The 57671-nt window shown below is 59.3% G+C and carries 41 protein-coding genes (2 of these 41 only partly in view); 16 read left to right on the top strand and 25 right to left on the bottom strand.

The genetic code is table 11. The features are described 5' to 3' along the window. The 11 genes from U5782_RS03170 to U5782_RS03120 all read right to left on the bottom strand — a co-directional run. Positions 1 to 15 carry the 5' portion of a porin gene (locus U5782_RS03170; protein ID WP_321887237.1) on the bottom strand. It extends 1206 nt beyond the left edge of the window, so only the first 15 of its 1221 coding nucleotides appear in the window; its start codon is at positions 13 to 15; its stop codon lies off the left edge, out of view. Between the two features lie 134 nt (positions 16 to 149). Next, positions 150 to 1496 (bottom strand): 2-hydroxycarboxylate transporter family protein, encoded by a 1347-nt coding sequence (locus U5782_RS03165; protein ID WP_321887238.1) that lies wholly within the window; start codon positions 1494 to 1496, stop codon positions 150 to 152. 1094 nt (positions 1497 to 2590) lie between these two features. Continuing rightward, entirely contained in the window at positions 2591 to 2878 is a 288-nt protein-coding gene (locus U5782_RS03160) for a DUF4148 domain-containing protein (protein ID WP_408585705.1), read from the bottom strand. 183 nt (positions 2879 to 3061) lie between these two features. Next, the gene (locus tag U5782_RS03155) at positions 3062 to 3343 is read right to left on the bottom strand and encodes a DUF4148 domain-containing protein (protein ID WP_321817095.1); all 282 of its coding nucleotides are present in this window, start codon (positions 3341 to 3343) and stop codon (positions 3062 to 3064) included. Between the two features lie 214 nt (positions 3344 to 3557). Beyond that, positions 3558 to 4334, bottom strand: coding sequence for a transporter substrate-binding domain-containing protein (locus U5782_RS03150; RefSeq protein WP_321887239.1), 777 nt, complete (start codon positions 4332 to 4334; stop codon positions 3558 to 3560). Between the two features lie 718 nt (positions 4335 to 5052). Beyond that, positions 5053 to 6561: an efflux transporter outer membrane subunit gene (locus U5782_RS03145; protein ID WP_321887240.1), complete on the bottom strand. Its 1509-nt coding sequence runs from the start codon at positions 6559 to 6561 to the stop codon at positions 5053 to 5055. After that, positions 6558 to 7826: an efflux RND transporter periplasmic adaptor subunit gene (locus U5782_RS03140; RefSeq protein ID WP_321887241.1), complete on the bottom strand. Its 1269-nt coding sequence runs from the start codon at positions 7824 to 7826 to the stop codon at positions 6558 to 6560. The genes U5782_RS03145 and U5782_RS03140 overlap by 4 nt, the downstream gene beginning before the upstream one ends. Beyond that, positions 7826 to 10984, bottom strand: a complete 3159-nt coding sequence (locus U5782_RS03135) for an efflux RND transporter permease subunit (RefSeq protein WP_321887242.1) — start codon at positions 10982 to 10984, stop codon at positions 7826 to 7828. Before U5782_RS03135 ends, U5782_RS03140 begins: the two co-directional genes overlap by 1 nt. A gap of 213 nt (positions 10985 to 11197) precedes the next feature. Beyond that, positions 11198 to 11875, bottom strand: coding sequence for a response regulator transcription factor (locus U5782_RS03130; RefSeq protein ID WP_321887243.1), 678 nt, complete (start codon positions 11873 to 11875; stop codon positions 11198 to 11200). Between the two features lie 38 nt (positions 11876 to 11913). After that, positions 11914 to 12843 carry a LysR family transcriptional regulator gene (locus U5782_RS03125; protein ID WP_321887244.1) on the bottom strand — a complete coding sequence of 310 codons (930 nt, stop codon included), beginning with the start codon at positions 12841 to 12843 and terminating at the stop codon, positions 11914 to 11916. Between the two features lie 27 nt (positions 12844 to 12870). Then, positions 12871 to 13251, bottom strand: coding sequence for a hypothetical protein (locus U5782_RS03120; protein ID WP_321887245.1), 381 nt, complete (start codon positions 13249 to 13251; stop codon positions 12871 to 12873). A gap of 559 nt (positions 13252 to 13810) precedes the next feature. Between U5782_RS03120 and U5782_RS03115 the strand changes: the two genes are divergently transcribed. Next, on the top strand, positions 13811 to 15244 hold the full coding sequence (locus U5782_RS03115) for a HAMP domain-containing sensor histidine kinase (protein ID WP_321887246.1): 1434 nt from the start codon (positions 13811 to 13813) through the stop codon (positions 15242 to 15244). Positions 15245 to 15288: 44 nt separating this feature from the next. Here U5782_RS03115 and U5782_RS03110 read toward each other — a convergent pair whose 3' ends face one another. Both U5782_RS03110 and U5782_RS03105 read right to left on the bottom strand, forming a co-directional pair. Beyond that, positions 15289 to 16632: a 2-hydroxycarboxylate transporter family protein gene (locus U5782_RS03110; RefSeq protein WP_321887340.1), complete on the bottom strand. Its 1344-nt coding sequence runs from the start codon at positions 16630 to 16632 to the stop codon at positions 15289 to 15291. Between the two features lie 187 nt (positions 16633 to 16819). Continuing rightward, complete coding sequence (locus U5782_RS03105) at positions 16820 to 17893, bottom strand: lactonase family protein (protein ID WP_321887247.1); 1074 nt, start codon at positions 17891 to 17893, stop codon at positions 16820 to 16822. 151 nt (positions 17894 to 18044) lie between these two features. On the opposite strand from U5782_RS03105, the gene U5782_RS03100 reads away from it, so the two are divergent. The 6 genes from U5782_RS03100 (at position 18045) to U5782_RS03075 (ending at position 28178) form a co-directional block, all read left to right on the top strand. Next, positions 18045 to 19124 carry a GntR family transcriptional regulator gene (locus tag U5782_RS03100; protein ID WP_321887248.1) on the top strand — a complete coding sequence of 360 codons (1080 nt, stop codon included), beginning with the start codon at positions 18045 to 18047 and terminating at the stop codon, positions 19122 to 19124. A gap of 128 nt (positions 19125 to 19252) precedes the next feature. Beyond that, positions 19253 to 20551, top strand: a complete 1299-nt coding sequence (locus U5782_RS03095) for an MFS transporter (RefSeq protein ID WP_321887249.1) — start codon at positions 19253 to 19255, stop codon at positions 20549 to 20551. A gap of 398 nt (positions 20552 to 20949) precedes the next feature. Continuing rightward, positions 20950 to 21474: a hypothetical protein gene (locus tag U5782_RS03090; RefSeq protein WP_321887250.1), complete on the top strand. Its 525-nt coding sequence runs from the start codon at positions 20950 to 20952 to the stop codon at positions 21472 to 21474. A 503-nt stretch (positions 21475 to 21977) separates the two neighbouring features. Beyond that, positions 21978 to 24242, top strand: a complete 2265-nt coding sequence (locus tag U5782_RS03085) for a hypothetical protein (protein ID WP_321887251.1) — start codon at positions 21978 to 21980, stop codon at positions 24240 to 24242. Beyond that, positions 24239 to 24460, top strand: a complete 222-nt coding sequence (locus tag U5782_RS03080) for a caspase family protein (protein WP_321887252.1) — start codon at positions 24239 to 24241, stop codon at positions 24458 to 24460. Before U5782_RS03085 ends, U5782_RS03080 begins: the two co-directional genes overlap by 4 nt. 70 nt (positions 24461 to 24530) lie before the next feature. Further along, positions 24531 to 28178, top strand: coding sequence for a hypothetical protein (locus U5782_RS03075; RefSeq protein ID WP_321887253.1), 3648 nt, complete (start codon positions 24531 to 24533; stop codon positions 28176 to 28178). 825 nt (positions 28179 to 29003) lie between these two features. On the opposite strand, the gene U5782_RS03070 is transcribed toward U5782_RS03075, so the two are convergent. The 4 genes from U5782_RS03070 to U5782_RS03055 form a co-directional block, all read right to left on the bottom strand. Next, positions 29004 to 30395 (bottom strand): NAD-dependent succinate-semialdehyde dehydrogenase, encoded by a 1392-nt coding sequence (locus U5782_RS03070; RefSeq protein ID WP_321887254.1) that lies wholly within the window; start codon positions 30393 to 30395, stop codon positions 29004 to 29006. A 59-nt stretch (positions 30396 to 30454) separates the two neighbouring features. Next, complete coding sequence (locus U5782_RS03065) at positions 30455 to 30757, bottom strand: putative quinol monooxygenase (RefSeq protein WP_321854157.1); 303 nt, start codon at positions 30755 to 30757, stop codon at positions 30455 to 30457. 17 nt (positions 30758 to 30774) lie between these two features. Beyond that, entirely contained in the window at positions 30775 to 31830 is a 1056-nt protein-coding gene (locus tag U5782_RS03060) for an Ldh family oxidoreductase (protein ID WP_321887255.1), read from the bottom strand. 134 nt (positions 31831 to 31964) lie between these two features. Further along, entirely contained in the window at positions 31965 to 32384 is a 420-nt protein-coding gene (locus tag U5782_RS03055; RefSeq protein WP_321887256.1) for a cupin domain-containing protein, read from the bottom strand. Positions 32385 to 32978: 594 nt separating this feature from the next. Between U5782_RS03055 and U5782_RS03050 the strand changes: the two genes are divergently transcribed. Next, positions 32979 to 34526, top strand: a complete 1548-nt coding sequence (locus U5782_RS03050; RefSeq protein ID WP_321887258.1) for a methyl-accepting chemotaxis protein — start codon at positions 32979 to 32981, stop codon at positions 34524 to 34526. A 508-nt stretch (positions 34527 to 35034) separates the two neighbouring features. Continuing rightward, positions 35035 to 35985 carry a LysR family transcriptional regulator gene (locus U5782_RS03045; protein WP_321887259.1) on the top strand — a complete coding sequence of 317 codons (951 nt, stop codon included), beginning with the start codon at positions 35035 to 35037 and terminating at the stop codon, positions 35983 to 35985. A gap of 8 nt (positions 35986 to 35993) precedes the next feature. Here the strand turns inward: U5782_RS03045 and U5782_RS03040 are convergent, their stop codons facing one another. Then, positions 35994 to 36938 carry a cupin domain-containing protein gene (locus tag U5782_RS03040; protein WP_321887341.1) on the bottom strand — a complete coding sequence of 315 codons (945 nt, stop codon included), beginning with the start codon at positions 36936 to 36938 and terminating at the stop codon, positions 35994 to 35996. 260 nt (positions 36939 to 37198) lie between these two features. Continuing rightward, positions 37199 to 38374, bottom strand: coding sequence for a porin (locus U5782_RS03035; RefSeq protein ID WP_322019391.1), 1176 nt, complete (start codon positions 38372 to 38374; stop codon positions 37199 to 37201). A 980-nt stretch (positions 38375 to 39354) separates the two neighbouring features. Between U5782_RS03035 and dapA the strand changes: the two genes are divergently transcribed. Then, the gene (gene dapA / locus U5782_RS03030) at positions 39355 to 40242 is read left to right on the top strand and encodes a 4-hydroxy-tetrahydrodipicolinate synthase (RefSeq protein ID WP_321887261.1); all 888 of its coding nucleotides are present in this window, start codon (positions 39355 to 39357) and stop codon (positions 40240 to 40242) included. A gap of 256 nt (positions 40243 to 40498) precedes the next feature. Here dapA and gabT read toward each other — a convergent pair whose 3' ends face one another. From gabT to U5782_RS03000, 6 genes are all read right to left on the bottom strand, one after another. Further along, entirely contained in the window at positions 40499 to 41788 is a 1290-nt protein-coding gene (gene gabT / locus U5782_RS03025) for a 4-aminobutyrate--2-oxoglutarate transaminase (RefSeq protein ID WP_321887262.1), read from the bottom strand. Between the two features lie 89 nt (positions 41789 to 41877). Next, a complete protein-coding gene (locus tag U5782_RS03020) occupies positions 41878 to 44871 on the bottom strand; it encodes an FAD-binding and (Fe-S)-binding domain-containing protein (protein ID WP_321887263.1) in 2994 nt (997 codons plus the stop codon). Positions 44872 to 45071: 200 nt separating this feature from the next. After that, positions 45072 to 46553 carry an NAD-dependent succinate-semialdehyde dehydrogenase gene (locus U5782_RS03015; protein ID WP_321887264.1) on the bottom strand — a complete coding sequence of 494 codons (1482 nt, stop codon included), beginning with the start codon at positions 46551 to 46553 and terminating at the stop codon, positions 45072 to 45074. Between the two features lie 175 nt (positions 46554 to 46728). Continuing rightward, on the bottom strand, positions 46729 to 47700 hold the full coding sequence (locus U5782_RS03010; protein ID WP_321887265.1) for an ornithine cyclodeaminase family protein: 972 nt from the start codon (positions 47698 to 47700) through the stop codon (positions 46729 to 46731). Positions 47701 to 47777: 77 nt separating this feature from the next. Further along, positions 47778 to 48908: a DSD1 family PLP-dependent enzyme gene (locus tag U5782_RS03005; RefSeq protein WP_321887343.1), complete on the bottom strand. Its 1131-nt coding sequence runs from the start codon at positions 48906 to 48908 to the stop codon at positions 47778 to 47780. A 121-nt stretch (positions 48909 to 49029) separates the two neighbouring features. Further along, positions 49030 to 49971, bottom strand: a complete 942-nt coding sequence (locus U5782_RS03000; protein WP_321887266.1) for a LysR family transcriptional regulator — start codon at positions 49969 to 49971, stop codon at positions 49030 to 49032. A gap of 397 nt (positions 49972 to 50368) precedes the next feature. On the opposite strand from U5782_RS03000, the gene U5782_RS02995 reads away from it, so the two are divergent. From U5782_RS02995 to U5782_RS02970, 6 genes are all read left to right on the top strand, one after another. Next, positions 50369 to 51271: a GNAT family N-acetyltransferase gene (locus U5782_RS02995; protein ID WP_321887267.1), complete on the top strand. Its 903-nt coding sequence runs from the start codon at positions 50369 to 50371 to the stop codon at positions 51269 to 51271. Between the two features lie 109 nt (positions 51272 to 51380). Then, entirely contained in the window at positions 51381 to 52970 is a 1590-nt protein-coding gene (locus tag U5782_RS02990; RefSeq protein ID WP_321887268.1) for an ABC transporter substrate-binding protein, read from the top strand. A gap of 63 nt (positions 52971 to 53033) precedes the next feature. After that, entirely contained in the window at positions 53034 to 53987 is a 954-nt protein-coding gene (locus tag U5782_RS02985) for an ABC transporter permease (RefSeq protein WP_321853928.1), read from the top strand. After that, entirely contained in the window at positions 53984 to 54892 is a 909-nt protein-coding gene (locus tag U5782_RS02980) for an ABC transporter permease (RefSeq protein WP_321887270.1), read from the top strand. Before U5782_RS02985 ends, U5782_RS02980 begins: the two co-directional genes overlap by 4 nt. Next, positions 54889 to 56769 (top strand): ABC transporter ATP-binding protein, encoded by a 1881-nt coding sequence (locus tag U5782_RS02975; protein ID WP_321887271.1) that lies wholly within the window; start codon positions 54889 to 54891, stop codon positions 56767 to 56769. The genes U5782_RS02980 and U5782_RS02975 overlap by 4 nt, the downstream gene beginning before the upstream one ends. 255 nt (positions 56770 to 57024) lie before the next feature. After that, a protein-coding gene (locus U5782_RS02970; protein WP_321887272.1) for an FAD-binding oxidoreductase crosses the window boundary here: on the top strand, positions 57025 to 57671 show its 5' end (the start). It continues 679 nt past the right edge of the window; the window shows 647 of its 1326 coding nt (coding positions 1–647); the start codon lies at positions 57025 to 57027; its stop codon lies beyond the right edge, outside the window.

The following is a 57671-nucleotide window of genomic DNA, read 5'->3' as shown; positions in this document are numbered from 1 at the left end:
TGCAAACCACTTCAAAAGAGTGACTCCAGGTCAAAGCGAGATCTGGATGCGCACAGTGGCGCATCCTGTGTTCGTATGCAACATCCGGGGATGGCGGGCTGATCGGACTGACGCGGTAACGGCTAACTGATCGCTGGCCTTTACGATATTTACGAGATTCGCGAGAGGATCAGCAACGTGACCGTTACCGTGATTGCTCCTCCTATGCGCGTTGCTATTTGCGCGAAGGGCATCAGGCTCATTCGATTGCAGGCGGTAAGGATCGCAACGTCGCCGGTTCCTCCTTGACCACTGTGACACGCGTTGACGATGGCTGTGTCAATGGGGTACATCTTCAGCCATCTGCCGACCACATATCCGGTGCTCATCAGTGCCGCGACGGTGCACGCAATCGTGATCACGTTGGCGACGTTGATTGCCGCCATCAGCTTGTCCCACGGAGTCATGGCGGTGCCGATCGCGAACAGCAGTGGATATGTCACTGCTGTTGAAAAGAACTGATAGACAATCTTCGCCCCGCCTTCGAGGTTTGGTGAGACCAGTCGCGTAATCTTGATGAACACGGCAACGAAGAGCATTGCGACAGGTGCGGGCAGGCCGAGCAATCGGTGACCAAGCAAACCTACGAGGTACAGGCTGATCGCTGTGATTGCGGCTGCAGCTACTGTGCTGACATCTGGTGTCGTCGGCGCGGATTCAAACAGCGGCGATTTGGAAATCTCCAGTGCCGGTTGGAGCGTGCCGCGGCCCGTCAGGTGCGGCCTTTTTTCCCCGATCCAACTGAGCAGCCCCGAGAAGAGAATTGCGCAAAGGCTGCCAATCATGACCGCAGGCAGAACTTCAGCAAAGATCGGCCCCTGGGGAAGCTTCATAATTTCGGAGTAGCCAACCGATAAAGGAATTGCGCCTTCGCCGACACCGCCCGCCATAATCGGGATGACGATATATAGCAAAGTGTGCTTTGTACCCAACCCCAGCAACGTGCCCACAGTCGTCCCGACGATGCCAGCCACGATGGACCCAGCGGCGAGCGGGAAGAAGATCTTGGCGAAGCCACGGATCAAGACCTGTCGATCCATACTAAAAATGCTCCCGACGATGATCGAGGCAATGAACAGGTACATGAAATTGCTGACATTGGTGAAATTGGTCACCATGCCTAGAAGTTTCGCTGGGAGCAATTGATGGAATGCGAGGAATGACGGAAGGAACGTTGCGACGATTGCAGCAGATCCGATCTTGTTAAATATCGGAAGTCGTTTCCCGATCTCAGCGCATGTGAATCCGCAGAGCACCAGCACGGCGATGGCCATGGATATTTCACCCGGCACCTTGCCCGTGGCAACGAAGCCTGCGACTAACGCGAGCAGCAGCAGATAGATTGGGAGGGGGATGATTCCAACCCTGATCTCGACGATCGCCCACCATCCGAATGGCCAGAATGGCGTGCGTTCCGTTTCAGCCTGGTTCGATGCCAGGTCTCGCGTTTGTTGCATTCGTCGTCTCCTTGACTCACTTGATCGCGAACAACAGGTCGCCACGTGGCTGATCTTTCTGAATCACACGCGGCAGGCGAGGGCGCGGTGACGTCATCTGATTGTCCCATTTGGCGTTTTATGATCATAAAACGCAACGCATGAAGTGGCGGATCGGTGTTTACGCCTATATTTATGTGAATTAGACCATTCGAGACCTATTTTCGAACACAAACAATGTGCATTAAGTAATAAATAAAAGCACTTTGATGTGGTGTGTATGTTAATTGTAATTTTGTGCGATTGTTGGTGCGGATCACTGGACTTCCGACCGGAGGTCTGGGAATTTTGAGGCCTGCATGGCCTTGGTCGTCTGACCCGGTTGGGGGCGTCCGTTCGCACTGCGCACGCGACGGCGTTTGCGATGGAAATCTGTTGGAGCGGACTGGGAGCCCGACAGGGTGGAGGAACAACTGGGCGCGATGCGGGAAATAGTGCACAACCGGGACGTCGCGCTGAGGGTAATTCAATCTCTGACAGCGCAGAGAACGGGGGGCGGTGCAATGGACTCGTGGATACAAAGGAAGGAGGCGCGAGTCCTTGCCGTTCCTCTCCGAATGCGCGTCTCTCTTTGGGGCGGGGCTGCAGCGATCGTGCAGTGTGCTGGGAGTGTGATTCGATTTTGGTTAATAGCGTTATGCCTTGCGCAGCCAGGATCGGTCGTCTCCTCATCACTGTGCCAGAGCACGACGCGTCCTTTTTGCTCATCTCCGGGCCGGACTTTACGACGAAGCGCAGGATCCGCAGTGATGTGCGCCTCCTCGACGAGGGGCAGTCGAAATAGTCGAGATCGCCGCCACGCTGGCTGCCAGTTGCGCCCCGGGTTGGATCGCCGAAAAAATATCTTCGTGCAGAATTCTACCGGGCGTTGGGGAGAAAAATCTGTTCAAGCTTGCTGGAGACCCTGCCACGCTTGTTTTAACGCAGCTTTCAGATTAAAAATTCGAGGGGCAAGGAAAGAGAGTGGCCTCTCGAGCAGGGCAGGAGCGTACCGCGCGATCAGGCATATGCGCGCTGATACTCCCGCCCTGTCGTCGAAGCTTCTCGTTCCCGCATCACGTAGAGGAAGCGCCGTGCATGCAGTCTTTGTTGTACGCGGCCTGAAGTTTTGCTTCAGCCTTGTTAAGCAGATGCGGGTAGTTGTTGTCGGACAGACCGGGCTGGTAGCCAACCGATTCGAGTTCCTTAAGTTCGGTATTCAGCTGGCTGTGTGTCACGTTATGTGTGGTCTTGACGAAGGGGTAGGAAGTGCATTCCTGAGGGGATAGCGTTGTGCCCGCGAACGCTGGGGCAGTGACTGCCGCACCGCATAGAAGGATTGCAAATTTCGCGATCTTGTTCATGTTCGTACTCCAAAATAGTTTGCGTGGCTCGAAATTCAATTTCGATATGAAACACCTGTCGCCGTTGATGCGACGTGTGTAGGGTCTTATGAAACCGAGAGTGCTTCCGCTACGCAAGGTTCCGTCGCCTACCGCTGAGGGTAAAAGGGCGGCGATAGAACGCTTGCAAGCTCGTGCGTGCCATTACGAATGGGCGTATACGGTCGAGTTCAGGTAGGCGAGTTGTCCGTCCTGCTCGGCGTGCACGAGGTCGTGATACACCTGAGCACGGGTAGCTTGCGGCACCGCGGTACCGTAAGGGGGGATCCAGTGGCCGGCCTGAGCAGCATTTCCAACGAGCTTGACCTGCGTGATAACAGGGGGATGTGCAGCATAGTTCGGGGACGAAGCAGGAGTCTGCGCAAAGGCGGAGGTGGCGGTTGCGAGGCCAGCAAGAGCGGCAGCTGCGATCATCATTGCTTTCATGATTTGTGTCCTTGGGAGTCAGGTTTCTAACAAGCGGTTCGTCATGTATTGGCTAACCGTTGTGAACAGGATATTCCAGGTGCACTATCAGAAAAGAAGCAGCACTATGAAGAAAATTTAACTTCGTTTAGAGCGAATGCTCAGAAGGCAGACTGTTGCTAGCAGAACTCATTGCCAGCGTTGTGGATAGCTTAGTTGGGGCTGTTATGGTGCGTTATGCGTCAGCAGGCTGCTGGGCTTTGGATTGAATCAAGGCATGGCTGTCGAAATGTGTGTCTGGGACGGTCAACTCACATCCGATGCCATGTAGATCAAGCAGGAATTCGACAAATTTCGTGCTTAAAAGATTGTGCACGAACGCATCGAGGAGAGCAGCGGCGGCGTGCCGGCCGCGAGGCGTTCCGATCGCATGTTCAACGAACATGGTGCGTTCCTTGAGCAGGCGCAAATGCATTGCAGGTGCAATTGCACGCTCGAGCCGGTGTCGGTCCGCCGCAATAACATACGCTGATGATCTTGCCATGTCTAACAGATCAGCAAACGTAGGAACGCGTCGGATCGTTGCAAACTCCAGCGAATGGCTGAGATAGAGGTCATGTACGCTGTTTCGTTCGACGACAATGCGAGTCGATTGTTGATCGACCTGATCATTGCGGTAGATCCCAGAACAGGCTGGTACTGCGTAGGCAGCCGGGAGCAGAAGATACGGGCGGGTCAAGGTCACGCGCTGAGCCCGCGCGTGGTCTCTCGCGATCAGCGCAATGTCCCATTCGTCACGCTCAGCGGCCGCGTAGGCAGCACCTGCTGATTCATACACGACAAACTCTGGCGGCGTGTGCAGCAGCGTGGCGAGATGTCGAGCGATTTCAACACCTAGTCCCGCAAACGAGCCGGGTAGATCTGCTTTCCGAACGAGCAGATCGTTGCTCAGGTTCAGCGCAACCCGCAATGCACCCGCTCCTGTGAGCTCAGTGATCGCCGTGCGTGTCATTGCGGAATTCAACGCGGTGGTGCTGTTGTGTCTCATCAAGGCAATGAAGTCTGGCGGCGGGGGGCAGACTCAGGAGAGTTATTGATGGGGCGCAGTCAGTAACATCCCCAATGAGCGCTACCCAGCGGCTTGTGCTGGTCGTCTCACAGTAGTTTTGCCGTGTGGATATGTCGGTCAGCCGAATGTAGATTCAGGCGATGAGTTCCCGAAAACAATAACCTCCTCGGCCATCATGCGTTCTTTAACTGTAGTCCTATGTAAATCTATGGGAGCTGGGAACGCTGAAAGCTTCAAAGATGCATAGACATGACACTGCAAGAGCAGACGAATCGCTGGAGGAGGAGTCCAGTAAGCACCAGCCAGTGCCCGATCCGTCTGGGAGGATAATGCACTATGTGATCATAAAACGCAATTAATTTCAATCGGTGCGGCCCTCTTTTAATTGTGGCAGCCTGTCGGAGGAGAAAAAATGCGGCTCTGGCCGGGTTCCAGCCGCCAGAGCCGCGAACGAGGCAGTGAGCCTCGGGGGAACAGCAACGTGTTCGCATCAGGAAGACGAAGCCGCCTGACACGATCTACTCATGATGTCGGGGCTGAGAGAAATCACGGTGCCACGACCGTTGCAACAATTTTTGTGTACCGTGCCATGCAGACATCAACCAGCGCGCAATTGACAGGGTGCTTTACCTTCAAACCCGGCGATAGTGTCCCATCGGGGCTATTGTTGCTTCGCTTTTCCGGCGGAGTTGCCAATGCCAAAAGGTGAAAATGGAACGGTTTGGTCAGGGGTAGGCATGTTTGCGACTGTCCAGCCTCCGCCTAATGCACCGACAAGCTTCACTGCTGTCTGCAATCGGCGTGTCTGCAGCTCCACCGCAGACAGTTCCGCGCTCAGCGCACTTTTCTGTGCAACAGCGACATTCAGGTAATTATCGAGCCCACTCGTATACAGCTGCATCGCGGTCGTCTGCACTTTCAAGGCCGCAGTGACGGCATCCTTGCGCTGCGTTGATTCTGTATCGAGCTTATTTGTCGACGATAGCTGGTCTTCGACTTCTTGAAACGCCTGCAATACCGTTGCACGATAACTGTCAGTTGCTTGTCGAAGAGCTGACCAGCTCTGTTGCTCCTCGGCTCGCCGGAGCCCCCCTTCGAACAGAGGCATTACTGCAGAGGATCCGATGGACCATACACTTTCAGGCAGGGCGGCAAGTGCGAGGCCATCATCGACAAACCCGAAATCAGCACCAAGTTTGATATTTGGATAGAAAGCTGCGCGAGCTACGCCGACAGCGGCATTAGCCGCTGCGACCTGACGCTCCGCCGCAGCGATATCGGGACGCCGTTGAAGCAACGTTGACGGCACACCTGCAGGAACTGCTGGTACCGACAGATTTGACAGTGCGTCAACAGGGATCTCAAAGGAGGACGGATTGTTCCCCGTCAGTACGGCGATCGCATTCGAGAGCACCTCGCGCTTTGCCTGAACGTCGGTATCGGCCGCCTGTGCGCTTGCGAGTTGATCCTTCGCCCTTTCCAGGTCGAGGCCTGCCGCAATCTTGCTGTCGTAGCGCAGCTGCGTGATCTTGACTGCCTCGCCGTAATAGTCGAGCGTACCTTTGTAGAGCGCGTGCTCGGTGTCCAGGCCACGCAGCTCGATGTAGTCCTCTGCGAGTTCAAGTTCAAGCCCCAGTTTGGCCGATGCTACCAGGGCTGCGGTTGCCTGCGCATTGGCCTTTGCATATTGCGTCCTGTTCCGTATTTCTCCCCATAGGTCGGGCTCCCAGGACGCGGCTGCGCCGTAGCCTAGCGAGGACTCTTCGACTGGCGACGATGACGGATTATGGAAAAGTGCATGCTTCGACTGCCCGTTCAACGAGCCAAACGCCTGTGCGCTCAGTTGAGGGAACAGTTGTGATCGTGCTTCTGCCACGACGGATCGAGCCTGCGTGTAGGTTTCCTGCGCGGCCAAAAGACTTGGATTTGCGGCATCCAGCTGCTTTTCGAGACCGCTTAGCTCAGCGTCGTTGAAAATAGTCCACCACGGCCCTTGTGAAAGCTGGGCGCTCGGGTTCGCCGGCTCAAATGGTGCCTGCACGGTTTTGTAGGCAGCCGGAATGGCGACATGCGGCGGCTTGTAGGTCGGCGCAAGGCTACACGCTGCGAGCGGTACGACCGCTCCAATGAGCAGCCCCGCGCGGAGAAAAAGTGACTTGAGGAGACTCATGATTTCTGGTCGCTTTGGGGATTCTCGACATTTCCAGATTCAGGGTTGGCTGTGCGCGTTAGAGCAGCCTCACTCGATTTCGGAGCAGTTCCTGGAGCACCAGTGACCACATCGACCTTCTGGCCTTCCAGGATGCCGGCCGACGGGCTGATGATCACGCGGTCGGTTGTGTTAAGCCCGGATGTGACTTGAACCGTCTGCCCAAGATTCAGCCCCAGCTTGACGTTCTGAAGATGTACCCGACCGTCGTCGCGAACGACGGCCACCTGCATGCCTTCTTCGCGGAACAGCAGCGCCTGCTCGGGGATGACGACCACGTTCTTGTCAGTAGGAACATTGAAGTGAACAGTAGCGTACGTACCTGGCCATAGCTGATGGTCTGCGTTATCGGCGACGAGCTCCGTCACGACTGTGCGCGTGCGAGGATCGAAGGCATTGGCTGACGTCAGCAACTTTGCGGAGAACTCCCGGCCTGGGTACTGGGGAACCGTGAAAGTTGCGGTCAGGCCAGGTTTGAGCATGTCCGAGTAGTCCTGCGGTACCGAGACGAAGATGCGCATGGCGTGCACGTCTGCGACGGAAAACAGTTCGTCCGCGGAGCCGTGCGAGCTCACATCGCCACCAGTTGCGTTGACGTAATTGCCAACGTCGGTGTCACGGGCGGTGACGATGCCATCAAACGGAGCGACGATGCTCTTGAACTGTTCAAACGCCTTGTATCGGGCGACTTCGTCCTTGGCCGCTTCGACGCGCGCTTTCTTTTCCTCGGCGCTGGCAACCTTGATGTCGACATCCTCCTGGGCAACTGCTTCTGTACCCTCAAGCGACTTCCATCGCTTGGCCGTAACCTCGGCCAGCTTGCTGCTGGTTTCAGCAACCGCGAGGTTTGCGGTTGCTGCCTGATATTGCTGATCCACTGCCGGGGCGTCGATCGTCGCCAGAAGCGTTCCTGCTTTGACGAAAGTTCCGTAGTCGACGTACCACTTCTTCACATAGCCGGAGACCTGCGCGTAAATTGGCGCGGTGTACCACGCCTTGATGTCTCCAGGTAGCGACACGGCGTGCGTCGCGGGCCCCTGCGAAGGCGTGACAATCTGCACCTTCGGCACTGCCTCATCATCCGCGACAGTCTGAAGGCTGGACACATTTTCATGGCGCTCGACTACGCCATATACAACAAGGCCTGCAAGCACGATGGCGGCAACGAGTGCAAGCAACTTCGGTCGCGAACTCGTCTGCGTATTAATTTCTTCACGAACGTTCATCAGATGGACTCCAGAGTATCTTCTTTCTTGCGATGCATGATCGCGAAAACGCAGGGGACAAACAGCAGCGTGGCGAACGTCGCCACAAGGAGGCCGCCAATCACGGCGCGGCCAAGCGGTGCGTTTTGCGAGTTACTGAGGGACATCGGCAGCATGCCGATAATCATCGCGAGTGCCGTCATCAGCACCGGGCGGATACGGGCGTAACCGGCCTCAATTGCCGCGCGCACCGCATCGCCGTGTTCCGCGAGCCTTTCACGTGCAAACGAGACAACGAGAATCGAGTTCGCGGTCGCCGTCCCCATACACATGATCGCGCCAGTGAGCGCCGGGACGGATAGGGTCGTATGTGTGAGGAACAGGCTCCAGACGATACCGGCCAACGCTCCGGGAAGCGCTGTAATGATGATGAACGGGTCGAGCCACGACTGGAAGTTCACAACGATCACGAGGTATACGAGCGCAACCGACACCACCAGTCCGCCGAGCAATTGCGCATAGGCGGAGTGCATCGTCGTTGCCTGCCCACGAATATGGATACTTGCTCCGTGAGGCACCTGGCTCTGCATTTCATCTACAACTTTGGCGACTGCGTTCGAGACGGCACCAAGATCTCGACGCTGATTCGTTACGTAGATATCGACGACAGGAAGGATGTTGTAGTGCGACACCAGCAGCGGCGAGCCAGTCTGAGAAATCGTGCCAAGGGCACCTAGAATCTGCGTTTTCTGACCGTCAAGAGCACCGCCACCAGAATCAATTGGAACAGTCTCAAGGTCATTCAGCGAGCTGAGCTGGTTTTGGGGCGTTTGCATGTTGACGATGTGCGAGACGCCGTTCGCCGTATCTAGCCAATAGGTCGGCGCAGTTTGTCCGCTACCCGAAAGTGTCGTGAGTGCATTGTTCGCAATGTTTTCTTCGGTCAGATTCATGCCGGACGCAAACGAACGGTCTGCCTTGAACTCGAGAGTGGGCTCGTTGAATGCCTGCTGGATGTGCACATCCGCGGCACCGGGGATCTTTCTGATACGCGCCGCGACCTGTTGTGCGAAGGCGAGATTCGCAGCCTGACCGCGCCCGGAGATCTGGATGTCGATTGGAGCAGGCAAGCCGAAGTTAAGTACCTTCGACGTAATGTCGCCCGGGAGGAAAGAGAACTCCGTGCCGGGGAACAGTTTCGGCAACTCCTGACGCAGTTTGAACCGGTAGTCATCCACCGGCGAGGCATCGTTCTTCAGGCCGATCGTGATGTCGCAGTCCTGAGGTCCGATCGTGCCATCTGCGTTGTATGCCTGATTGATGCCACTCACCGGCAGGCCGCAGTTGTCGACCAGGTTAGTCACCTGCCCCGGAAGGAGCTTGCGGATCTGCTGGTTCACGAGTACAGAAATCTTGCTTGCTTCCTCCAGCCGCGTGCCGATCGGCGCGCGCATGTGCATGTCAATCTCGCCCGATTTGATGCTGGGGAAGAAGTCTTGTCCCAGAAACGCCACGAGACCCATGGATGCGACGGTGCACACCATGAAAACCGTAACGAATCTCTTCCGGTTTTCGACGGCGCGAGAGAGAACATCGTTATAGCTCTCGCGAAACGCTGTAAAGCGCTGTTCGAATCCGCGCTGGAAGCGTTTGAAAAATCCCGGATTTTCTTCAGATGCGCCATGATGACTGTGAACATGGCCACGCAGGAGCCACGCAGCCATCGTCGGCACGAGGGTCCGGGAAAGAATGAACGACGCGATCATCGCGTACACAATAGCTTCTGCAAGCGGCCTGAACAGATAGCCCGAAATTCCGTCAAGCTGGAAGAGCGGAAGCCAGACGATACAGATACAGAGCGTTGCCACAAAAGTCGGAATGACGATCTGGTTCGCTGCCGCGATGATGCCTGGCTCCAACTCGGCGCCGGATTCAAGGTGAGCGTCGATGTTCTCGATCATCACTGTGGCATCGTCCACCAGGATCCCGACAGCCAATGCAAGTCCGCCTAACGTCATCACGTTGATAGACTGACCCGTAAGGTGCAGCATGATGATCGAGCAAAGAATGGCCAGGGGGATACTCGTCGCGACAATGATGGTCGAGCGCCAGTTCCCCAGGAACAGAAGGACGGTCAGACCCGTGAGGATGGCTGCCGTTGCCATTTCCTGGATCACTTCTCGAACCGAGTCCTTAACGAAGCCGGATGCGTCGTTCAGCGGTGTAATCGAGACACCCGCAGGCAGCGTCCGGATGATGCCCGGCAGCGCCTTCTTGATGCCCGCGACGACGCTCAGCGTCGAAGCATCGCCACTCTTGAGCACTTCGATGAGCACTGACTGCTTGCCTTTCACGAGCACCGCATTGATTTGCGGTTGAGGTCCGCGATAGACGTGCGCGACGTCGCGAAGGTACACAGTGGCACCATTCACGGTCTTGATCGGCATGTTGTTAAACGTCGATATTTCCGCGGGCGTCGAATTTGTCTGCACCATGAAATCCAGCGCACCAATTTTCTGGTCGCCGGCGGGCAAAACGACGTTCTGGCGTTTTAGCGCTGCTGCTACGTCGACCGCGGAAATTCCATGGGATAGCAGCTTGGTCTGATCCAGATCGATTTCGACATTGAGTGTCGTGCCACCGAAAGGCGTGGGAATAGCAGCGCCTGGGATGGAAACGAGCGCCGGCCGGATCAGGTTCGACGCCATGTCGTAGACCTGGGCCGACGTCATATTCTTCGCCGCGACCTGAAGCATCAGAACAGGAACTGACGAGGCGTTATACGAGATGATCAGTGGCGGAGTGATGCCCGCGGGCATCTGCTTCAGGACGGTCTGGGAAACAGACGCGACCTGCGCCTGAGCAGCGGCAATGTTGGTGCCCGGCTGGAAGAAGATCTTGACGACGCCACGACCGTATTCCGACTGGCTCTCGATATGCTCGATGTTCGAAACAGTAGTGGTGAGCGTGCGCTCGTAGTAGTAAACGACACGACCGGACATATCCTGCGGGGAAAGACCGGTGTATGTCCAGACGACAGCAACAACGGGGATCTTGATTGACGGGAAGATGTCCGTTGGCGTCTTCACGATCGAAACCACACCTGTCAGCACGATGAGAATGCTCATCACGACGAAGGTTAGTGGCCGACGAAGGGCAACCTCAACTATGGCGTTCATTTGACTGTTCTGGAGATACGAGTTCGCATGTCGGTAAAAGGCGAAGCATTTCGGTGAAGGTTCACGTTGAAATACCTCTCGGTTCAGGCGGACCGCCTTCTATTAGGCGGCGAAGCTGCAAGTTCACGTCTCGCTTTGCAGCAGGTTCTTGCGACGACGCGGATGGCTGCGGCATCACTGGGGTAATCTGGAGGCGATGCGACTGAAGAGCGGTTACTCCTGAAGGATGTAACCAACACCTCGCACGGTCCGGATCTGCGGTTGCTCACCCGGAATCTCGATGGCGTTTCTCAAGCGTCCAATGTGCACGTCCACGAGGTTTGTTCCGGGGTCAAAAGAGCTGCCCCAGACGCCTTCCAGTATTGCTGTGCGGGTCAGCACTCGGCCGGCGTTACGCATCATGAATTCCAGCAGTCGCCTTTCGGTCGGTCGCAGACGCACAGCGTTCTTTCCGCAGGAAAGTCTCTGCTTGAGAAGATCAAGCGAAAGGTGGCCTACTTTGAGAACGTGAGGTTCCTGAGCCGGTCCGTTCCTGCGCCGCATAACGACCTCGATCCGCGCAATCATTTCGTCATTCGAAAATGGGCGTGCCAGATAGTCATCGCAACCGGAGCGCAGGCCTTCGATTCTTTCTTCGACCGCGGTGGTCGCACTGATGATCACGACGGGTGTTTCGATGCCAATGCCGCGCAGGGTTGTAAGAACCTTCACACCATCAAGGTCAGGGAGCCAGCGATCGAGCGCAATAGCGTCGTATTCACCCGCCATGACCTTCGCAATGCCTTCGCGCCCGGAGGTTGCAACGTCAACGCTAAGGCCTGTTGAAGTGAGGGCAGCAGTGAAGCTTCGGTCCTCAGGCGTCTCCGCTTCGATGGCAAGAATTTTCGGCATGGGTCGTTGGGAACTGGGTTGGAGCATACTGACTTCCTTCAAGCCGCCGCAGCGATCAATTGGCCGGATTGCGCGTCGCAGTTCGTCCTGTAGCGCTCGACTACAAAGTCGATGAAATTCCTGACCTTTACTGACAGATACTTGCGACCGGAATAGACAAGGCGAAGCTCGGCGCCAGGACAATTGAACGAGCAGTTTTCCAAAATACGGACCAGCCTTCCGTTCGCTATGTCCGGTGCAATGGACAGCTCGGGCAGTAGCGCGATTCCCATACCGTCGATCGCAGCGGATCGCACGACGGAATAGTGGGAGGCAGACAGCGGACCGCGGAAGTGGATGCGATACGAAGCGCCCGCCATTACCAACTCAAGCGCCTTCGGATGATCAGCGGTGGCAAGCAGGTGATGTTCAGGCAATTCATTCGGAGCTCCAGGAGCGCCGTTACGGCGGATCCAACCGGGCGCCGCTACCAGACTGTGTTGTACGGACGTAAGTGGTCTGCTGATGAGGTTCGCGCCAATCTGGTGGCGATCGGTCGTGAAGCTGACGTCGAACCCGCCTTCGATCAGGTCGATCGCTGTGTCATACGTCACGACTTCGAATTCGACACGAGGATTCAAAAGGCGATATTCGGCTAGTGCCGAAGTGAGCTCGGTGTTGGCGAATGCGGCAGGCGCAGCGATGCGGAGTTGTCCACCTGGATCTCGCGTTGCGCGGAACAATTCCGAGTCGAGCTCGTCGAGCTTCTCGATGACCGTTCTGCAACCATCGAGATAAATCTTTCCTGCTTCCGTGAGCGAATTGCTACGCGTTGAGCGGTTGAGGAGCCGCATGTTCAGATGCGCTTCCAGCATGTTGATGCTTCGGGTCACCGCTGCTGGCGATATGCCTAGCTGCTTGCCAGCGAGAGAAAAGCTGCCGACGTCTACGACGCGCGTGAAAACTCGCATTGCCTGGAGCTGGTTCATCGTGTCTACCTCGCGTTTCGCCGTGGCTTAATTGAGCGTGAGGTGGGGCTGCATTGCGCTGTTTTCGCGAATGTGCATGTAGAGCGCATCCGCAAGCTTCTGCAAGCTCTCTACAGGCAGCGCGAAGCATGCCCAGCCAAGTCCGCTGTGACGTAGAAATAGGGCAGCGCCATCAAAGAGCGGAGTGCGTTCGGTGTACCAGGACGGATTCATCTCCATTACGTACTGGTGTGTTCGAGAGGGGGTGTGCGGGACACCGGGGCGCATGGTCGATCGCATCCTGCAGAGTTCTTCGATGAGCCCGTCGAGCTCTTCAGCATCGAAGAGTGCAGCGTTTCCGTCCATCTCAAAACATACTGACGGTGCACCGTATTCGTTGATCATGCGAACGGCCATTGCCTTTTTCATGCTTCACCTCATCACTCGTAACAGGCATGAATTCTCGGATAGAGAGGCGCGAAGATGGCTGAAATTCTAGAAGTCCTTAAGTTAAAGATTATTTAATAGGACAACGAACTATCAATGAAAAAGAAATAGGAATTTAAGGCCAGTTTTATATGTGACCTTGAGAGTTCTGTATGTGAGAATTTTGAAGCGCTAACTCGAAACCAGCGGGCGTGGTGCTATTCGACGCGCTCGAGCTGAAGGCTTCGAGCAACGGTGGGTGCAGGCTTGGCAGTAGTATCGAATGCTGATCGACTAGTGCATTCTACGTGTATAAAATGCAATTTGCAAGCGGGCAACTTCGTCGAGTGGCGTAAAAAGGGGGGCGACATCTATCGTCAGGTTCCTCTCATCCAGACGTAAGATTTATGAAGGTGAAATGTGCCCGCCTACGCTGCGTGTCATAGGTGAGCGTCGTGGGTAGATGCGTTTTTGTCAGACAAGATGGCAATCACGTATCGCGGTTCGCTCAACAGGAATTCAGCGTCGCACGCGACAGCCATCGCAACAGAAAAGGTCACCGATGAATGTTTTTGTAAAACGAGTTGAGACTTCCTCACCTTCAGAAAAAGATGGCAGCGACGGCGCTGCCGTGCCTGTACGGCACCGATGGAGATCTTCAAGTTCGCGCTTTATTGCCGCTTACGCAACCCTGTTTTCGGTCGCAGTGATGCTCCTGCTCGCTTTTATCGGTGTATCAACCACCCAGACCATGGAGCGCAGTACCGATTTAATTATTGAGTGGCAACTGAACTACTTCGATGCGTTTCCGCCGGGTGAGATTGAGGGCGCGATACGCGACCGGCTTGCACATGAGCATCAGCACACAGCGTTTTATGGTTTGTTCGATCAGGCTGGCAAGGCCGTTGCGGGAAATGTTGCCATGTTGCCAAAGCTTCTGCCGAGTGATCGCACAGGCGCAACCTTTGAGCACACGCTTTCAATCGACGCTCTGCCAACTTCACCTGTGGTCCGGGTCATGGTGCTGCGACGTCCCAACGGTCAGATTCTGATCGTCGCGCATGATTTGACACATATCCTCAGTATTCAGCGGCGCACGATTAATGCCTTGATTGTGGTCGGTAGTCTCTGCCTTTCGGCTGGCGTTCTGTTCGCGTGGCTTTTGAACCGACGTCAGCGCGCGAGGATCAGCGAAATCCAGTTGGTCACTCGGCGTATCGCAGCAGGTGATCTCGCGGAACGTTTGCCGGTCAAGGGGGCAGATGAAATCGATATGCTTGCCCACCTTGTGAACCATATGCTGGGTGAAGTTGAGCGGCTGATGGGGGAGGTAAAGGGGGCCTGCGATGGCATCGCACACGATCTGCGCACTCCACTTGCACACGTTCGTGCCAAGCTCGCGCACATCTCCGATAAAGCTGCACGTTACGCGGACGAAGACCTCAATCAGCGCATTCTGGATGTTCGTCGCGAGACTGATCACCTGTTGGACAGGTTTCGGGCAATGATGCGGATTTCGGAGATCGGTACGCTCAGTCGCCGGGGCGGATTTGAAGATATCAAGCTCGGCGAGCTCCTTGGCGACATAGAAGAGTTGTTTGAACCTTTGGCCGAGAACTGTGCCCTGACATTGTCTTTACGCTCAGATGCGAATGATATCGTGCGCGGAGACAGGGCTTTGCTTTTTGAGGCACTGAGCAACCTTGTCGATAACGCAGTGAAGTTCACGCCGGCGGGCGGGGCGGTCCAGATTTCCCTGGTCAGTTGTCCAGAGGGCCCTCGTATCGAAGTCTCTGATACAGGCGTTGGTATTCCGCCGGGCGAGCGCAGCGCAGTGCTCCAGCGTTTTTTTCGCTCGGAGCGTACACAACATCTGCCTGGGTCCGGCCTCGGGCTTAGCATTGTCGCAGCGGTCGTGAACCTGCATGGGTATTCCCTGCGTATTGACGATGCCCAACCGGGGACTCGCATCTCCATCGAGTGCTGGCCCCATTGAGGGCGAGCACTCGACAACGAGGGGGGATGCGCTGCGGGGCTCGCTCAGTGAAGGCGCGTCAAAACGAGCAGGGTGCCTGTGACCGTGATCGCACCACCGATGCGGGTTGCGATCTGGGCAAACGGCATAAGGCTCATGCGGTTACTCGCGGTGAGGATTGCGACGTCCCCCGTTCCGCCCTGGCCGCTTTGGCATGCAGTCACAATTGCCGTATCGATTGGATGCAGGTTCACTGCCCGGGCCACGAGGAATCCGGTTGCAACGAGAGTTGTCACGGTGCAGACGATGGTGATGATGACCGGGACGGTGAGCGCGGACATGAGCGATGACCAGGGCGTCATAGCGGTCCCGATTGCGAAGAGCAAAGGAAAGGTAACGGCGGTCGAGAAGAATTCATAGACCACGCGGGCGCCGCCCTGAATGCTTGGGGGAATGAGTCGACAGACCTTTACGAGCACTGCGACGAAAAGCATCACAACGGGCGCGGGCAAGCCGAAGAGTCGATGGCATAGCAGCCCGACGAGGTAGAGTGTAATGGCTGTGAGTCCCGCGGCAGCGATGGTGCCTGAGTCTGGATGCGAGGGAACGTTATCCTCACGCTCGAAACGCTGTACCGGTTGACGTTCTAGTACACCGCGACCTGTCCAATGTGGTCGCTTTTCGCCGATCCAGTTGAGCAAGCCCGCGAGGAGGATTGCCGACAGGCTGCTGATCATGATTGCTGGCAACAGTTGTGCAAAAACCTGACCCTGAGGGATATGAAAAATCTCTGCGTATCCCATGGACAGCGGGATTGCTCCTTCTCCAACGCCACCCGCCATCATCGGCAAGACGATGTAGAGAAGCGTATGCTGCCATCCAAGTCCCAGCATGGTGCCAACAAGAGTACCGGCGAATGCGGCGACGAGCGCGGCAAGACCTAACGGGACGACGATCCGGACAAAGCCCCGGATCAGGATCTGGCGATCCATGCTGAAAACACTGCCTACGATTATCGAGGCAATGAACAGATACATGAAGTTGCTCGCGTGGGTAAAGGTGTCGACCGTAGCCAGCACCGTATGTGGCAGCAGATGACGGTACGCGAGAAAGGACGGCAGGAAGGTTGCGGCAATGGCGGCCGCACCGAACTTCTTTAATCCAGGCAATCGTTTCCCAAGTTCCGCACAGGTAAAGCCACACAGCGCCAGCACTGCGATTGCAACGGATATTTCTGATGGAAGCTTCCCGGTCAGGACGAAGGCAGCGATCGTAGCAACAAGAACGAAGTAGACGGGCAGGGGGATGATTCCAATCCTGATGTCCATTATTTCCCACCACGCGTATGGCCACTTTGACCTTCGGGAGTGCTTCTGGTTTGGGGCCTTGTCGTGCGTGCCGTTAGCCACCGGTGATTCCTGCGTCTCAGCCAATCGTTATCTCCTTCATCGGCCCCGCTCGCGTGCCCAGATGCGACGTTTATCCCAGAGGAAACTAACGAAGACCGGGAGCACACATCCGGCGAAGCTGGAATAGCCGCATGCCGCTGAATTGGAGGCGGCATGCGGCGGGTAATCTAAATGCTACGCAGTGGACCTATGCGTCGACGGTGTTGAATACGATGCATACCGGACTGCCGGTAGAAACTATGCGCCCAGTTGGCTTGGGTACACCCGACTCGTCAATCTGGAACTGGGCGATGAGATGTGAGTTCTCGTTGGCGACATAGAGTGATTTGTTGTCCGGTCCGAGGCAAAGAAATCGAGGGCATTTTCCTTGGGCTGATGTCCACTCAACTGAAATGGGATAGCCGCTTTTCCCATCGAGGAAAATTGTCGAGATGGAGTCGTGACCCCGATTGGTCACGTATAGCTTGCTTCCATCGGCGGCGATTGCAATTGCTGCAGCGCGTGTCAGCTCGTGATGATTTGGCGGAATGACGGAACTCGTGTGTAGTGGTTCCAGGTCACCGCTGACCGGATTGAACGACCACGTCGTAAGTGTGGAGTGCAGTTCGTTGACCACGTAGAGCAAAGGCAGGCGTGGATGGAACGCGACGTGGCGTGGTCCCGCGCCTTCACGCGTATGTCTGCTACGGACGACGCCTGTACCGTCGTCGAGCCAACGAACCGCAGATACGGTGTCAAGGCCTTTGTCAGGCACGATGTGCCAGTCGGAATCGCGCTCTCGTGTCGTATAGCGGGGAATGTGATGCGGATGGGAGGACTTCTGTTCGACTCTGTGGGGGCCGGGGGAGCCTTCGAAACGAATCGGGGGCGTTTGGGGCGCCTGCAAAGTACCATCATCGGAGAGCGGTATCCTGGTCGCATCGCCAGTTGCATATCCCGCGATAACCAATGCAGCGGCCTCCCGGCTAAATGACAGATGTACTGGGTTGCGCCCGATGCCTGATTGACTGTTCAAGGGACTGATCTGCCCGGTCAACTGGTCGATACGGAATGCACTAACTGACTCGTTGTCGCCGTGGACCGTGTACAAGGTCTTCTGATCAGGATGGATCGCCAGAAAGCTTGGGTTCACAAGTGGCGCCAGCGTTTGAACATGACTCCAGACTCCGGTGGAGTGGACTTCGAACACTGAGATTCCAGTGCCCTGGGCATTGCGCTCCCGCGTGGTGCGGCAGCCTACATAAGCGAATGTGCGTTGCATGATGGTGCTTCACTAAGATTGCTCGGGCTGACAAGGGAGTTGGCTCAAAACGACGTACGGACGCCATGAACGGCCGGCGCATCGATGAACCAGGGTTTTCCTGAATGCCTGCGACTATATGTTGCGTTCCCTGTCTGTGCATTCTATGATCATGAAACGCAATAAGCAAACGAATCATGTCGTTGCTGGATCTACCCTAGGTGCGGCGGGGCAACCCACCGGCAGCATGCAAATGGCAAAATCATTGGTTGATTATGAAATTTCGTCATCCGTTGTGATGGCGTTGACCAATCCCTTGTCGTGTGCCGAAAACATGGATGCTGCCTCTACCGAAAGCCTTACCCCGCTGCAGACGCGGGTTGTCAGGGAAATTCTGACAATTGCGAGGCGTGAAGACCTGGCCGTTGGGGACAGATTGGCCGAGTCGCTTCTTGCCGAGAAGATTGGAACGTCGCGGACTCCGGTCAACGTGGCACTCCATCACCTCGTGTCGTTGGGGGTTGTCTATTACGACGCGAACCGCGGTTTCTTCATGGAAAAGGCCGCGCGGGATGTGACGGACATCGCGGCCCAGTTTTTCAATGAGCCGGACAACCCGCTGTATCTAAAGATTGCGGAAGACCGGCTGGCGAAACGTCTTGATGATGTCGTGACCGAAGCCGACCTGATGCGACAGTACGACGTCTCGCGCAGTGAACTTCGTCGCGTGCTGTCCAGAATGCAGGAGGAGGGATGGCTGGAGCGTCAGGTTGGGCACGGCTGGCAATTCATGCCGATGATCGATTCGGTTGAAGCATACGAAGAGAGCTATCTCTTTCGGGCGTCGATCGAGCCGACAGGCGTGCTCTCTCCGACCTTTAAGGCCGATGCTGCTGAGCTTGCCGCCCTGCGTCGCCGTCAGCAGTTCATCGTTGATTCTGGCTACCTGACCATGAACTCTGTGGAGCTGTTCGAGGCGAACAGCGAATTCCATGAAACGATCGCCAAGTGGTCTGGCAATCGCTTTATTGCCCAATCGGTGCGTCGGATGGATCGCCTGCGCCGCTTAGTCGAGTATCGGCAGGCTCGAGCCCGAAAGCCCCGACAGGAGCAATCCCTGGAGCATCTCGCAATTCTGGACGCGATTGCACGGCAGGATCTTCTGAAGGCAGCAAGCTTGCTTAGAGATCACATCGAGGGTGCCAGAAAAGCGAAAGTTCATGCTCGTGAAGTATTTGTAGGAAAAAAGTAAGGAAGTAAGGCAGGACGACGTCGCGGATTCCGCGGCGTTTTTTTAAAGTCTGAATTGCGTTTTGTGATAACAAAACACTTAATCCGATCCGGGGAAACCTTGAGGTCGGAGGTATCGCGGAGACAACCATGTCATATCGCCGAGGCTGGATAGCCGTTTTTCTCTTTTCGCTTTCCATGATCAACTACATGGATCGCATCGCGCTCTCCATCGCAGCTAAACCCATCGAACACGAGTTCAAACTGTCGGCAGTCGGCATGGGCTATTTGTTCTCGTCGTTTATCTGGAGCTATGCGCTTTTTCTCCTTCCGATGGGTATTCTGATTGATCGGCTGGGGACAAAGAAGATGGCCGGTGTCGGTATCTTTGTCTGGTCCGCTGCGACGGCCCTGACGGGAGCGGCGAACAGTTTTATCTCGCTCATTGCTGCTCGCCTTGTCATGGGTGCTGGGGAGTCCTCCAGCAATCCTGTTACCGCGAAGGTCATTCGTCAATGGATACCTGCTGGTGAGCGAGGCATGGTGACTTCGATGTCCAACAGCGGTTCGTACGCTGGCCCTGCAATCTGCTCCGTGTTGCTTGGGTCGCTCATCGCCGCGTTTGGCTGGCGCGTGTCCTTCGTCATAGCCGGCGGAATCGGCTTTGTCTGGCTTGCAGCATGGCTGATATTCTTCGACTCGCCTGAAAAGGCACGTTGGCTTGGTAATGCAGAGCGGGAAAAGATCGTGCGTGAGCGTGGGTCGAAGCCGGTGGACGATCCGACGGATAAGAGCACAACGACGGGCCTGCGTAACCTCATCAAGTCAAAGACGATCTGGGGACTTGCCCTTACGCAAGGTTGCAACGTGTACACGCAGTACCTCTTCCTGACTTGGCTGCCGAGCTACCTTCAATCGACACGTCATCTCAGCCTGACGCATACGGGCCTGTTTTCTGCGGTGCCGTACGCGGCAGCTGTCATTCTGTGTATTTTCGTTGGTCGGATGAGTGATCAGCATCTGAAGAAAACGGGTGTCGGTACCGGTGCGAGACGTAACGCTGTCGCGATCGCCATGCTGACAGGATCGGCAATCCTCGCTGTGCCATTTACGACCAGTCTTCCGTTGCTGCTCGTTGTCTTCTCTATCACACTCACTGGCATCGCCTCTACGACGTCTCTCAATTTTGCGCTCCTTAACGATATGCTGCCGAACGCAAAAGACGTCGCCAAGGCTATGGCATTCGTTGTCGTAGGCGGAAACATCTTCGGCATGATTGCGCCGATCGCCACGGGTTACGTTATCCAGGCGACGGGCAGCTATGACTGGGCATTCGGTATCGCCGGTCTCCTGCTCCTCACTGGTGCAGTCATTGTCCTCACCATGACCCGTTCCCCTGTGCAAACGGGCGTGTCGCAAGCTGCCGCGCCAGCGCGCGCGCAAGTCTGACCGCGATTTATCGAAGCTCCCTCTTCATTTGTATAGTAGGAGAGGGACGCTTGATTGAAGTTGCATGTGAAGTAGCCCCCTAGACGACTTCTAATTACTTCCGGCGCCCATTGTTAGCGATCTTGTAGCCGAAGTCGAAGGTCGGTTGGTGGCTATGAAGTGTCTCATGTGCATTGACGTAGCGTGAGCGCATGTCGAGCTGAGGCGAAAGTCGCAGTGCGACCCGAAGCGGTCTACGGCGACAATGACCGCGCTCTGGCCGTTTCCCAAAGGACATCGGCCGTCCGCCCGCCGCGGTGGACATCGCGCCTCGCGTAAGGGAAGCGCTATCATCTGGACGACCATGCAGAGGCTGCCTTCGCGAGGCAGGCCCGACTCTCTGAAACCAGGATAGCGAAATGACATCAGTCGCGACTACGATAAACATCATGCTCGGCGTGTTCAACGCCGTCGTGTTGATCCGCTCGCGCCGCGTCTCTTTGTTAGTCGTGCCAACGATTCCACTGCAAGGTCCAGCGCGGGCTGAAGACCGTGACACGTATGAAATGCGGATTCAAGTGGTTAACCTCAGTGTGTTCCCTGTGTACATCACCGAGGTCGGATTGAAACCGCGTGATGGGAATGATCCGCCGATCAAGTACGTCTCGCCGCAAGGCTTGAGCTTCCCGTTTGAGTTGAAGCCGCGCGAGTCCGTGCGGTTGCTTCCAGCGGAGCGTGACTTCATGCGGGTTTCCGCTGGGCGCTTCCGATGCGCATACGCGAGGACGGCGTGCGGTCGAACACGGACAGGCACAAGCCCCTCTTTGCAAGAGCAGGAGCGAAACGTGTTTCATTACACTGGCGGCACGACCGAAGAGCGTGAGAAGCTACGCATCCGGCAGATATGGGAGCGGGTCGCTTGTCATATACGTTCTGCGCTTTGATGAGCGCCACCTAGCCTGCTGTTCTAGCTTGCTATGAACAGAGTCAAGTCTTCACAGCTCTTCGCTCGTCACAGGGAAAAGGACACCATTTGAAGGTAGAAGAGGCGTTCGAGCGTCCGCCAACAATCGCCCTCGAACAGCTGCACCTGGCCGAACCTGGAAGTAGGCGGGCGGCCACCAGGGGCTCGGTGGCGATCCGGCCTTGAACTTCCGTAGACGACCCGTTGCCGCCGTTCGATCTTCGTCAGTTAATGGCAGCTAAGCTTGAAGACCGCAGTGGATGGCCAACCACGAAAGCGCCCGCACCACCGGGCTCTTGACCGCCGCGACGACGATGTCACTGTTGATGTCGTCGAGCGCATCGTGATCTCAGCGAGCGCTCGCTCCAATTTTCGCATGCTTGTTGTACCGCGTTGTTCCAAATTACTTGACTGTAGAGCGCCAGCAGCCTAAAGTGTGATCACGGTACACCACGGAACAACGCGGAACAACAAGGGGCTCGCATGGCCAAGAATATTGCTTCAGTCTCAACAACGCCCGGCCGCCCGGGCTTCAGCATCAGCTTCCGGCATCCGCTGAAGCTCGACTCCAAGGGCAAACCGGGACTGAAGATGCGTCGCGGCCTCGGTACCGACGACAAGGCCAAGGCTGAAAGTCTGGTTGCCGAGATGAACCAGCTCCTGCAGGACGAAGCATGGTGGACGGCAGCGAAGCACCAGGATGCGCTGCAGGCATTCGATCCCCGCATCGTGGCCGCCTTTTACGACGGCATCCAGGCGGGCATGGCTGACTCGTTCGCGACCCGCGACAGCATCATTCCCCTGCCCGGGAAAGCCGAAGGCTACGCGCGCACGCTGTTCGTCGGCACGACCGGTGCCGGCAAGACCTCGCTGCTGCGCCATCTGATCGGATCGGACCCCGAACTCGACCGCTTCCCCTCGACCTCGACGGCGAAGACCACCGTGTCCGACATCGAGGTGATCCCGGCTGCAGGCGAATTCCGGGCCGCGGTGACCTTCTTCACTGAGCCCGTCATTCAGGCGAACATCGAGGACTGCATCCTCAACGCCTGCGCGGCGGTGTGGGACAAGTTCCCCGAAGACAAGATCGCCGATCGCTTCCTGCATCATCCGGACCAGCGCTTCCGGCTGAGCTACCTGCTCGGTTCGTGGCGCAAGAACCTGCCCGCCGAGTCCGCGGCAGACGAGTGGGATTTCGGTACGCCGGATGACGCCGCAACGGCTGCGGCCAACAGCGACGAAGCGGTCTCAGGCGCAGACGCCGAAGCGCTGCAGGCCAAGCTGGTGGACTATGTCGGCCGCATCACGAAGCTGGCCGCGGCGAAAGCCAAGACCATCGGCGACGCGCTGCTCCCCGATCCGCACGCGGCAACCGCCGAGGACCGCGAAGCCGCCCTCGAGATTTTTCAGGGGGAGCTGTTCGACGACGAGCAGTTCCACGAGATCGTCCATGACGTGCTGGACGAAGCGCGGCAACGCTTCGAGGCGCTGAAAAGCGGCGAGCTGACCTATCACGGCACCAGTGCGAAGTGGCCGATGATGTGGGTCTACACGACTGGTGACCGCGCCGAGTTTCTGAAGCAGGTACGCTGGTTCTCAAGCAACTTTGCGCCCTCGTTCGGCAAGCTGCTGACGCCGCTCGTTGACGGCATCCGCGTCATGGGTCCGCTGTTTCCAACCTTCACCGACTATCAGGCAAAGGTCGTGCTGCTCGACGGGCAGGGGCTCGGCCATACGCCGGACTCTTCAACGAGCGTGACGACACACATCACGCGCCGCTTCTCCGAGGTCGATGCGATCCTGCTGGTGGACAACGCCGAGCAGCCCATCCAGGCCGCCGCCCAGTCGGTGCTGCGTGCGGTCGCATCGAGCGGCAACAACAAGAAGCTGCTGATCGCCTTCACGCACTTCGACCAAGTCAAGGGCCTCAACCTGCCGACCTTCGCGGACAAGCGCGCACACGTCCTAGCCTCGGTGCACAATTACCTGTCGAAACTGAAGGAGGTGCTGAACGCGCCTATCGTGACTGCGCTGGAACGGACGATCGACGACCAAACCTTCATGCTCGGCGCCCTCGACGGGCCTAGCACCAAGCTGCCGCCTGGCGTCAAGGCGCAGCTCAACAAGCTGATCGCCTTCGTCGAGAAGTCGGTCGAACCGCCGCCCGTGCCGGACGCGAAACCGATTTACGACGCCTCGGGTCTCGGCTTTGCTGTGCAGCGTGCCGCGGACAGCTTTCAGAAGGCGTGGGCTGCCCGTCTGGGCCTGTCGATCGGCGCGACCCTGCCGGCCGAGCACTGGACCCGGATCAAGGCGCTCAATCGCAAGATTTCGACCGAGATGGGCGTCGAGTACGACTCGCTGCGCCCCGTCGCCGATCTGGTCGGCCGCATCACCGAAGAGGTCGCGAATTTCCTCGACAACCCGATGGAGTGGTCGCGGTCACCCGACGATGCCGACGAAGCACAGCAGGCCATCGCGCCGATCCGTCAGGTCGTGTTCAACCGCCTGCACCAGCTTGCCCTGCAGCGCCTGATCGACAAGCATCTTGAAGACTGGCGGCGCGGCTTGGAGCATAAAGGCAAGGGTTCCGCCGCGCGCCGTGCCAGTGACATTCGCGGCATCTACGAGCTTGCCGCGCCCGTCCCGGGCACCGTCAACACCGCGCCGGCCATCGAATTCATGCGCGGCGTTCGCGAACTGGTTCGTGCGGCCGTCGAAGAGAACGGCGGGGAGCTGCGCCCGTGAGCCGCTGCCTCACCGCCCTAGTGATCGGCAACGCGGACTATGCGGATGCCGGCGTACTCAAGAATCCGGGAAACGACGCCGAGGACATATCGGCCAAGCTGGACGACTGCGGCTTCACCGTTGCGACCAAGCTTGATTGCACCCACATGCTCAGGCATTGCTTTCAACCTGCCAAGGGCCGGCAAAGTGAGCTTCATCGAGAAGGTCCTCATGGCTGACAACCACTTTTGGCGCCTCCGGTGGTTCGAGCGCCGTGACAACAACTTCGTCTGATCTGGAGGAGATATCGTGGCTGAATACGAGGACGTGCTGCCGCTTGAGGGCATGGCTGCGCCACTGCGAGCGCGCCACGAGCTGAGGCAGATGTTCGAGCGTTGGCTGCCTCGATCGCGGCAGCCGCGGGTCATCCTCAACCCGGAGGGGATGGTCGACGAGCTAAGTCTCCTCGATGTCAGCAGGCACTACCGGCTTGAATACGCCGGCGGTGCCGAAGACGTCGCCACCGCGTGGGATCGTTCCGAAGAGCGCATTGCAGACGGCGGCCCCGACTTCGGCGAGCTCGTCCGCCTAGGGTGGGTGTTTTTTGACGGAGGCCGCTGGGTCATGCAAAGCACGCCAGCGGGTGCGCACAGCGACATTAGCTATCCGAGCCCAAGCACACAGTCGTTCTTGGAGGGCTTGCGCAAGGCTCGATTCATCCCGAAGGAGCAAGCACCCTCGCCGGATGCCGAAGCCCTCGTTGCCCTCATCGCACTTGAAGGATGGCTGGACTCGCAGATTCCCACGCGAGACCCGGACTGGATTGCTGCACGCCTGTGGGAGCGCCTATGCCCGCGGCCGGCCGCGCGCGCTGAAGAAGTTGACGAGGCGAGCACACCGGCGCAGGCGATGGACCCGGACGCCGGGGAAGTTGACAGGGCTTTCTTAGAATGGTCTACGTGGTGCGATGTCCTTCGCTGCAGCGGTCGATGGGACATCAACTGGGGCACAACCCAGACGCAGTACTGCCGCGAGGCCGCACATCGAGTTCTACAGCGCCAGAAGCTTTGGAGAACCTGGGACGACGATGCTGCTCGCTACGCGGACGTGCTCGAGAAGACGTTTGCGATACCGCTCGACCGGTTGAGATTTTCGAGGCTGCCGACGAAGCCAGCGCCCCGGACGCTCGTGGCTCGCGTCGACTGGCTGGGCATGATGGAAATTGAGCATCTCATGATGCATCGGCTCGGTGCGAGCACGGTCAGCTTCGCACTCGAGCTACTCTGCTCTGAACTCGAGAAGACCGGTAGCGGACCGAATGTTAGGCATCGCGCTGCAACGTTTCTATCGTTCGCCGCCGCTCACCCTTTGGCGATGCAAAAACTGCTGTACCGAGTTAATGTCGTACCCGCTCTGTTGGTGGACATGCTAATGGACCCGCTGGTCGTGAGCCTAGGCGCGAGGCTCATCATCGAGTGGCGGTCGGGGTCGGGACGCGACAGTGACCGAATTATTCGCCGTGAAGCGCAGACCAAAGCGTATGCAGTTGAGGATGCGCTGTCGCTCCTAGCGCATCAACTGAAGCAGGGCACGCTTGACCTCGAAGAATGCGCGGGGTTGGTCACCTGGTGCTACGCTGGCGTTCGCGGGCGAGCGGTCGCCGATTCGAGGCGACTTGTCGGCCGCCAGCTTCTCGGGCTGCTCGCGAAGGAAGTTGGCGAAATTCAGTCTGAGGTTCTACAGCACCTCATCGACCAAGCGGCCTACGAAAACAATGTTCCCCGCGCAAACTTCGCAGCGGTACTAGCCGGATTGGAGTGCCTCCAAGACGCGCACTCCGACGCCTCGGCAATCGTCGACCTGTACGCGAAGTTCGCACGTGACCTGCATCTGGATTGGACGGACGCGGATAGCTTGTCTCCGGAACTCGCTGCGCGGCTCGTCGCGACGGCGCTTGCTCAGGCGCCGACCAAGCGAGACTCGCTTTTAGTACCGTTCGATAGCGCGAAGCTCTTGCGGGAGACGGCGGGGGAGGAAAAGCTCTCTGTTCGCACAAACATCGCCAAAACGCTAAGAGAGCACGTGAGGTTGCTCGCCCGTGCGGTAGCCGGTTGGCCAAAAGGGGACGTGCCAGCGGAATTCGGCGACCCATTCTTGGCGCTCGTCTCGCGCAGCACAATTGAGCATGCCGAGAAGGGACGGATGGGGGTACTCACGGATAGGTACAGCCCGAACCGCTTTCTCGCGTGTGAGCACGGGTCGCCAGCGAAGGATCTCGCGGCCGCGTGGCGGCGGCTCGACAGCTCTCGGCAGAACGTTTTGCTTCAATCGCTCGCGCAATCTGACGATCCGGTGTTGCTCGCTGAACTCTGCCAGCATCTGCCCTCTGCAGCGAAGGCGGGCATCCAAGGGAGGCTGCGACAGTTGAAGCCAGAGGAAGCGTCGACGCTCTGGACCTGGACTGAACTGCAGCGACGTATCGAATCGCTGCTGGCCGCCGGGGAATACGGACTCGCGCGAGAGCACTTCGACGACGCGGCGGAGGACATCGACCGGGCGCCCTCCCAGTTCCGTCTGGCCCTGTTCAATCTCAGTCTTCAACTTCTGATGAAGGAGAAAGACTGGTCGTCCCTCGATGCTGCGGTGATTCCGTCAACATTGGATGTGTCTGCGACTCGCCAAGCTCACGACCACCTGACGTTCTACAGGGCCACGTCGCAGTTGCTGCGCCCGAACGGCGAATTGGCACAGGCGCGGGCGGCGCTCTTAGGGCTGGCAGCGCGCCCAGGTGCCGCACCGGCATACCGGGAGAACATGTTCGCAATTGCCATTCAACAGCTATTGGCGCCGACCCTTCATCCATTGGTCGGCACGGAAAAGGTGGCTGGCGAACAACTGCTCGCTGAGATCAACGCAGCGGTCTCTCCGGACGAGAAGATTGCTGGCAACAATTTGCTGGCCAACCGTGCGCTGCTCTTGCTCGCATTGCAGAGACCCGAGGACGCCATGAAGAGCATCGCCGCGCGCCGCGCCGAGGCGCCGGGCGTGGACCTAGACATGGTTACTGTGCTCGCAAAGATCGCGCTCGGGCATCGCGGCGAGGCGATGGCGATATTGGACGCGGCTCTCACGGAGTTCGGCCCCGACGACCGGCTGGTTGCGCTCAAGAACGACCTCGAAGCCGGCGCGCCCACGTCCAGCGTCACGTCGGCAGCGGTTAACGTGGATCCGATCTCGTCGATTCGAGCTGCCCTCCAGCAGCTGTCCGAGTTGCCACCTTCGCTGGTTGGAGAGGTGCTAGGTCCTTCCGGCGGTGGCATGCGAGGCTACATGGTGCGGCAAGTCTCACGCGCCGTAGCTTCGCTCCAGCACATGGGGGCGATGCTTCGTGACAGAAAGAGCCCAGGTAACGAGGCGAGGTTCGAGAACGACCTCAATACCGCCGTTCGAGAGGTTCTTGGGGCGTCGCTCGCGGTGGCAAAGTGGGATGTCGGCGACCAGTCGCTCGGCGGGTCAACCTCAAATGGAAACCCCGGAGAGCGAGACGCCGTTGTCCGCGTGGCCGGTCAGGAAATCTGCATTTACGAAGCGCTCGTTTGTTCTGGCCTCAATCGGAGTTATATCAAGCAGCACTTCGACAAGTTGCTTGCATACGGCGTTTGCGACGTTTATTTCCACGTTACGTACTCCTACGCCGCTGAAGTCAAACCCATCTTGGACTATCTCCGGCACATGCTTGAGAGCGAGGTGCCGGCCGGACTCGCGTTTCTAGGGTGCGAATCTCTGGGCACCCCTGACTATGAGACCAGCGGCTATATCGCGACTTACCGGGTCGACCACCGGGAGGTCGCGGTGGTATTCCTGATCGCGGACCTCCACGTGCCCGGACAAGGCTCGCCCCCGGTGGCTGCTCCTGTGGCCCAATCGATACTGACGGCGGGCGGGCAGACGGCTTGACAACCGAGGTCTGCGTTGCCTCGGCTAGCCTCTCGTGGCGCCGAGTTCTTGAGCGCGACGACTGTCGTCCGAAACACGATCTAGGGCAGCCTTCGTCGTGTATCAGAGGGTCGGTTGTCTGAGTGGAAGAGACGTTCGAATGTCCGCACGCGCCGGGGATGAGTGGCCGCTCCTCGCCGCACGCAGGCTCATGCGATTTGCATCGATGCGCCAGCTAGTGATTCAACTGGCCGGCTCAACCCGACCCTGAGCGGTCAGTCAGGTTGCTTGATAGCAGCCATTCAGCAAGTACCTGCTGGCGTTAGCGACCCGTATCGTCCCTACAGGGGAGCGCGTCAACGTTGCAAGTGCATCCTGAACAACGGAAGCAGTTCTCGATAGAGAGCAACGTATCTATCGGTTCCGACATGCCGAGATGCGCGAGCAACGAAGAATAACTCGTTCCGCAACTCATCCAACGTCTGTCGCGGCTTTTGTTTTGCGAGAGCCGAGGAATTCTCGAATGAGCCGTATCGTTCATACCCGTTGAATGACATCGCAAAAGCAAAGATAGCCTTCGCATCCTCGGGGTCAGGTAAATCCGCTTCATGTGCCAGCGTTGCCATATCGAGAGGCCGGATAGGTGGTAGACAGAATCTATTGTTACCAATCTTCAAGGCGCTGTCGACTGACCGCTCTTGGCCGATGGCCGCCCGCCGCGGACGGTGCAGGTGGGATGTGCGATCTGGGCTAGTTGAACAGTTGGCGCGGAGGAGGATGGGGTTTCCAGCATCCTCTCGAAGAAAAGGGGCTGCACACGATGTGCCGCCCCTCTTGCGAAGTCGATTATTTCGGCTCGACTGCCCAGAAGGTCCGTGTATTTGTGAATTCGCGAATACCTGCCGATGCGAGTTCCCGTCCGTATCCTGACTTCTTGGTGCCTCCGAATGGTACGCGTGCGTCGGAAGCAGTCATCGAGTTGATGAACGCGGCGCCGGTCGTCACACCCTTGGTGATCGCGAGAGCACGTTGCCTGGAAGCCGACCAGACGCTGATCGAAAGACCGAATTGCGTTGCGGACGCAAGACGGATTGCATCGGCGTCGTCTTTCGCCCGTGCCACGACTGCCACTGGGCCGAACGTTTCTTCATCAAACGCTGCGATGCCAGGACCAGAAACCGCCAAAACCGTGGGCGCGTAGAAGCACCCGGGGCCGTCGATTGAGGCGCCGCCTGTCAACAGCGAAGCGCCCGCGGCGACGGAGCGCTGCACCTGACTGTCCAGCATATCGCGCAGATCGCCGCGCGCGAGCGGGCCCATTTGCGTTTCGGCAGCGGTCGGGTCACCGACCTTGAGTGCCTTGACCTTTGCGACGAATTGCTCGGTGAATGCGTCGGCGATCGATTCTGAGACGATGAAGCGCTTCGCGCATACGCAGCTTTGGCCAGCGTTGTTGAAGCGCGCTTTGACAGCGGCCTCAACAGCACGGGGAAGGTCTGCGTCGTCGAGGACCACGAAAGCGTCCGAGCCACCAAGCTCTAGCACCGACTTTTTCGAGGCACGGCCAGCGGCACTGCCAACAGCCGCACCAGCGCGATTCGAGCCGGTGAGGGTGACCGCAGCAATACGATCGTCGCTGATCAGTTTCTCGATAAGCTGGGGTACTTCCGGTTCCGCCACGACGAGCGTCGTGACGAGGTGCTGCGGGAAGCCTGCTTCTACGAAGATCTTTTCGAGGGCTAGTGCGGATCCCGTCACGTTCGGGGAATGCTTTAGAATCACGCCATTGCCTGCGGTGACAGACGGTATGGCAAAGCGCATAACTTGCCATACCGGGAAATTCCACGGCATGACCGCGAGTACAAGTCCGATCGGCTCGTAGCTGATCCAGGTGTCGACGCCGTCGATGTCTACCTTCTCGTCACCGAGGTAGCGTTCAGCATTGTCAGCGTAGTAGAGCGCCGTGACTGCCGACTTTTCGACTTCACCAGCAGCTTCCGCGATGACCTTGCCCATCTCCATCGTCGTGAGTTGGCTCAGCGCCTTGCTTTCTCGACGAAGCACTTCAGCGAGACGGCGAACTGCGGTCACGCGCTCATTCAGGGGCGTCTTGCCCCACGCGAGTGCAGCGGCGTGGCCACGCTCGACGGCTTCTTCAACTTGCTGTGACGACCAGCTCTCATACGTTGCGATGGTCTGGCCGTTGAGCGGGTTGACGGTGGTGATGGATTGCGTCATGACATTGGATCCTGTCGTCTATGGAAACCGGCCGCACTAAAGTTGCGGCTGGTAGGCCATCAGGCGTGGTGAAAAAGTTGCGTGCAAATGGTGTTGACCTGGCTGCCTTTGACCACACATCGGTCAGCGGCCTCGCGCCACTTTGCAAAGTGAGGCGCGGCGCGGTGAGCGTCGATCGCGGCCTCGTTCTCGTAGAGCTCGTAGAAGAAGAAGTGGTGCGGATCCTTCGTGTCTTGAGTTACGTCGAAGTACTTGCAGCCAGACTCGTCATTAAACGTGCGAGCGGCGTTTTCCTTGATAGCGGCGAGAAATTCTTCCAGGCGCTCGGGATAGACGTTCACCGAGACGATAAGAGCGAGCATTTTCAGTTCCTTTTTGGTCAGGCGTGAGCTGGAACCGGCAAAGCGGCGCCGGTCTCGTTGCTGAGCGTTTCAAGGCTCTTCCAGGTGTGGTCGGCGATCGTGATGCCTTCCTTGCGAAGCTTTTCCGTGTTGCGATCTTCGATTTCGCCCGGGAAAAAGATTTCGTCGATGCCGTGAGCCTTGGGGGTGTTTTTGATCTCGTCGATCAGCGTTTCCATTCGCTGCTCGAATTCAGCGATGGGCATCATGGATTTGATGTCGATCGTCAGCAGAAGATGCCCGCAGCCACTGGGCTTCGTTGCGTCGTACGGGCCAACGACATCGGAGCCGAAGTGGCTTCCTGTCAGCACGCCTGCGAGCACATCCATCATGAACGAGATGATGTAGCCCTTGTGACCGGCCATAGGCAGGATCAGACCATGCACAGCCTTGCTGGCGTCGGTGGTCGGAACACCATTTTCGTCGGCCGCCCAGTTGTCGGGGATTGCTACGCCGCGCTCTGCAGCGAGGTAGATTTTGCCGCGCGCGACTGCGGTATTTGCGATATCCATCACGGCGACGCCGCGCTTGCCTCCCGGGGCTGCAATCGACCAGGGATTGGTGCCCACAGCCTTTTGCTTGCCACCCCAGGGTGCCATCGCCGGGCTTGCGTTTGTTGCGAGGAGTGCGACGCAACCAGCTTCGGCCGCCATGCGCGTGAAATACGCGGCTGTACCGAAGTGATTTGAATTGCGTACACCGACTGCACTAACGCCAAACTCGCGTGCGCGTTCAATGCCAAGCTCAACGGCTCGTGTGGTCAGGATCTGACCAATGCCATGGTGACCATCGAGCACCGCTAGGGCGCCGCTATCAATGACGCGTTCTGGTTTGGTGATCGACTTCATTACGCCGGTGCGCAGGCGTTCGACATACCACGGCAGACGCAGCATGCCGTGCGACGAGTGGCCCCAGAGCTCTGCTGTGACGAGACTGTCAGCCAAAAGGTGTGCATCGTCGCGGGGGACGCTCAAGGATTCAAGAACGGCTGTACCGAACTGGGTGAGCCCTTCCGCTTGAACGGTGATAGGCATGTGTATCTCCTGGTGTTGCCGAAATATCTTGCGACACGGTGACTGCCGGGCGGCTGGTTTGCATTGCGATGGAAGGCAGGAGCAATCAGACGTCGAACTTGTATTCGGTAGGCAGCACCGTAAAACGGTTGTGATTAACGCTTGCCGTGCTCGGAGGAGACCGGGTTGGTCTGGCCCGAATCCGTCAGGGTGCGCGTTGCCTCGGGCGTTGCGTAGATCCAGAGGATCTTCATCGGATTTGTTTTCGAGAGATTGCGAAAGCGGTGATTCACGTTCGGCGGGATGAACGTGACATCCTGCGGCTTGAGTTGGTACTCAAGGCCGTCGATATCCATGATTGCTTCGCCCTCAATCAGCACCACGCTTTCCTGGACGTTGTGGCTGTGAAACGGGATTTCCACGCCCGGATCGAAGGACGTGTAGCCAGTGATGAAGCTGGTCGTGCCGACGTCTCGCGTTACGAGAGGCGTGGTGCGTGCGCCGCCGCCGCGTTCGTGCGTGGGGAGCGTTTCGGGCTTCAACAGGCTTGCGCCCGACGGGGTCTTCGTGGTCATGCTACGTCTCCGGTCAGAGTGTGGGGAGCGCCGCGGCGCCGTGGCGCTGGCTGATTGGGCGAGGCAGGCCACCGGTTGGTGGCTCGCATGGCACCACCGCAGGGTATGGGTCTAGCATGAAGCCTGCCTCTAGATCGCAGTATAGCGTTTCATGATCATAAAACGCAATTCAAAACGCGCGGTCTCAGTGTTTACACTGCTTCGGCAGGCCTATACCTTACAGGCCTGAATATTGCCTAGCGGCGACTAGCGGGATTGCATTATTATGCTACAGGATGCGATTTCGCAGCATGCAGGTCTTCCGCGTCGTGCTATCGCTTGGTGTGGCGCTATTTATGGGGATGCTCTCATCTCACCAATGAGAGGCTTGCCGAGGCGGACTGCCGAGGATACCGGGATAGCGCTGGTTTCGAGAGGCTGACAGGATCTGTTGCCGATCTAATTATCAGTCGGCCTTCTGGCGGTGCCCGCACATGAAGGGGGCAGCCAGAACTCAAGCGAACGACACTCAAGTTAACGATCGGTCAGCCGTAAGCCCGGATGAGACCAATGTTCGGTTGGTTGTTACACAATAATTGATAAGGACTGCAATATATGTTTTCGCGTTTTACCATCAGTGCGCGAATCGGATTTGCCATGGCAATTCTTGGACTTCTTCTTGTCGGAATCGGGGCTTTCGGGATGATAGGCATGAGGGTGAGCAATGACGCAAACCGGAAGACATACGCAGTCCAGATGCCGAAATCAATAGCGGTCGGAGAGATGATGATCTTTGTCGGACGTCAGCGCACAACACTCGACCGCGCCGCAATCCAGCTTGATTCCAGTGACGCTAAAAGCATGTATGCGATGGAAAACGGGCTACGTGAGGCAGCCGGGGCGGCCTGGAATCGCTACCTTTCCTTTGCGCGCGACGCACAAGAGGACCAACTGGCATCGGATGTCACAAGGGAATACCAGACGATTGAGCGCGAACTTGGTCGGTATCGCGACGCGACGTCCCGTGGCAATCGGGAGGAAGTTGTACGACTAAGAGGGGGGCTTGGTCAGGTGTACATGCACATGCAGAGTGCGACAGATGCGCTGAAAGCATATCAGCTGAAGCAGGCGCGGGCGGACTACGAAGAAACCGAGCGTGCATATGAGTGGTTCTTGGTGGGCAGCGTGATGGTGATTGCGCTGGGTGCGATAGCGGCGCTTTTTAGCTGGTTTTATCTGCGGCGTGCAATTCTCGAACCAGTAAACGAGGCGATTTCTCATTTTGAGGAAATTGCACGCGGAGATCTTAGTCGCGAAATTGTCGTTCGAACGAGCGACGAGTTAGGGCGCATGATGAAAGGCCTTGTGGCAATGCAGGGCAGCCTGATTCGTACTGCCGTGTCATTACGCGAAGGCAGTGAAGCTATCGCGACTGCAACACGAGAGATAGCGGCAGGAAACGCCGATCTTTCGGTACGGACAGAGTCTCAAGCGGCATCGCTCGAAGAGACAGCCGCGAGCGCGGAGGAACTCGCTGGAACGGTTAGCCAGAATGCAGAAAATGCGGCGCGCGCGAGCGAGCTGACGTCTTCGATGGCGCAGATAGCGAGGAAGGGTCATGAAGTCGTCGCTCGTGCAGTGTCGAATATGGGGGAGATCAGCCGCAGTTCGTCCGCAATTTCCGAAATCACAACGATCATCGAAGGGATCGCATTTCAGACCAACATACTTGCGTTGAACGCCGCTGTAGAAGCAGCGAGAGCTGGTGAGCAAGGACGAGGATTCGCGGTTGTAGCTGGTGAAGTTCGGACGCTTGCGCAGCGATCCGCTGTTGCAGCCAAGGAGATCAAGGAACTCATCGCCGCCTCGACTACCCGCATCGATTCCGGCGCGGCGCTTGTGACGGAAGCGGGTGGAGCAATGACAGAAGTAATCTCATCCATTGAGCGCGTCGACACGCTTGTCGCTGAGATTGCGGCGGCGTCGAGCGAGCAAAGCAACGGGCTTGGGCAGGTGAGCGCCGCTGTCAATGCCATGGATCACGCGACACAGCAGAACGCTGCATTGGTCGAAGAGGCAGCGGCAGCGGCACAAGCGCTGCAGAGTCAGGCGAGTATGCTTGCCGAGACTGCATCGACTTTCACTCTGGTGAGTGATCGGTAACGCATGCTGTTCGCGAGCAGCGAACAATCCACATTGATCAGTGTTGCCATTCGACGTATGGCCCCCCCGGTCGCTGACATGATGGGCTCGAAATCGATACATCGGGATATTGCGATCTGGTGCGGCGGGCAGGGTATCGAGATTCACTTGGCTTGAAACGGAGTGCGTTTAGTTGGGAGATCAGATCATTGTCACAATATGGCGCGACGGTGCTTATTTGCTGCGATGTCGAGAACTATTTGCGAAGGGCGTTAAATTGCGGTCGACTGGAGCTTTGGCTGTTTTCAGCTTTCGTCAGCGCTTCAAGGTAAATTGTCGAAACGTCGGTTCAACACGCTTCGGCGATTGTGTGCGTCCTCACGCCACATCTTGCTACGTTGCTGTAGCGCCGCGCCGGTTCTCTTTCCCTGCGCACTCCGTTCTAAGCCCGACGAGGCTCTCGTGTTGAAAGGGCGTACACTACCGGCCTAAGCAAAAGCACAACCATCTGATTCGCGGCAGATAATTCATGGACTATTTCGCTGCAGTACGGGCCTTTGTTCGCGCAGCGGAGCTGAAGAGCTTCAGCAAAACGGCCAATGAACTGGCCGTCAAGACATCGACCATATCGCGCTACGTGAGCGAGCTGGAAAGTGACCTGGGCATCGCCCTGTTCAACCGCTCGACACGCGGACTCGTCCTCACAGAAGGCGGCCGGCTGTTTCGTGAACACGCTTTGCTGGCGTTGCAGGCACTCGATGACGCGCGCGAAGTGACATCGTCTCTTAATCGCACCCCGCAAGGCGCGCTGCGCGTGACAATCCCCCCCGCCTTCGGTCGCCTGCATATCGTGCCGCATCTGCCAGCCTTCATGGCCCGCTACCCCAGCATCGACCTCGACATCGTCTCGACGGATCAAACGCTCAACATGATCGACGTGGGCATTGATGTGGCGATACGCACTGGCGTGCTGCCCGATTCTTCATTGATGGCGAGGCGCCTTGCACCGCATCGTCGTATCGTCTGCGGCAGTCCGGAGTATTTCGAGCGTCACGGCACGCCCCGTGTCCCTGACGACCTTGGCGCGCACGATGCACTTCGCTTGCCCCTGGTGCCGGACGACAGATGGTCTTTCACGCGAGTTGCCACTGGTACGCAAGCGTCACAACAACAGGAACACGTGCTGGTACAACTGCAGGGGCGATTGCGCGCCGACGACGCGCAAGCCGTGCTCGCGCTCGCCGTGGCCGGCTGCGGCGTGGCGCTCATTCCAACGTGGCTTGCGTCTGCAGCGCTGCGCGAAGGACACCTGCAGCACGTACTCCCGGAATGGGAGGCACGCACCGGACGAGCCGAACCTGCGGTCTGGGCTGCCTACCCGCCGAAGAAAATCGTCTCGTCGAAAGTGCGCGCCTTTGTGGACTTCTATGCCGATGCGTTTGGCGAGCCACCGTACTGGGACGAGGGCCTCGCACGCTAGCGTCGGCCTTAACGGGCGAAGCGGATGTCCAGCGTGCGCAGGTAAGTCTGCAAGCCCGCATCCTGGATAGGAATTACGTAGGCGTTTTCGTTCGTTTCATTGAAATGCGCATGCCAGTATCCAGGCGGAGTGACGAAGGCCATTCCCGATTCCCAATCGACGCGGGTCGGATTCACGATATTTCCGTCGCTGTCCAGTTCCGTCCCGACCAGCGTATAGACACCTGGCTTGCCGCCTGCGATGAAGTCGAGTGCAATCGATTGATGCCGATGCGGCTTCTGCATGGAGTTGGGCGGCACGATCCCGAACATCGCCCACAACACATGAGTGACCGTGCGCGTCTGTGGAAAATTGGCGTTGCCCATCAGCACGCTGATACGGTTGCGACGGCCCGCGTTGGCTTGTTCGGCGACATCGCGCAATGCTGCCTGCGCGCTGGCGGCCGGATAGCGTGTGGGTGCAAATCGCGCCTGCACTCCCGTCGTGCCAAGATAGGCAAGCAGAGGGGCGTCGTTGACGTAGTAGAGCGTCGATGTTGCATCGGCGGCCAGCGTGGCAACATGGCCGCCCGGGAGCGTGAAGAAGTCGCCCATGGCAAAAGGGAAGCGCGTTCCAGCCTGCTCCACGCTGCCCGCACCGCTGATCACGTAGCAGACCTGCGAGGTCGCGTTCGGATCGAGTGTCAACGCATCGCCTGCATTGATGCGCAGGAAATTGGCGCTCAGGCCGGGGCCCGTCGCGGGTCCAGGGCAGCCCAGCTCCGCAGACAGGTCAAGCGGCACGACTCGCGTCGCGCCGTCCGCATACAGCGAAGGCGGGAAGCTGTGGAACGGCACGCGCGAAATGAGCTTCGCACCAATCGGATTGGCGGACGAGGTGTATTCGAAATATTGCGCGTCTTCGGTCACGACATTAAGTTCGCTGGAAAGCTCGGGCGATGTCACGGTCAGCATGGTGTGCTCCTTAAGGGTTTTCAGAGAGCTTCGTGCGAATCCGTTCGTGGAGTGGGGAGCCGCATTCAAAGGCTGACCTGACTCTAGACGCGGCGCCATGGCTCCAGAAGTGCCGGACATCGAAATCACCTTTGCGCAAAAGGTGCAGGGTGCCACCATATCGAGCGATAGCGAGTTGTATAAGCCATCAGGACACATCTTGAGAACAGGTGAATGCGCCGGTTCCACAAGGAACCGGCGATACGCACTTGGCTGAGGGTTTAGAACTTGTGACGAATGCCTAATCGGGCAACGAGCTGGTTGTCATTGCCGGAGGCCGACTGCGTGTTGATTGCGGCAACCGCCGTCTTGCCTGTGGAATCACGCCCAGAGGCATGCTGGAACACGCCGAGTACGTAGACATCTGTGCGCTTCGACAGAAAATAATCGAGACCGAGTGAATACTGGTAGTACTTTGCACCGTCCCTCGCCGTGCCATTTGCCAGCGTCAGGCTGTTACCGTCCGTGTAGTCGAACGCAGCGCCAGCGAGAAATGCAGGCGTAAACTGATATTTGAAGTTTGCTTCGACGTTGTTGAACGTTGCGTTGGTGCCGTGCCGATAGATCGTCGTGCCGTTTGCGCCCAGATTGCGAAAGCTCACGTTCGAATAGGTGACGCCAAACGTTGAAGCGCCTACTGTGTATGCGCCTCCAGCTCCAATCACCTGATACGTGTTCGCGTTAACGAAGCCAGAATAGACCGGGGTAGTGACGGCTGCGGCAGTAGTCGACGACGTGCTGTTGCCGAACAGGCCGCCAATGTTCGACGGCGTGCGCGCGTTGAGGTAGCCAACGCCGAGAACGAGCGGCCCGTTGCTGTAGCCAGCGCCGATCGACCAGATCTGGTTTTGCGAGATGTTTCCCGTTGCGCCGCCGAAGCTATAGGTACCGCCGAAACGCAAACCAGAGTAATTCGCGCTCGTGAATTTGACCGTGTTGTTCGAGCGATAGGCATTGTTGAAGTTGTCAAGATCTCCGGGGTGAGCCGATATATTGCCACCCCATTGATCTCCTGTCTCAAGAGGGCCGACATAGTCGACGACGGAGTCATACTGCCGGCCGAGTGTGACCGTACCAAACTGGCTGCTTCCCAAGCCGACGTAGGCTTGGCGGCCGAACATCAGCCCGCCCTGGCCGAGCTTCCCGTTGTTCACGTCGAAGCCATTTTCGAGCACAAAGAGTGCCTTCAGGCCGCCGCCGAGGTCTTCAGAACCACGAAAGCCGAAGCGGCTGCCTTGCATCACGCCACTGGCGAGGCTGTACAAATGCTTGCCACCGGTGTTGGTGTTGATGTTGAAACCTTCGTCGATGATCCCGTACAGCGTAACGCTGCTTTGCGCATATGCAGAGTTTGCGAAGACTCCCAGGGCAGCGAGAGCGAGAAGTGACTTCTTCATGAAATGATCTCCAGGTTTGCTTTATCGTATTCTGTGCCGCAATTGATTCGTATTACTTAGTATATATCTACGGAGTTCACGAGTCTGGAGCGGCGTGGATACGGATGAATAAACCCGATCAAAGCGTACTCGTGACCGCGTTGCCGAACTACCGCAGTGAATGCATTCTATTGTCACTAAACGCACTAAGTAAATTGATGTGCGCCAGGTGCTTACCCTAGTGGAAAACGAAAGCCACCGCGAATAATGACGTGCGCATTGTGCAGAAGAGGGAGCATTGACGACGTGCGTTGTTACGCTGTGCAAGACGGGCACTCCGTCTCGCAAAAAACTTGGCGCCTGGTTTCGCCGTGTGGCAAGTGGACAACGGTACGAGCGTTTTGGTGGGGCGGTTCGTTTGGAGGGGCAGGCTGTCTAGAAAGGGAAATGACTATCTACACGCAATTTTTCGGATACCGAACGCTATCCAGGCAGGAAAGTGGACTGATCCCGGAGTGTCTAGGTCCCACGTTAGTGACAACGATGCCGATTCGCATGAGTCCGCGACATGGAGTAGCGATCGCACCATGGACGGATGGGAACCACCAGTCCGTAAGCAGCCAGAAAGCTCCGACTTCAGCCCTGAGATTTGAATAGCCCGTTCGGGGGGAAGTTGAATTCGCGCCGCCATGAGGTATGGTAGAGGCCTGTCAAAGTGCATTTAGTGTATATGTAATGCAACAAATGATTCAATCCAGTAGCTGAATGCGGTAGAATTTTGCGCACACTACCCACAGTTCCCCTTTTCTCACGTTGCGTCGATCTTCGTGAATCGGTCGGGTGACGGCCGACGTGCGATCTTTGTGCGAAACCGCAAGCAACTACTCATTTAGTCAGTGGTAGTTGTTTTGTCCGATGTAAAGACGCAAGCCGCATAGGTGTCCGTCACATTCGGCAGACCGTTGAGGTGTTCTACAACCTGGCCGCAAGCAAGGATTGCCGTGTCGAATTTCTCCGGAATCTGGATTCCGCTTATTACTCCGTTCAACAACGGGACTGTTGACCATGGCGCACTTTATGGGCTGGTTCGCCATTATGCCGAGGCTGGCGTTGCGGGACTTGTTGCCCTAGGGACGACCGGCGAGCCCGCATCGCTTAGCGAACAGGAACAAGACGCAGTACTCAACACGATTCTCTCAGCCGCTGGAAGTCTGCCTGTTGTAGCAGGAGTGGGCGGCAATCACATTGAGTCCGTGCTCGAACGCATCGGGGGGCTGAACCTGAAGCCGATTGCCGGAATACTGGTTGCTGCGCCTTATTACGTGCGTCCGGCACAGGCTGGCATTGTGAATTATTTCAGGGCGGTCGCCGACGAAAGCCAGTTCCCAGTAATCCTTTACGATATCCCTTCGCGAACGGGTGTCGAGTTGCAGCTCGGCACGTTACTGGAGCTTGCATCCCACGAGCGCATCGTGGCCGTGAAGGATTGTGGTGGTTCTCTCGACAAGTCGCTTGCGCTGATTCTCGACGGACGTTTGCAGGTCCTGTGTGGCGAGGATCTCGATATGTTTGGGCTGTTATGCGCGGGCGCAAGCGGAGCCATCTCGGCGTCCGCGCATCTGATGCCTGAACGGTTTGTAGCTATGGCGAGAGCGTTGGACGAGGGCCGGCTCGCTACTGCGCGTGGCCTTTGGCATTCACTGGTGCCGATCGTGCGCGCAGCCTTTGCGGAGCCAAACCCTGGCCCAATCAAGGCTGCGATCTCGCAATCTGGCAGAATCAGCAATGAATTGCGTGCGCCTATGACCGTGGTAAGCGCAGAACTGATGGCGTTATGGAGTTCGATTTTAAACGCGGAGTCTTCTCCGCGCCCGCGGTCGGCGCACTGAGGATACAAGCGCTCCTTGGCCAAACTTAATGGCAAGGGCGCTTTCGCCATCCGTGGCTCTCACGACTGCGCAGCTGCCATCTTCGGGCTAAGCGTTGGACGTTAGTTGACTGGAAACCCGCAGTGGCAGACACCGCGGGAGGAAGGGGCGATGAGCACTCCAGTCGATTTTCAGCGACAGGTCATCTTTGGATCTGGAGTCATCGTCCCGGGCCACTGGCCGTGTTGTGAAGCGTCCGTATGCTGTCGCGGACCACTCATGCCCTGGCCGAGACTTTTGTCACTGCTTCCTTGAGAATTGTCAATGCTTCGTTGAGGATCGAGTCGTTCACGGTCAGCGGCGCCAGCAGGCGCACCGTGTTGCGATGCACGCCGCATTTGATCACGAGCAGGCCGTCTTCGCGGCATTGATCGATAACGGCCTGGGCGAAATCGGCGTCGGGCTGGAACGGATCGCTGCCGCGCACGAATTCGAGCGCCGCCATTGGGCCGAGGCCGCGAACGGCGCCGATCGCCGCATGGTCGCGTGCAATCTGTTCAAGGCCCGCGTGGATATTTGCGCCGAGCGCGCGGCCCTTCGCCAGCAGTTGTTCCTCTTCGAACACGTCGAGCACCGCGAGTGCCGCCGCGCAACCCAGCGGGTTGCCGCCATACGTGCCGCCCAGGCCGCCGGGCAGCGGCGCGTCCATGATCTCCGCACGGCCAACGATACCCGAAATCGGCAGACCGCCCGCGAGACTCTTGGCCACGGTGATGACGTCCGGCTGGATGCCGAAGTGCTGGAAGCCGAACATCTCGCCGGTGCGGCCGAAGCCCGCCTGGATTTCATCGCAGATCAGCACAATGCCGTGGCGCGTCGTCAGTTCGCGCAGCGCCTGCATGAATTCCTTGCCCGCCGGGAGGAAACCGCCGTCGCCTTGCACCGGCTCCAGAATGATCGCCGCAACGCGGTCCGGGGCGATCTGCGTGGCGAACAGATCTTCGAGCGAGCGGATCGCATCGGCGGCGCTGAAGTTGCGATACGCGTCGGGGTAGGGCGTGTGATAGACCTCGCCCGCCATCGGTCCGAAATTCTGCTTGTACGGCGTGCTCATGCCCGTGAGCGTCGAGCCGAGCAGCGTGCGGCCGTGGAAGCCACCGCGGAAGGCGATCACGCCCGGCACTTTGCGCCAGGCGCGCGCGACCTTGATCGCGTTCTCGACGGCTTCGGCGCCCGTGGTCGAGAAGAACGACTTGTAGTGTTCGCCATTGCCAACGAGCGTGTTCAGGCGCTCGGCCAGTTGCGTGTAGACCTCGTAGCCGACCACCTGGAAGGCGGCGTGCGTGACTTTTGCCATCTGCTTCTGCACGGCTTCAATCACACGCGGATGGCTATGGCCGATGTTCTGCACGCCAATGCCGCCGACGAAATCGATAAAGCGGCGGCCTTCGACGTCCCACAGTTCCGCGCCTTGCGCTTTTTCGACGAACAGCGGATGAGCGGTGACGACGCCGCGCGGCACGTGATGCTGGCGATGTTCGATCAGGGTTGAGTTGTCGCGGGTCATGTCAGGTTCTCTCTTGATGATTCGGTTACCGCACTCAGACGGTGTTGAGCAAAGGTGAATGAGTCAGGTCACGGGCTAGCTGGCGCGGGCTATGCAGGATCGTCCGGGCCGGTGCGCACGGGTGGGTTCGCATTGGCAATCGCCTGCGCGAGATGCTGCGCCGTGCGGCCAGTGAGCTTGCCGATCTGCGAGCGGCAACTGAAGCCGTCGGCGACCACGATGGCGTCGTGGGGGAGCGCCGCAAGCTTCGGCACGAGCTCTTTTTCGCCGACGGCTTTCGCGACTTCGGCGGTCTTGTGGTGATAGCCGAATGCGCCAGCCATGCCGCAGCAGCCGGTATCGAGCACTCTCGCGCCGAGGTTTTTCTCCGCGCCTGCGCCGCCGCACGCACGCTGATGGCAGTGCGTGTGCACATGCACAGGCGCTGCGCTTGAGCCGTCTTCGGGCAAGGCCTCGGGCAGTTTCAGCCCACGTTTCTGGGCATATTCCGCCACGGTGATGCACGCAGCGGACAGCTTGCGCGCGAGTTGACCGGCTTCGGCATCGTGGCCAATCAAGGCCAGCATTTCGTCGCGGAACACGGAAAGACAACTAGGTTCGAGAATCAGCACGGGCACGCCAGCGGCAATCGGCGCACGCATCATCTCGACGATGTCGAGCAGGTTTTTCTTCGCCTCGTCGAGCAGGCCGACGTCATAGAGCGGACGCCCGCAGCAGACATGACGCGGCGTGAGGCGCGGCGTGCCGCCCGCGGCTTCGACCACGCGCAAAGCGGCGTCAAGCACGGCGGGCGAGAAGCCGTTGTTGAACGTGTCGGTCCAGACCACGATGTCGTTCGCACCGAAGCGCGCGGGCCACGGCGCAATCAGCTTTTTCGCCGCCGCCGTGTCGCGAAAGGCTTGCCGCGCGACGGGCGGGAACGCAGCGCCTGGCGCGAGACCGAAGCGCTGCGAAGCCTTCTTGACGAACGGTTGGCGCATCGCACCGTTAAAGAGCCCGCTCACGCGCGTAGCGACCGGCAGCCATGCGCCGATCCGACCCACCGCCGCTTCCATCAGCGGGCGGCGCCGCGTCTTGTAGTAGCGGTGCAGAAATTCGGCGCGGTACTTCGGGATATCCACGTGCGTGGGGCAATCGTTCTTGCAGCCCTTGCACGACAGACACAGATCCATCGATTCCTTGACGGCTTCGGCGTTGGACGTTTCGTCGATCACCTCGCCGTTGAGCATTTCGAAGAAGAGGCGGGCGCGACCGCGCGTGGAATTGCGCTCCTCGCGCGTGGCCTTAAAGCTCGGGCACATCGTGCCGCCATCCATCGAGCGGCATTTGCCCATGCCGATACAGCGTTCGGTTTCGCGTCCGTAGCCGCGTTCTTCGAGCGCATCGGCGGGTGGGGCATCGCTGGTGTTTTGCGCTGCCATCGGATACGTGAACATGCCTTTCACGTTGCCCTGGCGATACTGCGGCCCCATGCGCAGATTCTCGTCCACCGGCATGGCGTCGATCAGCTTGCCGGGGTTCATCAGCCCTTGTGGGTCCCACAATGCCTTGAATTCGCGGAACGCCTGCATGAGGCGCGGCGTGTACATCAGATGCAGGAATTCGCCCTTGGCCTGGCCATCGCCGTGCTCGCCTGAGAGCGAGCCCTGGTACTTGACCACGAGACGCGCGGCTTCGTCGAGAAACGCGCGCCAGTCGTGCACGCCGCTGGCCGAACGCAGATCGAAGGTAATGCGCGAGTGAATGCAGCCATCGCCGAAGTGGCCGTACAGATTGGTCTTGTAGCCGTAGTGCTCGACGAGCGCGGTGAATTCGCGCAGATAGGCGCCCAGCAGCGCGGGTTCGACGGCAGCGTCTTCCCAACCGACTACCGGGTCCGGTGCGGCAGGATCGCGCGACAGCGAGGTCGCCGACGCGCCGGTTTCACGTATCGTCCACAGCCGGTTCATCAAGGCCGCGTCTTCGACGAAACGCACGCTCGGGCGTTGCGGAAAGTTTTGCGCGGCATCGGCCATTGCACGCGCCTGCGCGATGGCGGCTTCGCGCGTGCTCGCGCCGAATTCGACCAGCAGCCACGCGTCGCCCAGCGGCAGTTCGGCGATATCGTCGAGTTTGAGCCCCAAAGCCTTGAGGCCGCCGACGATGCCCTGGTCAAGCCCTTCCATTGCAATCGCGCCAAGCGGCAGCAGATGCGGCACGCTATCGGCCGCGTCGAAAATCGTTTCGAAGCCGAGTACGACCAGCACGCGCTCGGGCCGACCTTCGACCAGCGTGACCTGCGCGCGCAGCGTCGTGGCGAGCGTGCCTTCGCTGCCGACCAGCGCACGCGCGATATTGAAACCGTTTTCCGGCAGCAGTTGATCGAGGTTGTAGCCCGACACGCGGCGCTTGAGTTTCGGGAAGCCCGCGCGAATATCGTCGGCATAGCGCTCGGCTATTTCGCGCAGACCCTTGACGATGCGCGTGCGTTCGCCGCCTGCTGCGAGATGTTCCGCGTAAGCCGTGTCATCGGTCGGGCCGACCCAGAAGCGCGCGCCGGTTGCCGTCAGCACTTCGAGACGCTCGATGTTCTCGACCGTCTTGCCCGCCATCACCGAATGCGCGCCGCACGAGTTATTGCCGATCATGCCGCCGAGCGTGCAGCGGCTATGAGTAGCGGGATCGGGGCCAAAAGTCAGGCCGTGCGCCGCTGCGGCTTTTTTCAGTTGATCGCACACCACGCCCGGTTGCACGATAGCGTGACCCGCGCCAGCATCGATCTGCTCGATCGCATGAAGATATTTCGAATGATCGATACAGATGGCGGCGTTAACCGCCTGACCGCACATCGACGTGCCCGCGCCACGCGGCAGGATCGCCACGCCGAGTTTCGCGCAGAGTTCGATGGTGGTTCCGAAATCGTCGATCGTGCGCGGAATCACGACGCCGATTGGCGGCTGGCGGTAGTTCGACGCCTCCGACGCATACATCGCGCGCGTGGCCGGATCGAAGCGGATCTCTGCTGTCGTCTGCGTTTCGAGTTGCTGACGCAGCATCAGTATCTGGTTAAGATCCGCAGCGCGGGCATGGGTGTTTTTGGTCATCGAACTTTCTGCGATATATGGCGCGGATGCATCGAGGGCTGTCTCGGCGGGATCCGCTGCAGTACTGGGGATCAAAATCGAAAAGCCGTTCATTGCCGGATCGTTGAAAGTGCTGCTTCCCAGGACACTATGTGCATTGACCTCCGTAGCTGAGGCAACAACACCGACACTGCGCTCGCGCGATTACCAGAGTTAATCAATCAATCGAGCTGCCCCTGGCAGACGTACTTGATGTGCATGTATTCCTCGAGGCCATGCGTCGATCCTTCACGGCCGTAACCGGAATCCTTCACACCGCCGAAGGGTGCGGCTTCGGCGGCGAGTGCGCCTTCGTTGACACCGACGATGCCGCTTTCCAGTGCATCAGCGAGACGCCAGATGCGGCGCACGTCCGTCGAGTAGAAGTAGGCGGCGAGACCAAAAGGCGTCGCATTCGCCTGCGCGATCACATCGGCTTCGGTTTCGAAGCGCGTGATCGGCACGACCGGGCCGAAGGTTTCTTCGCAAGAGCAGTCCATTGACGGCGTCGCGTCGATCAGCACGGTCGGCGCGAAATAGTTCGCCGAGGCGCATTGCTCCGACTGCACGCGCGTACCGCCCACGACCACTTTCGCGCCGTTTTCGACGGCATTGCACACGTGACGCTCGATCTTGTCGACCGCGCGCGCATTGATCATCGGGCCGATCTGCGAACCGGCGCTGGTGGCCGGACCGACAACCAGCGCGCCCACGCGCGCGGCCAGTTTCTCGACGAATGCATCATGCACGCCGGCCTGCACATAGACGCGGTTCGGGCACACGCAGGTTTGGCCGCCGTTGCGGAACTTCGAGATCATAAGGCCTTCGACGGCCGCGTCGAGATCGGCGTCGTCGAACACGATGAACGGTGCGTTGCCGCCCAGTTCCAGCGAAAGCTTCTTGAGCGTGTCGGCGCTGCGGCGCGCGAGATGCTTGCCCACGGGCGTCGATCCGGTGAACGTGATCTTGCGCACGCGCGCGTCGTCGAGCCAGACGTCGACTACGGCGGGCGTGTTTTCGCGCGAGGCGGTGACGATGTTCAGCACACCGGCGGGCACACCGGCTTCTTCGGCGAGCTTGACCAGCGCGAGCGAAGTGAGCGGCGTGTCTTCGGCGGGCTTGCACACGACCGTGCAACCGGCGGCGAGTGCCGGAGCGATCTTGCGCGCGATCATCGCAGCCGGAAAATTCCACGGCGTAACGGCGGCGATCACGCCCACCGGCTCGCGCAGGGCGTACATGCGGCGGCCCGGGACCGGCGCCGGAATGATGTCGCCGTTCGTGCGCGTCGCTTCTTCAGCGAACCATTCGACGTAGCTGGCGGCGTAGATCACTTCGCCCTTGCCTTCGGCGAGCGGCTTGCCCTGTTCGCGCGAAATCAGTTTGCCGAGGTCTTCGGTGTGCGCCAGAATCAGATCGTTCCAGCGTTTGATGATGGCGGCGCGCTGCTTTGCGGGCACCTTGCGCCAGGACGCAAACGCCCGGTGTGCCGCATCCACGGCGCGCTTCGCGTCTTGCGCGCCGCTGTTGGGCACCTCGGTGAACACGGCGTCGGTGGCCGGATCGCTGACCGGGAAGGTGGTGCCGTCGACGGCTTCCACCCACGCGCCGTCGACATAGTTTCGGCCAGGCAGGAGGGAGTCCTTGCTGATATCGAAAGACATTTTGCTATCCTAAGTAGAAATCGCTGGCGGCGAGTTTTGTTGTCGCCTGGGCACGATTGCCAGCGAGCCAAAAAACATTGCCGCCTTAAGCTTCACTCCGTTCTGGAACAGGTCAACGTATTACGTTAGTAACGCAATGTGTGCCGTTTTCACTGTCGCGCAATAAGGCGATTCATTACCAGGGCCACGCGACCGTTCGACCTTTTCCGCTCGAGATGGCGCTTTGGTAGACGAGACGCGCAACCGTGAGGTCCTGTAGAGCGAGTCCGGTCATGTCGAAAACGGTGACATCATCGCGGTTGCGCTCAAACGGTATCTTGCCCTCCAGGACATCGCCGATTTCCGTGCATTTGATGCCATTAACCCATTGGCACTCGCCGATGGTTTGCGCTTGCTGCATGTCGTCGACAAATACGCGCGCGTGTTCGAGGACGTTGGGCGGCAGTTCGCGCTTTCCGGCGGTATCTGCACCGACGCAGGTGAGGTGCGTACCGGGCTTGATGGCTGCCGAATCGAATAGCGGCTGCCCACCTGGCGTCGCGGTGATGATGACGTCGCTCCGGGCGACTGCGTCGTTACGGTCCTTCGCCACACGAATCGTGCATCGATCACGGAACTGCGCTTCGAAGTCAGGTTCTGCTTCGCCGGAATAGCTTACGTAATGAACATCGTGCAGATCCGGCAGGGTGCTAAGTGCATAGGTCAGCTGGATGTGGGCCTGGACTCCCGTCCCAAAGAGGCAAAGCCGCTCACTGTCAGGACGGGCAAAGGCTTTGAGGCCCAACGCACCTGCAGCGCCAGTCCGTGCTGTCGTTATGGCGTTCCCGTCGAGGACGACTTGTGGCCGACCCGTTGCCGGGTTGATCAGGAGAATCGTGGCCTGATGCGGTTCGCTTCCCGCTTGACGGTTAGATGGCCAGAATCCGGCGGCCTTGAAACCCAGCAGATTCTGGTCCGCGACGTCGCCTGCCTTGATTCCAAAGACGCCACCGGTATGCAGCTTCTCCCGAACAACCGGGAACACGCGACCAGCGCGTCGACTGTGGAGTACGAAAGCTTCACGGACTGCACCAAGTACGTCCTCGGTTTGCAAGGCGAATTCGACGGATTCCTTGTCGAGCAGAAGGAGTTGCGCGTAGGCGTCCATAATTTATCAATGAGCGAACAGATGGCGAATATCGGAATGATCTGGCGGGATAGAGCCACCGCGGTGGCTATTGTTTGTTACCACCCATGAAAACGTGGCCAGGTTTGCATTTCCCCGTTCGGGTTGACCGCGACATAGTCGGGGTATTGCGCACCGGTTGCGCAAGCGTGATTGGGCAGAATGCGCAACCGCGTCCCAATCGGGAAACGTTTTTCGATATCGTGATCGGGCGAACCCGTGTGTGAAATCACACCGTGTTCCTGATTGGCGCCAGACATCAGATAGCCTTCCAGGACTTCTCCAAGCTCGTTGCAAACGAGTCCGTAGCCGAAATCACGCTTCTGTTTTTGCGTGCCACGATCCCGGCTCATTGCCATCCAGCCCGCGTCGACGATCACCCAGCCTTTCTCCGGCTGATGACCAATCACGGTGGTCAGCACGCTGAGCGCAATTTCGGACGTCTGATTGACGCCGACGTTGTGCATGACTAGATCGAAGAAGATGTAGACACCTGCGCGGACCTCGGTCACGCCGTCGAGATGCTCAGCGGCAAGCGCCGTGGGCGTGGACCCAATGCTGACGACATGGCACGGCAATCCCGCCTCGCGCAGACGTTGCGCGGCGCGTACCGTGCCCGCGCGTTCCTGCTCGGCAATACGCGCGAGTGCTTCCGGCGTGTCGTATTCGTAGCTCGAACCCGCGTGCGCGATCACACCGCCCAGACGCATGCCGCCGTTCACCAGGGCGGTGGCCACTGGTAACAGTGTTGCGTCTTCCGGCGGGATGCCGGAGCGGTGGCCATCGACGTCGATCTCGATCCAGACCTCAAACGCTTCGTCGTGCTCGCGTCCAAAGGCGACGATTGCGTTGACGCTGGCAAGGCTGTCCGTAACCAGTTTCAGATCGCAGCCGGCACGTCGCAATGCGAGCGCCTGCGGCAGTTTGCCGGGTGCGATACCCACGGCGTAGACAATATCTTTGATTCCCGCCGAGAAGAACTGCTCGGCTTCTTTGAGCGTGGAAACGGTAATGCCGCGCGCGCCGGCTTTGAGCTGGGCTCGCACAACGGGTTCGCATTTGGTGGTTTTGACGTGCGGCCGGAACGCGACGCCGAGCGCATCAAGGCGCTGTTGCATGCGCGCGATATTGTGATTCATGCGCGCGACGTCGATCAAAGCGGCCGGCGTGTTCAGCGACTGCAAATTCAAAATTCGACTCCTTGCGAGATACCGGCGCACAGTGCTCAACAACATGGCTGTGCCGCCTGGATGGAGTTCCCACTATAGGAGTCGGTTTTCAGCTTGTGTTTAACGGACGATAAACCGATCGTTAAACTGGATTAACGCCTGCCGGTCGCCTCCATGGTGGAGGATCGAGCGCCCGCTTGGCCGCATCGAGGAACAGGCGTTGGCGGTTCGTCACACCATGACGCGAAGGCAGCAGCGCCATGATCGGTGCCGGCTCGAGCCTCCATGCTGGCAGTACCCGCACCAGTTTGCCGGACGCGATCAGGCGCGCGGCATCCCACTCCGAGCGCTCGATGATGCCAAGGCCTTGGGCCGCCCAGTCGCTGATGACCGTCCCGTCGTTCGACGACAGTGTGCCGGAGAGCCGCACAGTGATGCCTTTGGCACCGGGCTTGTGCGTCTCGCCAGCGGGCATGAAACGCAGTCGCGTGACGTCTTCATCATTCTCGCGCAGCGTCAGGCATTCATAGTGCGACAGGTCGGCCGGATGATCGAGTCGCTCAATCCGCTTCGCGTAGGCGGGACTCGCGCACAGGAAGCGCTCGTTCGGCGCGAGAAAGTGCCCGACCCATGAGGACGATTTGGCGGCCCCGATAGAGAGCACGACATCAGCGCCCGATGCGGCCGACAGCGGGCTTTCCGCCAGGATCAGCGAGATTGCCAGTTTCGGATGTTCCACATACAGGTCGCGCACGAGCGGCGCGATGTGCGTGCGGCCGAAGCCGAACGGCGCGACGACGCGCAACTGACCGCTAACGCTTCCAGACTGCTCGGCCACGCGCGACGCGATCGACTCGATCCGTTCCAGCAATTCGATGGACTCCTCGAGCAGCTTCAAGCCCTCGTCAGTCAGCGTGACGCCGCGCGCCTCGCGCACGGCGAGCCGCAAGCCGAGCCGTTCCTCCATGCGTTGCAGGCGCACGGAAACGGCGGGCGGCGTGAGGTTCAGCAGGCGCGCGGCGGCGGCAAGCGAGCGCGATGCACCGAGCGCGCGGAACAGTCGCATGTCGTCGAGTTCGATCATTAAATGGCCCTAAATCATCAATTCACTGGATATTAAACACGCCAAAATTCCGGCCTCGTATCGTGTGTGCCTGGCCATGCCGCAGTGTGCAGCGCCGCCGCGATCGCCGAGGCACTGTGCGTTTGCATCTTTACATCGACCTCAGACACAGGCCCAGCGCGGGTTTCAGCTGATCGATGTGTATCCGGCGCAACCGCAAAAGCACGATGATCGGGCCAGACAGGTGCCGCCAGTCATTAAATTTTTCTTAATGCAATATTAGGCGGCGGTTAATTGATCTTTATTTTGGTCGCAGATAATTGGTTCGACGGTGATTCTGCACCATGCGATTCCAACCACTTCAGTGCCTGCGACAGGATCGCATCGCGACGACAATCAATAAGGTGTACGTATGAATATGAAATTGACTGAAGAAACCGGTGCAGACGTTTCGAAAACGTCCCCGAGCTATCGGGCGATGACGTCGGCCGACATCCCGACCGCGCACGCGATGTCGCTTGCGGTTTCGTGGCCGCATCGCCCGGAAGACTGGCAGTTCGGACTGGATGCCGGCACCGGTTTCGTCGCGGAACTGAACGGCACTGTGATCGGCACGGCGCTGTGCTGGAAACATGGTCCGCAGCGCGCGTCGCTGGGTCTCGTGATTGTGTCGGATGCGTATCAGGGGCGCGGAATTGGGCGCTCGCTCATGCAGATGCTGCTCGCCGAAGCCGGAGATCGAGTGACGTTCCTGCACGCGACGCCGGCCGGCCAACCGCTCTATGAAAAGCTCGGCTTCAGCGTTTGCGGTCTGCTGAACCAGCATCAGGGACGCGTGACGGAAACGTTGCCGGTCGCGTTGCCGGACGGCTTGCATCTGCGCGATGCGCAAGCGGACGACGTGGAGGTGCTGTCCGATCTGGCTACGCGCGCTACGGGGCTCGAACGCCATGCCATGCTCGCGGCGCTGTTTCAGGTCGGTGCGGGCGTGGTGCTGGAGAGCGATGGCGCGATCGTCGGTTTCTCGGTGTTCCGCCGCTTTGGGCGCGGATACGTGATTGGCCCGGTCGTCGCCACAGCGTCGGCTGACGACCTGCATGCGAAGGCGCTGATCGGCCACTGGCTGGCTGGTCGCGAAAACGAATATATCCGTGTCGATGTGCCTGACGGTTCGAGCGTCGATGACTGGCTCGCCCAGCAAGGTCTGCCGTGCGTCGACTCCGTAGTCAAGATGGTGCGCAATGCGCCGGCCGACGCGCATCGCGTTGCACCGGACCCCGACCTGCGCTGGTACGGGCTGATTACCCAGGCAATGTTCTGAACCGTACAACGGCGACGCGATCTGCATGCTGATCGGGCGTCGTCGTGCGGAGCGCTATTGCGTGTCGAGCGGCGTTCCGATCCCAGCGAATTAACGAGGAATACAAGGCATGATCGAGCAGAACACGGAACAGGATCAAGGGAAGGGCGGCATTAATCGCCGCGACATGCTGCGCATCTTGACGGCGGGCGGCGCAGCGATGGCCGGTGGCGGTTGGATCGGGACTGCAGCGCGTGCTTTCGCGGCGCCAGCGCCAAAAAAAGGTGGGTCGATCCGCGTGGCGTATGACACGTCGTCGACGGCCGATACGCTCGATCCAGCGAAGGCCTCCACCGGCTCCGACTATATCCGCTGCTTCACGTTCTACAGCAGCCTGACGAGTCTCGACGCCACGCTGAGTCCGCAGATGAATCTCGCGCGCAGCGTCGAATCGCACGACGGTCGCGTCTGGGTGATCAAGCTGCGCCCCGGCGTGACGTTCCACGACGGCAAGTCGCTGACGCCCGCCGATATCGTGTACTCGCTGATGCGTCACAAGGATCCGAATACTGCGTCGAAGATCAAGGTTCTCGCCGAGCAGTTTGCCGAGGCGAAGCAGACCGGCCCCGATGAAGTTACGTTGACGCTTGACTCCGCGAACGCCGATCTGCCGGTGATTCTCGCGACGCCGCAACTGGTGATCGTGAAGGTGGGTACGACGAACTTTACGACGGCGGTCGGCACCGGTCCGTATCGGCTGAAGTCGTTCCAGCCGGGCGTGTCAACGGTCGGCGTGCGCAACGACAGCTACTGGAAGACTGGAGCGGGTCCGTATCTTGACCGCATCGAGCTGATCGGCATCAGCGACGACGCCGCGCGCGTCAATGCGCTGCTCGCGGGCGATGTGCATCTGATCAACTCGGTGAATCCGCGCCAGACGCGCCGGATCGCTTCGACGCAGGGCTATGCGATGAAAGAAACCAAGTCGGGTCTGTACACCGACCTGATCATGCGTCGCGACAACCCGCTGACCGGTAATCCGGATTTCGTGCAGGGCATGAAGTATCTGTTCGATCGTGAGCAGATTCGCAGCACGGTTTTCCAAGGTTATGCGGTGATCGGTAACGATCAGCCGATCCAGCCGGGTCATCGCTATTTCAATGCCGCTTTGCCGCAGCGACCCTACGATCTGGACAAGGCGAAGTTTCACTTCCAGAAGGCTGGCGCGCTTGGCATCGCGCTGCCGCCGATGTACGCGACCACCGACGCGAACGGTTCGATCGAAATGGCCGAGTTGCTGCAGCAGGCTGGCACGAAGATCGGTGTGAACCTGAGCGTGAATCGCGTGCCGTCCGACGGCTACTGGTCGAATCACTGGATGAAGCATCCGCTCGGCTTCGGCAACACGAATCCGCGTTCGAGCGCCGATGTGCTGTTCAGTCAGTTTTTCAAATCCAACGCGCCGTGGAACGAGTCGGGCTGGAACAGCCCGAAGTTCGACCAGTTGCTGCTCGCTGCGCGCTCGGAGACGAACGAGGCGAAGCGCAAGCAGATTTACGGCGACATGCAGGTGATCGTTTCGGAGCAGTGCGGGATAGGAATTCCCGCTTTCCTGAGCTTTCTCGATGCGTATGACACGCGCTTGCAGGGGCTCGGTTCGATTCCGACGGGCGCGATGATGGGCGGCGCGTTTGCCGAGTACGTGTGGTGGAACGCCTGATGCAGTGCAGGACGGCGGCGCGCGAATGCGCGTTGCTGTTCGTTCGATAGACGGAGGTGGCAAATGAATCGCGGCATGGCGATATTGATTGTCCAGCGGATCGGGGCGGCGCTTTTGACCCTGCTGCTGGTGTCGGCGATCATTTTCGTGATCACGAACCTGTTGCCCGGCGACGCCGCGCAGGCGGCGCTCGGCCAGTCCGCGACGCCGGAAACCGTGGCTGCGTTGCGGCATCAGTTCGGGCTCGATCAGCCCGCGTGGCTGCGCTACGCGCACTGGCTCAATGCGCTCGCGCACGGTGATTTTGGCATGTCGTCGTCGAGCAGCATGCCGGTCGCGCAATTGATTGAATCCCGTCTGCCGAAGTCCTGGCAACTGACCTGGATCACCGCGCTGGTGTCGGTACCGGTGGCGGTGACGGGGGGCATCGTCGCGGCGGTCAAGCGCGATTCGTGGATTGACCGTTTGATCAGTCTCGGCACGCTATCGCTGATCGCGACGCCGGAATTCCTGATCGCGACGGTGGCGGTGCTCGTGCTCGCGGTCAAGCTGCACTGGCTCTCCGCGCTCTCGTATGGCGGCGAGATCGACAGTCTGCACGATCTGCTGCGCGCTTACGCGATGCCGGTGATGACGCTGTGCGCCGTGGTTATCGCGCAAATGGCGCGCATGACGCGTGCGGCGGTACTGGAGCAACTGAGCGCTTCGTATGTCGAGATGGCCGTGCTGAAGGGCGCGCGGCCAGCCCGCGTGATCCTGCGCCATGCGCTGCCCAATGCGATCGGTCCGATTGCCAACGCGATCGCGCTGAGCCTGTCCTATTTGCTGGGCGGCGTGATCGTCGTCGAGACGATCTTCAACTATCCCGGGCTCGCGAGCCTGATGGTCGACGCGGTGAGCAACCGCGATCTAGCGCTGGTGCAGGCGTGCACGCTGCTGTTCTGCACCGGTTATCTGCTGCTGGTCCTGCTCGCGGACCTTTGCGCGATCCTTTCCAATCCGAGGCTGCGGACATGATGTTTTCACGAATTCGCTCCGATCAGGCCGGCGTCGCCGTCGTGCGTGCGCCGTCGTCCGGGTTGCGCCGCCTCGCGGGCGTACGGCTTTCGATCGGCGGCTGGGTGGGTGCGCTGCTGGTCGCGATTGCACTCTTTGTCGCGCTGTTCGCGCCGTGGCTGGAGCCGCATCAAGTCGGCTCGATCGTGTCGCAGGATCTGTACGGCCCGATGAGCGTGAAGACGCCACTGGGCACCGACTATCTCGGCCGCGACATGCTGAGCCGGATCATTGACGGCACGCGTCTGACCGTGTTGCTCGCGCTCGCGGCCGCGCTGCTTTCGGCGATTGTCGGCACGCTGCTCGGACTTATCGCCGCAGTCTCGGGGCGTGCCGTCGACGAACCGCTGAGCCGCCTGCTCGACGCCTTCACGTCGATTCCTTCGAAGATGTTCGCGCTGATGTTCGTGGCCGCGCTCGGCTCGTCCCTGACGCTGCTGGTGCTCACGGCTGCCGTCAGCTACATGCCGGGCTCGTACCGTATCGCGCGCTCCCTGGCGGTCAACATCGGCACCTCGGAGTACGTGCAGGTAGCGCGCTCGCGCGGCGAGGGCGTGCTGTACATCGCATGCAAGGAAATGCTGCCGAACATGATTCATCCGATGCTGACCGACACGGGCCTGCGCTTCACGTTCATCGTCCTGCTGCTGAGCAGCCTGAGCTTCCTCGGTCTCGGCGTACAGCCGCCGTATGCGGATCTCGGCTCGCTTGTGCGCGAGAACATGACGGGGCTCGGCGAGGGCACGCCAGTCGTGATCTTTCCGGCGCTTGCGATCGCCATGCTGACGATCGGCGTCAATCTGCTGGTCGACGGCCTGCCGCGCCGCGGTGGCCGCACGACAAAGAAAACAGGAGGTCGCGCATGATGACGACAAAGCCTCTTTCGGGCGTGCATGTCGAGGTGCGCGGTCTGCGCGTCGTCGGCAGCCGTCCCGGCGAAGCGGATACGACGATCGTACACGGCGTCGATCTCGACATCGCACGCGGCGAAGTGCTGGCACTAATCGGCGAATCCGGTTCTGGCAAGACCACGATCGCACTCTCGCTGATGGGCCATGCGCGCGGCGGCTGCCGCATCGCGGGCGGCACGGTGCGCGTGGGCGACACCGATGTGTTTGCGCTCGGCGCGGGCGAACTCGCGGCGCTGCGCGGTCGCCGCGTGGCGTATATCGCACAGAGCGCGGCAGCGGCGTTCAACCCGGCGCGCACGATTCTCGATCAGGTGATCGAAAGCGCGTTGATCCACCGCACGATGACGAAGGCCGCCGCACAGGCAAAAGCCGTCGAGCTGTTTCGCGCGCTGGCGCTACCGCAACCGGAATTGATCGGCCAGCGTTATCCGCATCAGGTCTCGGGCGGCCAGTTGCAGCGCTTGATGGCCGCGATGGCGCTCATCACCGATCCCGAACTGGTGATTCTCGACGAGCCGACCACGGCGCTCGACGTGACGACCCAGGTCGACGTGCTGCGAGCATTCCGTTCGGTGATACGAGAGCGCGGGATGACTGCTGTCTATGTGTCGCATGACCTTGCAGTGGTCGGCCAGATGGCGGATCGCATCGCGGTCCTCAGCGACGGCGTCGTACGCGAGATCGGCACGACGGCGCAGATCCTGCAGGCGCCTACACATCCCTATACGCAGAGTCTCGTTGCGGCCGTCACACCCGCCGACGTGTTGCCAGTCCAGCACGACACCGACGCGGCAGACAAGGCCGATGAAGCCGATGCACCGCTGCTCGAAATCCGTCGCGTGGCGGCGGGCTACGGGCGCCGCGACGCGAAGGGCTGGCCGGAAAAGATGATCCTCAACGACATCGATCTGACGATCCGCCGTGGCGAAACGGTGGGCGTGATCGGCGAGTCAGGCTCGGGCAAGTCGACGCTTGCGAAGGTGATCGCGGGGCTGGTGCCGTCATGCGGCGGTAGTGTGCTGCTTGACGGCGAACCGTTGCCGCGCGGCCTGCAAGGCCGCACGCGCGACCAGTTCCGGCGTATCCAGATCGTGTTCCAGAACGCGGATACCGCACTGAATCCGGTGCATACGGTCGAGCGCACGCTCGCGCGACCACTCGCGTTCTATCATGGGTTGAAGGGTGCCAGGGCGAAGCGTCGTGTGGCGGAACTGCTGGAACTGGTGAAGTTGCCGCCATCGGTCGCACAGCGCAGTACGACCGAACTGTCTGGCGGCCAGAAGCAGCGCGTGAATCTCGCACGTGCGCTGGCCGCTGAACCCGACCTGATTCTGTGCGACGAGGTCACGTCGGCGCTCGATACCGTGGTCGGTGCGGCCATTCTCGATCTGCTGCGCGATCTGCAGAAGAAGCTCGGTGTGTCGTATCTGTTCATCACGCACGACATCGCGAAGGTACGCGCGATCAGCGACGACATCGTCGTGTTGTACTCCGGGCATCGCGTTGAGTCGGGCGATCGGCATGCGCTTTCGGCGCCGCCTTTGCATCCGTATTCGCACCTGCTGGTGTCATCGGCGCCGGAGCCGCGCGAAGGCTGGCTCGACGAAGCTGGCGAGCGCTGCCATCGTCCGCTTGCGCCCATTGGCGAGGTGGCGGCAGACCCCGACCTCTGTACGTTCCTCGCGCGCTGCACGTCACGGATGGATGGCGTCTGCAACCGCACGGCGCCGTCACTGCGCACTTTCGGCAATGGTGCGCAGGTGCTGTGTCATCGCACGGAGGCGGATCTAACGATGCTGCAATCCGAACCCGCTCCCATGCTGGGAGCCTGATGACGCGCACCTGCGGGGCGGCCTTTGTGCTACCTCGCCACGTCGACGTTTCGTGTCACGCGGCCCGCTTAGCGCGGGCCGTTCCGTTTCGCCGGCGTGCGACGAACGCCGCGCCGCAACTCGTTCGCAAGCGCGCTCATCATTAACTTTGCCTTAACGCTGGCTTTATTGACCATTCAACAAAGCGCGCAGGGGCTACTCGATAATCAGTCCAACGAATTTCATGCCGTCCGATACCAAGGGAGTGTTTAGACCATGCGCGTACCGCTGACCCGGATCGATACCACCGATCCGCTACCGACCCACGCAGATGTCGTCGTGATCGGCGCGGGCATTGTCGGTGTGTTTACCGCGTGGTTTCTCGCACAGCGCGGGATGAAGGTTGCGCTGGTGGAGAAGGGGCTCGTCGGCGGCGAGCAGTCGAGCCGCAACTGGGGCTGGGTGCGTCAGCAGAACCGCGACGCGCGTGAGCTGCCGATCTCCACAGAAAGCTTGCGCCTATGGGAACAGTTCGAGGCTGAATCGGGCGAGACGACTGGATTCCGGCGCGGCGGCCTGCTTTATCTGAGTAACGATGACGCCGAACTCGCGCGTTGGGCTCGCTGGTGCGATTTCGCGCGTACGGCAGGCGTGCGTACCGAAGTCTTTGGCAGCCGTGAAGCGAAGACGCGTGGGGGCGTGACCGGCCGTGACTGGAAGGGCGGCGTGTTCGCGCCGACCGACGGCACCGCCGACCCGGGCCGAGCCGCGCCGGCGGTCGCGCGTGCGGTCCGCAAACTTGGCGGCACGGTTCACCAGAACTGCGCGGCGCGCGGCATCGAAACTTCGGGTGGCCGTGTGTCGGCTGTCGTCACGGAGCACGGCACCATTCGCACGCCAGTCGCGGTGCTATCGGGCGGTGC

It is taken from the genome of Paraburkholderia sp. J67, from assembly GCF_905220265.1.
Taxonomy (GTDB): domain Bacteria; phylum Pseudomonadota; class Gammaproteobacteria; order Burkholderiales; family Burkholderiaceae; genus Paraburkholderia.
The sequence above is the reverse complement of the archived record's forward strand: the minus strand, read 5'-3'. Positions and strand labels throughout refer to the sequence as shown.

Excerpts from the sequence above, each read along its gene's own strand:
- U5782_RS03165 (WP_321887238.1), bottom strand. The coding sequence starts at position 1,496 with ATGCAACAAACGCGAGACCTGGCATCGAACCAGGCTGAAACGGAACGC.
- U5782_RS03160 (WP_408585705.1), bottom strand. The coding sequence starts at position 2,878 with ATGAACAAGATCGCGAAATTTGCAATCCTTCTATGCGGTGCGGCAGTC.
- U5782_RS03155 (WP_321817095.1), bottom strand. The coding sequence starts at position 3,343 with ATGAAAGCAATGATGATCGCAGCTGCCGCTCTTGCTGGCCTCGCAACC.
- U5782_RS03150 (WP_321887239.1), bottom strand. The coding sequence starts at position 4,334 with ATGACACGCACGGCGATCACTGAGCTCACAGGAGCGGGTGCATTGCGG.
- U5782_RS03145 (WP_321887240.1), bottom strand. The coding sequence starts at position 6,561 with ATGAGTCTCCTCAAGTCACTTTTTCTCCGCGCGGGGCTGCTCATTGGA.
- U5782_RS03140 (WP_321887241.1), bottom strand. The coding sequence starts at position 7,826 with ATGAACGTTCGTGAAGAAATTAATACGCAGACGAGTTCGCGACCGAAG.
- U5782_RS03135 (WP_321887242.1), bottom strand. The coding sequence starts at position 10,984 with ATGAACGCCATAGTTGAGGTTGCCCTTCGTCGGCCACTAACCTTCGTC.
- U5782_RS03130 (WP_321887243.1), bottom strand. The coding sequence starts at position 11,875 with ATGCCGAAAATTCTTGCCATCGAAGCGGAGACGCCTGAGGACCGAAGC.
- U5782_RS03125 (WP_321887244.1), bottom strand. The coding sequence starts at position 12,843 with ATGAACCAGCTCCAGGCAATGCGAGTTTTCACGCGCGTCGTAGACGTC.
- U5782_RS03120 (WP_321887245.1), bottom strand. The coding sequence starts at position 13,251 with ATGAAAAAGGCAATGGCCGTTCGCATGATCAACGAATACGGTGCACCG.
- U5782_RS03115 (WP_321887246.1), top strand. The coding sequence starts at position 13,811 with ATGAATGTTTTTGTAAAACGAGTTGAGACTTCCTCACCTTCAGAAAAA.
- U5782_RS03105 (WP_321887247.1), bottom strand. The coding sequence starts at position 17,893 with ATGCAACGCACATTCGCTTATGTAGGCTGCCGCACCACGCGGGAGCGC.
- U5782_RS03100 (WP_321887248.1), top strand. The coding sequence starts at position 18,045 with ATGAAACGCAATAAGCAAACGAATCATGTCGTTGCTGGATCTACCCTA.
- U5782_RS03095 (WP_321887249.1), top strand. The coding sequence starts at position 19,253 with ATGTCATATCGCCGAGGCTGGATAGCCGTTTTTCTCTTTTCGCTTTCC.
- U5782_RS03090 (WP_321887250.1), top strand. The coding sequence starts at position 20,950 with ATGACATCAGTCGCGACTACGATAAACATCATGCTCGGCGTGTTCAAC.
- U5782_RS03085 (WP_321887251.1), top strand. The coding sequence starts at position 21,978 with ATGGCCAAGAATATTGCTTCAGTCTCAACAACGCCCGGCCGCCCGGGC.
- U5782_RS03070 (WP_321887254.1), bottom strand. The coding sequence starts at position 30,395 with ATGACGCAATCCATCACCACCGTCAACCCGCTCAACGGCCAGACCATC.
- U5782_RS03065 (WP_321854157.1), bottom strand. The coding sequence starts at position 30,757 with ATGCTCGCTCTTATCGTCTCGGTGAACGTCTATCCCGAGCGCCTGGAA.
- U5782_RS03060 (WP_321887255.1), bottom strand. The coding sequence starts at position 31,830 with ATGCCTATCACCGTTCAAGCGGAAGGGCTCACCCAGTTCGGTACAGCC.
- U5782_RS03055 (WP_321887256.1), bottom strand. The coding sequence starts at position 32,384 with ATGACCACGAAGACCCCGTCGGGCGCAAGCCTGTTGAAGCCCGAAACG.
- U5782_RS03050 (WP_321887258.1), top strand. The coding sequence starts at position 32,979 with ATGTTTTCGCGTTTTACCATCAGTGCGCGAATCGGATTTGCCATGGCA.
- U5782_RS03045 (WP_321887259.1), top strand. The coding sequence starts at position 35,035 with ATGGACTATTTCGCTGCAGTACGGGCCTTTGTTCGCGCAGCGGAGCTG.
- U5782_RS03040 (WP_321887341.1), bottom strand. The coding sequence starts at position 36,938 with ATGCTGACCGTGACATCGCCCGAGCTTTCCAGCGAACTTAATGTCGTG.
- U5782_RS03035 (WP_322019391.1), bottom strand. The coding sequence starts at position 38,374 with ATGAAGAAGTCACTTCTCGCTCTCGCTGCCCTGGGAGTCTTCGCAAAC.
- gabT (WP_321887262.1), bottom strand. The coding sequence starts at position 41,788 with ATGACCCGCGACAACTCAACCCTGATCGAACATCGCCAGCATCACGTG.
- U5782_RS03020 (WP_321887263.1), bottom strand. The coding sequence starts at position 44,871 with ATGACCAAAAACACCCATGCCCGCGCTGCGGATCTTAACCAGATACTG.
- U5782_RS03015 (WP_321887264.1), bottom strand. The coding sequence starts at position 46,553 with ATGTCTTTCGATATCAGCAAGGACTCCCTCCTGCCTGGCCGAAACTAT.
- U5782_RS03010 (WP_321887265.1), bottom strand. The coding sequence starts at position 47,700 with ATGGACGCCTACGCGCAACTCCTTCTGCTCGACAAGGAATCCGTCGAA.
- U5782_RS03000 (WP_321887266.1), bottom strand. The coding sequence starts at position 49,971 with ATGATCGAACTCGACGACATGCGACTGTTCCGCGCGCTCGGTGCATCG.
- U5782_RS02995 (WP_321887267.1), top strand. The coding sequence starts at position 50,369 with ATGAAATTGACTGAAGAAACCGGTGCAGACGTTTCGAAAACGTCCCCG.
- U5782_RS02990 (WP_321887268.1), top strand. The coding sequence starts at position 51,381 with ATGATCGAGCAGAACACGGAACAGGATCAAGGGAAGGGCGGCATTAAT.
- U5782_RS02985 (WP_321853928.1), top strand. The coding sequence starts at position 53,034 with ATGAATCGCGGCATGGCGATATTGATTGTCCAGCGGATCGGGGCGGCG.
- U5782_RS02980 (WP_321887270.1), top strand. The coding sequence starts at position 53,984 with ATGATGTTTTCACGAATTCGCTCCGATCAGGCCGGCGTCGCCGTCGTG.
- U5782_RS02975 (WP_321887271.1), top strand. The coding sequence starts at position 54,889 with ATGATGACGACAAAGCCTCTTTCGGGCGTGCATGTCGAGGTGCGCGGT.